Genomic DNA, 43,054 nt, shown 5'->3' with positions numbered 1-43,054 from the left:
AATACCGCTTGGAGTACTGACTACCCACCTGGCACTACTTCCTCTGGAACCTCATGTCCCAGTCTCCAGGTGTCCAGTCACAAGGGGAAGCTTCAATGACCTCGTCCACCCGCCGGGCCGGCACGCCCTGTGAGTGGGCCGGCCGCAGCAGGTGGTTACGGGCGGTGCGGCTCGGCTGCAGCGCGGAGGCGTCGAGCAGTGCCCCCAGTTGCCGAAGCGGGCGGCGCAGGGTGCGGTACGGCACCCCTCCGACCAGGGCCTCGTTGTCTCACGGCGATGCCGGCATGATCGGTCTCAAACTCGTGGCATCTTCCTGGGCTGGCCCTTGGTGTGTCACGCCAGGTTTGCCAGATCTCAGGCCGGCGTCGGCCCCGGTCCGGAGCGACGAGCCCTGTCGTGCGTGCCCGCGTTCGGACTTGACGTGGTGGGTGGTCATCCCGTCCATCCGGTGTGGTGTAGCCAGTCCTCGAAGGTCATCAAGTCGGGGTGCAGGCGGCGTAGGAAGTTGATGTCCGGGTCTCGGGCGTAGAGATCACGGTCGGCGAAGAACTGGAACATCGCTGCGTAGTCGTGGCTGAAGTCGGGGACGGCGGCACGCAGGTCGTCATGCGGCATCGGGATGTAGGTGCTGGGGGTGCCCGTGACCTGAGCGAAGGTAGCGGCGATCTCGTCGCCGGTGAGGCTGTCGCCGATCACCGCGAGGTCGCGGGCGCCCCAGGACTGCCAGTTGTCGAACATGTGGCCGGCGAACCAGGCGATGCCGTCGAGAGCTGCGGCCGGTTTCGGACGTGGACCGGCTGTGGATCGTGGACGGCACCCTCGTCCCGGTCCGCGACCGGAAGGTCGGCGACTCTTCCCGCAACTACCGGTTCTCGGCGAATGTGCAGGTCATCATCGATGCCGACAGCCGCTTGGTCGTCACTGCCGCTCGGCCTGCGCCGGGGAACGGGGCCGACGCCCACGTCTGGCGCGAGGCGGACCTCCCGGTCACGGCCGCCGGGACGACCGTGCTCGCGGACGGCGCCTACCTGGGCACCGGGCTGATCGTCCCGCACTGCGGAAGGGCCGGACGCCCGCTCCTACGTGGGCAGGAGGAGGGCGACGCCGAACACCGCCGGGTCCGTGCCCGCGTCGGGCACGCCTTCGCCTGGATGAAGAACTGGAAGATCCTCTGCGACTGCCGTCAGCGGGGCGACGGCCTCCACCACGCCGTCGCCACCATGCACAACCTCGCCATGAAACGGTGAAACAGCAGGTCAAACGCCACTCCGGCCTGCCCGAGACAGGCCTTCTGCAACACCCTTCAGAACACGTCGCGCAGGGTGTCCAGGAGGCGGGCGATATTCGCCTCGTCGCGGCGGTAGTAGGTCCACTTGCCCCGCCGGGTGGCGACCACCAGCCCCGCTTGCCGCAGCATCGCGAGGTACTGCGAGGTGGTTGACTGCCCCAGACCCGCACGCCGCTGAATGTCGGTCACGCAGACACCGATCTCGACGTCGTCGAGCTCCTGGCCGGGGAAGCTCATCGGCTCCTTGAGCCACACCAGCATCTGACGGCGGGCCGGATTGGACAGGGCCCGGAACACAGCCAGCAACTCCGCCTCCGAGAACACGCGCTCATCGTAGCCCAAATACATATTGACGATTTGGAATATGTCGATCTATGGTGGCCGCATGTCGACTTCGATGCGTGTGATGGAACTCGTCCGCTTCGGTGACGCGGACACCGCGTTCGCCGCCCGAGAGGTGCCAAGACCTACTCCGGGGCCCGGCCAGGTGCTGGTACGTGTGCTGGCCACGTCCGTGAACCCCCTCGATCTGCAGACCCGGCGCGGCGACTACCGCGACCAGGTAGCGCTGCCTGCGGTGATCGGCAACGACGTGTCCGGCGTGGTGGTTGAGACCGGCCCCGGGGCGGACGACTTCCAGCCGGGCGACGAGGTCTGGTACCTGGCGCCGGTGTTCGCCGGGCAGGGAACCTATGCCGAGTTCCACGTGGTCGACCAGGCCCTGGTCGACCGCAAGCCCGCGCGCTTGTCGCACGTCGAGGCTGCCGGTCTCGCGCTCGTGGGCGTGACGGTGTGGGAGGCGCTGGTCGAACGCGCCGGGGTGCGGGTCGGGGAACGGGTCCTGGTGCACGGCGGAGCGGGCGGGGTCGGCTCGGCCGTCATCCAGGTGGCCAGCGCGCTGGGAGCCGAGGTGGTGACCACCGCGCGGGCAAGGGACCACGAGTTCGTCACCAAACTGGGAGCCGACATCGCGATCGACTTCTCGACCGGTGACTACGTGCCGCAGGTCCGCGCGATGGGCGGGGTGGACGTCGTGCTGGACACCGTGGGTGGGGACACCCTCGCCCGCAGCCCGGAGGTCCTCGCCGACCGAGGCCGCGTGGTGTCCATCGTCGACACCCCCGAACCTCAGAATCTGCTCGCCGCGTGGGGCGTGAACGCGACCTACCACTTCCTCTTCGTCAGCCCCGGCCGGGCAAAGCTCGAAGCCCTCGGCCGCCTGGTCGACCAGGGCAAACTCCGCCCGGTGATCGGCACCGTGCTACCGCTGGCCGACATCGCACAGGCACACACACTGCTGGAAGGCGGCTCTGCCAGCGCAGACCGCCGACGCCCCCGGGGCAAGATCGCCATCGCCGTGCACCCCCTCGACGAGCCACCGCACCGGACGACGTCTTCGTCTTGAGCGACCCAGCCGCTTCGGCCCCGGGCCGGCTGCCAGTTGCCGGTGCGGCTGACCTCCGCCTCGCGCGCGAGGCTCCCCATGATCAGAGCCCGTCTCCATGCGAAGAACTCCCAGCAAGGGCAGGGTCCGCACTGGGAGTCATGGGAAGCCGGATCGCTGAGCGCGGTGGCACGGGTGGTAGTTGTAGGTGTGGAATCTGCAAGGGCTTCGGCACATCTGGAGTAGGGGCACACATACGCCCATGCACCGAGCAGGGTGCGATTCATTGACCGTTTCATGATGGGGGCGGACGATCATTCGTCGTTGAGCCACTGAAAGACGACCTGCGTGAAGTCACCACAATCGAGCAGGCCGGTCAGCACCTGCGCGATGTTGTCGATGCCTGCGTCTCGAACGATGAGGCCGTCGGAGCACCAGAAGTAGCGGCCGTTCAGGTCCTCGCCGGTTCGGGAGCCCTTCTCCATGAGGCGTTCGACCTCGGCAAGGGTGAACACGGTCGCGCTCCAGCGTGACTCGTCCGCCGTCAGCCGGACTTCAACGTTGCTGTTGCAGACAGTGTCCAGAGGCTCGCCCGCGCCTTCATGTCGCAGCTCACCACAGGGAGATTTCGATCATGACCATCCCACTATCCGCGCTGGATCTTGTGATCGCGGAGTCGAACCGGACGGCCGCCGAGTCGCTCGACGCGACCAGCCGAACCGTGCTTCATTGCCACAGGTCAGGGTTGCGCGCAGCACGCAGTTGGAGCGGGCGGTATGCCTCGTCGGTGAAGAACAGGCACCCGTAGACGGTGGCTTTGGGCAGAGTCGCGAGGTACTGCTCGGGAGGAAGCCACGTTCCACTCATGCTGTCTCTCCGGGGGACGGATGGTCGGCGGCCGACGCAGCCGGAAGGAACTTGGCGGCCTTCGCCGCCAGTTGACGTTGGAGATACTGCTCCGCGTCGTCGGGGCGCATGCGGGCGAGGGCGACCATGCCCGCACCCGCGGCAGGCCGGGCAGGACGCCGGGCCACACCGCTTCCAGCGCGAGGGCGGTGGGGGTGAAGAGGGCTCCGACTGGTGAAGAGGCAGTGTTCCGACCCTGCACTATTCAGATGCTGGTCCCGTATTTCGCGGGTCGCTGATTCCGCTGGAGAGCGGGCGGGGCCGGGCAGTGTCCACACGGGCCTGTCAACGTTGGTCCGGGTGTGTCGATGACTTCCCGGTCCCCGCGGCCACGGACGGAACGCCCCCGTATGGAGTGCGTGATCGAGTCCGTGGTGACCAAGCGTTTGGGCGCGCTGCCCGTCGCTGCCGAGTTCTGCGCCGGCTGGATGTTGCGAGGATCGTCGATGCCCTTTGTTCGCCCGCTCCCCGGGCGGAGCTGACGCACGGCCAGGTGATCGAGGTGCTGGTGGCCAACCGGGAGCTGGTTCGCCAGGCCGCGGCCGCCCGCGGCGAAAGCAAGGGCCGGAAGACCCGCCGCTCCCGCTGGACGCTCGCCCGCTGAGCCGTACGCGGTCGCGCTGGGGGACGACCACCGGGGAGTCGTCGCCCGGCGCGCGGCTGCGGGAGCTCGATGAGAACTGCACGATGCGGCGATGAGTTTTCCCGTCCCGGCTGGTCTACCGTTCGTCAAGTGATCAGAAAGCGCGAAGCAGGAGGAGCGACATGAGCCAGTTGCTGCGGGTCCAGAACTTCACTGTCTCGAGCGACGGGTTCGGCGCCGGCGAGGGCCAGAGCCTCGAGAAGCCGTTCGGCCATGCCGATCCTGGGAACTTGCTCGCCTGGGCCTTTGCCACCGACCACCCACCCATCAGCCGCTCCGAACCCGGTGGCAGCCGAGGTCTGGACGACTACTTCACGCGGGACTACGCCCGCAACATCGGCGCCGAGATCATGGGCCGCAACAAGTTCGGGCCGCAGCGCGGGCCCTGGCAGGACCACGAGTGGCAGGGGTGGTGGGGTGACGAGCCCCCGTTCCACATGCCGGTGTTCGTCATGACACACCACAAGCGCCCGTCGTTCACGCTCTCCGACACCACGTTCCACTTCGTCGACGGCGACCCGGCCGCGGTGCTCGCCCAGGCGAAGGAGGCGGCTCAGGGCCAGGATGTCCGGCTTGGCGGTGGGGCCACGATCATCCGGCAGTTCCTCGAGGCCGACCTCGTCGACACCCTGCATGTGGCGGTCGCGCCAACGAAGCTCGGCTCCGGGGCCCGGCTGTGGGAGTCCCCCGATGAGCTGCTCGACCGGTTCCACCAGGACGTCGTGCCCAGCCCGAGCGGCGTGACACACCACCTGTTCTGGCGGAAGTGAGGCCGGACCAGCCAGCTGGCGCGGGCTCCGTCACCGGCGCCCGCAGCCGTGGCATGGCCGCCGCCCACTGGATCACGCACTCCATACGGGGGCGTTCCGTCCGTGGCCGCGGGGACCGGGAAGTCATCGACACACCCGGACCAACGGCCAGGTTCGTGCCCGGGGCTGCCGATCCGGTGGTCGGCAGCCCCGGGCAGCAGGTGAGCCTCTTCGAGGTCATGGCGCCGAAGCTCGCCTGAACGGCAGCGCCCTCTCATCGTCACGCGCTGTGCGCCGTGACAATGAGAGGGGGTGTGCTGGCTGTCGCCGTCAGCTGTCCTGGCCGCCGACGGGGACGAAGTTGGCGTACTCCTCAATGCGCTTGATCTGTCCGGCGTCGTCGAAGCCGAAGTAGACGGCGGCATGGACCTCGCCGCGGATGCCGCTGGTGGTGGCGACGTGGACCACGTGCTGCTGGAGGACTTCGCCCGGCTGGGAGAGCTGACGCAGGATGTCGTAGCGCATCGATTCGATGGATTCGATCTGCCCCTCCATTCCGGCGATGTTCTCCTCGATGGACTGCTCGCCCTTGCCGTCGTTGTGCCAGACGGTGGCCGTCTCGGCGCACAGGGTTCGGGCCGTCTTCCAGTCGCGGTTTTCCAGTGCGCGGAGGTAGGTGACGGCCGTGTCCTTCAGGTCCTGGCTCATGCGGGTCTTCCTTCGATACGAGTGCGTTGATGGGTTCCGGCAGGGGTGGGACGTATCAGCTCTGGGCGGCGTGGATCAGAGCGCGTTCGCCGACCTCGATACGCATCGGCAGATGGTTGCCGGGCGGCGAGAGCGGACAGACGAACACGTCCGGGTTCAGGTGGTGGTGCGAGAGCGTGGCCTTGTTGAAGTCGACCGTCACGGTGCTGCAGGGCTCCAGCAGCGGCAGTACCAGCCAGCGGCCGATGGTGGGCGTCGTATCGCCGTTGGACTCGTCGGTGAAGATCACCAGGCGCTGGCCGGGGAAGTCCTGGAGGACGGCCAGGACGTATTCGGCGCCGTCGATGGTCACGGCCAGGTCGACGGGAGCCAGGATGGCTTCGGTGCTGCGCGGGCTGGTCAGCCGCCCAACCTCGATCCGGCGCCCTGCGGGAGCTGCCCGGTATTGGCCTTCGAAGACCCAGGCGGGGTCGTAGGGGAAGGTGTCGATGCCGGTGAGTCCGGTGTGCTCGATGCGGCCTTGGTCTATGACGACCAGGCCGTAGGAGCCGTCCTTGCCGCTGGCGAAGCCGACCCGGTTTCCGGGGAACTCCAGGGAGCTGCCGGAGGGGACGGGACTGGTTCCGTCGACCAGGCTGCCGGCTACCTGCACGCCGTCGGCGGCGTTGGCCGTCACGGTCAGGTCTCCTGCTTCGGTGGTGCGCCATTCGCCTGGGATGCCCGCAAGCGTGTGCGGGCCCGGGTCGGTGATCTTGGCGTTGGCGGCGACCTTGGCCTTGCCGTTGGCTCCGGCGATCTCTTCCCACCGGCCCTGGCGCCAGGCTTCGTAGTCGGCTGGGATCTGCGGTGCGGTCATCAATGCTCCCTTTCCTCTCCGCCGCGCTGTGGGGCGCGGCGATAGCACTGCGCGGGCATGGTTGCTCAGCCCAACGAAGCGCATGGCGCTGCGCAGGCGGTGGTTGCGTATGAGGCAAGCAACTGGGTGCTGGGGCTGCCCGGCTGGCAACCCTGGGTTGCGCCGGCGTCAGGCGCGGCGGGCGGCCCAGACGGTGCGCTCGGTGCGTACGGCGAGATCCTCGCGGCGCAGAAGGCTGTTTGGGCTGTTGTTATCCAGGAGCTCGTCGAGTGCGGCGAGGTCCTCGGGGCTGAGGGCGGGGGCGGCGACGCCGCGGATGCGCCGCAGGCTGCCGTACGCGTAGCGGCCGATCGCTTCGCTGCGTGCACCTTCGATGTTGACGGTGATGGTGCGCTCGTCCTCGACGGTGAAGCCGGCGGCTGTCAGCATCGGGCCCCAGTCGGCGCCGCGGTGCGGAACGTGCTCGGCGTGGAAGCTGTCGGTCGCTGCGTGGGCGCGCTCCTCGAGGCCAGGCCGGTTCTCCGGGGCGTCGGCGGGCAGGAAGCGGGGGAAGCCCGCGAGCTCGACGACGGCGAACAGGCCGTCGGGGGCGAGCAGTTCGCGAACGCTCGTCAGGGCGCGGTCGGGGTTGGCCATGTGGTGCATCGAAGCTGAGGCCCACACCAGATCGGGCGTGCCGAGGTCGGGCCAATTGTTGGTGTCGAGGTCGGCCTGGACGGTCCGGACTCGCCCCTCGATACCCGCGGCGCATGCCTTCTCGAGCAGGAGTTGGAGGTGGCCGGCCGAGGTGTCGACGGCGGTGACGTACGCATCGGGGAAGCGCTCGAGGAGCGCGAAGGTGCCCGCGCCGGTGCCGCAGCCCAGGTCCACGATCTGGCGCGGCTCGCTCTTCAGCGGCAGCCAGGCCGTGATGGACGCTATGTGCTCGGCGAGCACCTCGGCATCCAGATCGAGGATCTCCGCCTGACCGCGATCGCTGTTGTGGCCGGGGTGGTGACCGCCTTCGCCGTGGTGGGGGGTGTGCTGATGCGTGTGGGTCATGGCTGCACCGTAAGCCTGCCATGCGCCTACAGCACGGCTGCTTGCGGAATGCGCAAGAAGGTGGCTTGGCGTGCTGCCCGCCACGCAATATCGCCCACCTCGCCGAGGGGCTTGGGCAGGGCTGCGGCCCGTTATTCGCAGGGACCCTGGGCGCCCGTGCAGTCGACTTCGGAGCCGTCGGCGCCGGCGTCCTTCTGGTGGCCGCGGCGGGCGTCGCGGTCGAAGATGCCCATGATCTCGCATGGTCCGCCCTCGGCGCCGATGGCGTGCGGCATCATGGTGGGGAACTCTGCGGCCTGGTTGGTCTCGATGCGAAAGCGCCGGTGGCCGAGCATGAGGATGGCCGTGCCAGATAGCACGACGAGCCATTCGCGGCCGGGGTGGGCACGCATGCGGGCCGGGTTGTCGGGCGGCGGGTCGGTCATCCGCTGACGCATCACGCTCATACCGGGGTCGCCCTTTATGGGCCAGCGCATCAGGCCATGTGTGCCATCGATCATCGGGCTGATGACGACGTCGTCGGCGGCGTTCTCCACGAGCTGGTCCAAGGTGGTGTCCAGGGCGCGGGCAAGGGTGACGAGCTGGTCCAGGGCGAGGCGGCGCTGACCGTTCTCGATGCGGCTCAGTGAGGACTGGCTGAGGTTGGCCCGGGTGGCCAGTTCCTCCAGGGACCAACCCTGCGCGACGCGCAGCGCGCGGATCCGTTTGCGTACGAGGCTGTCCAGCTGCCCATCTCCTTGCGTCATAGGCAACATCGTATGCCCTTGATGCAACGTGGGCTCAACGTCGAATACAGATGGTCCAGCACGGGGGCCACGTACGACGAAAGGGCGCGAGATGTCTGCGCAGACTTCCCACTACGAGAGCGATGCACTGCCCACCGAGACCGTGGATGTCGTGGTGATCGGTGGCGGCGCCGCGGGCCTGAACGGCGCGCTGATGCTGGCCCGCTCGCGCCGCTCGGTCGTCGTGATCGACAGCGGCACCCCGCGCAACGCCCCCGCCGCCGCCATGCACGGTTTCATCGTCCTCGACGGCACCCCGCCGCCCGAGATCCTCAAGCGCGGACGCGAGCAGGTACGCCAGTACGGCGGCCGGATCGTCTTCGGGGAAGTGGCCACGGCCAAACCCGCCGCCCCCTCTACGGACGGCGACCTGCGGTTCACCATCACCCTGGCCGACGGCCGCACGCTGACGGCGCGCCGGGTCCTGGTGGCCACCGGCCTGCGCGACGTGCTGCCCGAGGTGCCCGGCCTGGCCGAGCACTGGGGCCACAGCGTGGTGCACTGCCCCTACTGCCACGGCTATGAAGTGCGCGACGAGCCCATCGGCATCCTCGCCACCGGCCCCGCCTCCATCCACCACGCCTGGCTGTTCCGCCAACTGACGGATGACCTTATCTACTTCACCCGCGGCACCGGCCTGGACGCGGACACCCGCGCCCGCTTCGCCGCCCGCAACATCCGCATCATCGAGACCGACGTCCAGGAAGTCGTCAACGACAACGACGGCGCCCTCTCTGGCGTCCGCCTGACCGACGGCACCTTTGTCGGGCGGCGGATTCTGGCTGTGGCCACACGGATGCAGGCCCGCACCGAGGGCCTGGACGGGCTGAAGCTGCCGATTGAGGACCTGCCCGACAACATGGGCCGCCGCTTCGCCTCCGCCATGGCCGGCACCACCGAGATCCCGGGCGTGTGGGTGGCCGGCAACGCCACCGACCTCACCGCGCAGGTCGGCGCCTCTGCTGCGGCCGGAGCCCTGGCCGGTTCCCACATCAACGCCGTGCTGGCCACGGCGGATACCGACGCCGCGCTCGCCGCCGCGCAGAAGACCACCGGCTGACACGTAAGGCCCGCTGCTGAACAACTGCGCGGACCGCCATCCAGCGGTCCGCGCGGTGAGCAAGTCCCTAACTCACCAACCTGGCGACCGGCCCTGTCCCGGCGCTGATTCCGCATGCCCGTTTGGGAAGGAAACCATGAGTACCAACCAGCCTCCTCAGACGGCGACCGCTCCGGTCAGCGGCGGGGGAACGCCGGATGCGCGTCAGCTGCGCGCGATCCTGATCACCGTCTCGATCGCGCTGATGGCCGTCATCGCCTCCGTCTCCGGGCTGAACGTCGCGCAGACCCACATGGCCGTCGAGTTCGGCGCCTCGCAGAACACCGTCCTGTGGATCATGAACATCTACACGCTCGCCCTGGCCGCGCTGCTGCTGCCGCTCGGAGCGATCGGTGACCGGCTCGGCCGCAAGCCCATGCTGATCACCGGCCTGATCATCTTCGGCGCCGCCAGCGTCGTCGCAGGACTCGCTCCGTCGGCCGGGGTGATGATCGCCGCCCGTGTGGCCGCCGGCATCAGCGCCGCGATGATCATGCCTGTCACGCTGGCCGTCATCACGGCCACCTTCCCCGAGGGGGAGCGCGGCAAGGCGATCGGTGTGTGGACCGGCGTCGCCGGCGGCGGCATCCTGGGTATGTTCCTCTCCGCCCTGCTGGTCGATGTCGCCGACTGGCGCTGGCTGTTCGTGCTGCCCGTGGTCCTGGTCGTCGTGGCGCTGGCGATGACTCTGAAGTCGGTGCCCAACTCCCGCGACTACGACGTTATGGCCTGGCAGGGCTAGAGAACGCTGCGCGGTATCCGCGAGCTGCGGCTCGTCACCTTCGCCCTGCAGATCGCAGACCACGACCCCTCCGCGTCGGAACAGGCGCGATACCGCCTCGACTGTGTACGTGGCCGGTGTGGTCCACGGCCATGGCGCTGGGAAGCGGTGGGGTGACGGCCTTCATGCCGTCGGTTGGCAGGGAACTGGCTGTGCCCGTGTGAGTCGCGGGCATCCGTTCCAGGTACGACAAGCCTTGAAGTAGCTGCACTGGCAGGCCGCGTGCGCTTCAAGAGGAGCGACCTCGTCGACCACCCGCTTGCGCACCGGACCGTTCGCTGTCCGACGCGGCGGCGCGCAGCTCAGGGACGGTGCCAGGCTCGACGTCAGCGATCCCCAGGGCAGAATCATGGACGGCGGCAGACATGTCCCGCAGGGCAGCTCGCTCGTCCCGCTCCATCGCCCGGCGTGGGGCCTGCTGGCCCAGGATCACCGAGATGTCCGTACTGAGCCCGGAGGCCAGCCGCATCAACGAGGTGACCCCCAATTTGCCGTTCTGCTCCCCCTTTCGGACAGTAGCTACTGACACCCCCGAGCTATCTGCTAGCTGTTCCTGCGTCATGTCGCCGCGCAGCAGCTTGATCCGCGTCCCGGTACTGTGCGCCGTCCATTGCGTCATGCTGCCAGTCCCTCCCGTGTAAGTGGCCTCTGCCGAACGGTACGACCGGGCCGCCGGTTCTGAAACGAGTTCGCACGCACCGCAGTTGACCGTTGTGGGCGAACGGGGATGCGAGTAGCGGTCAGGCGGGGCAGTCGGATCGGACACCAAGGAGGGACTCGAGGCTGGCCACGGTGTTGTCTTCGCTGGTGGCGTGCACGGTATGGATGCCAAGCGCGGCCGCCGGCGGCAGATTGCCGAGGTGGTCATCCACGAAGACGCACTGGGGGCCGGACAAGCCCATGCGGTCAAGGGTGGTCTGGTAGATCACCGAATCGGGCTTGGCGATCCCCTCGATTTCGCTGATCACGGTCACGCCGAACAGGTCCATCACGCCGATGTGGGCGTATGGGTCGTACGGGTCCAGGCCGAAGGAGTTCGAGAGCATCGCCGGCTTCATCCCGGCGGAGCGGGCAGCCTTAGCGAAGGCGATCGGGGCGCCTTCGAACACGCGCTTCAGACTGGGAAGATCGCGGACCACGGTGACGTTGCCGAGCCGGTCGACCATCCGCCGCAGCTTGCGCGGCCCGCGCGTCATCATCACCACGCCGTGATGGTGTGGGATCTGAAGGCTGGAGCCTGACCCGCGGCTCCTCAGCGGCTTGCCCTGGCATGGGGCGGGCCACGGTGGCCGGCCAACGGAGCCCGGTCCTGAAGCCGCGAGCCCAGCCCCTCAGTGGCCCCGTTCAGGCGCTCACCCGGATCGCTTCCGTCGGTGCGTGCAGCCATAGGTGCTGACCGTGCTCCGTGACCGTCAGACCGAAGGACTGGGTGTCCGGACGGCCAAAGGCCGCATACTGCGCCTCGACCTCTTCGACCTCCGCCCACAGGTCCCGCGGGCCGTACACCGTCACTGTCCCGCCGCCGGCTACGGCCGCCGAGCCGTCGTCGGCCTGAAGCCACACGGTCCGGACGTCTTGGTGGAACCCGTGCGTCATCCGTACGCCCGGCAGACGGGCGCTTCCGAACAGGGCGAAGCCAACGGGTAGAGCCGCTCGGGATCGAGGCCGGTCTCGCGACGCCGCGCCGTGGTGACGTCCGGCGGCCCCAGCTTCTGCAGCCGGTGGGAGCGCATCGGCATGTAGGAAGCGCCGTGGAAGAACCGGCCGACGAGGTCCCCGTTGGCCTCGCGGACCAGGTGGACCGTGGCGCCGCCGTAGAAGACGTCGGTCATCGGGGCCACCAGGACACCGCCCGGCGCGAGCTGACCGGCCAGGGACTGAGGTACCTCGCGCAGCGCGCAGGTGGACAGGATCCGGTCGTACGGGGCCTGATCAGCGAGACCCATCTCCCCGTCAGTAACTCGCAGGGTGGGGTACAGCCCCTCGGCGTCGAGGTTGGCCTGCGCCCGGGCGCTGAGCACACCATCGATCTCCACGCTGAAGACGTTCTCCTCACCCGCCCGGCGACACAGCAGGGCGGCGACGTAGCCCGTGGCCGTGCCGATCTCCAGGATGCTGTGACCGGGGCGGACGTCGAGGGCGCTGAGCTGCCGAGCGACCATCGACGGCTGGCTGTTGGACGATGTCGCGACGCCCGCTCCGCCCAGTCGGGCGGCGCGCACCCCCGCACCTCCGCGCCAAGCGCCCGCAACTGCACTGCCGGTCCCACCACTGGTTCGACGTCACCGCGTCCCCCAGACGTCGACAACAACACACGCACGTCGTGCCCCCCTTTCCGCAGGTTGTGGCATCGGCCGACGATTCTGCGCCGTGACCCGGGTCTTGCGGCAAGCCCCCCAGCGCGCTACACGTTGAGAAAGGCAAGGAGAGAGTTCTCCTTGCCTTTGCCTTTTGCCGTCCAAGGGAACTGACACGCTTCTCGCGAAGCGGTGGCGCGCCGCGTACGGGTACGCGGCGTTGGCCCAGGCCGATGTCCCATCGGCCTACGGATGCAGCCACGGAACCAGAAGTTCTTTCCGTTGTCGGCAAGGCCCGAACGCCGTCGAGCGTGGTGCTGCTGACCTGCAACGATGGGACTTGTCGAGAGTCCTGTCAGCCGATGGTGTGCGTCCCGGCGGCGGCGTAGATCTTCGACGGTTGGCGACCGTGGAGATGATGCCATCACCGAAGTGCCACTACCGTGAGGTGATGGTGCCGCCGCCGGGCGGGGTGGATCTGTCGGTCAGGTGGACGGTCGGGCCGCAGGCCGCTGACCCGAAGGCGTGATCACCGGCCCTGACCCGAAGGCGTGATCACCGGCCTGACGTGGCGGCGCAGGCGCCGGCCGCGCAGGCGGTGAGCCAGGAGTCGAAGTCGGCGTCGTAGCGCGTGCCGATATTGGTGTTGTAGACGGCGTAGCCGCCGTTGTAGTCGCCGGTCCGGAAGTGCTCAAGCATGGTGGCGATGTCCGAGGGGTGCTTCTCGAACATGTAGCGGACCGCGAGGTAGCCCCAGGGGTAGGTGCGGGTCTCATTGGTGTTGGCGTAGGTGGTTTGGAACAGCGTGCTCAGCCTGTAGGTGTGCTTGCCGGCCTCGGTGACCGCCTCGCTGTCGGTGAGCTTGCGGTAGCTGTACGAGACGTACTCGGCGAGGCCTTCGACCCACCAGACATCGGGGACCGCCATCTGCTGGCCGAAGTCGCCCTTCATGTCGTCACGGGCGTCGAGGTAGTGCGTGTACTCGTGGTTGAGGTTCCAGATCCGGGCCGGGAAGCCGTTGTCGGAGCTCTGCTGGTACATGAGGGACCTGGGCTGGTTGTCGGGTTTGGTCGGATCCCCGATCAGGGTGATGCCGCCGTTGTTGGTGTCGACGCCGAAGATGGCCCCGGCGTAGGTCTGGTAGTCGTTGCGACTGCCGAACACGACGAGCTGGACGGTCGATTCGTACTGGTTGGGGATCGGGCCGTTGTCCTTCACCTGGCCGTGGAAGTACGGGTCCTGGGCCACCAGGCTGGCGCAGGCGGCGTCGAGGTCCTGGGGGGTCAGCGACTGCGCCTTGATGGTGTGCGTCGCATCGCAGGCGTGGGTGATGGGCAGCGCCGCCTTGGCCAGTTGGTCGGACAGGCCGCAGACGCCGTAGTACGAGCAGTTGGCCTTGTCGTAGTAGTCGGCCTGGGAAGCGACGGTGACCCACAGGGACGCGGTCGGACCGGTGATCTTCGAGGCGTCCAGCAGGCCCTTCATGAGCGGCCGGACTTTGCCCTGGAGGGCCGCATGCTCGACGTACCGCCCGACGTTCATCCCGGCGTTGGAGTCCAGGTAGGAATTGGCGGTGCCCAGCAGGTTCATGTGGTTGAGTGCGAACGTGTTCAGGGTGTCGATGATGCTCGGATCGGCCGTGACCGCGTTGACGTAGTCGGTGTTCCAGTTTCCGCGCCACAGAGGCGTGTAGACGTCGTTGACGGCGGCCAGCATGCTGGGGATGGCGTCGTAGGAGCTGTTGTACCCGCTGAGCACCTGCTTGTAGGTGTTCAGGAAGCGGCCCTGCTCATTGGCGCTGTCCGAGAGGACGATGACCTCGCCCAGGATACTGCCGTTGTCCGAAGTGACGTCCTTGGAGTGCGCGTTGGCGAAGAACGCGTTCAGGGCACCTTCGGTGGCCGCTGCCAGGGCCGGGTCGTAGGTGCCGACATCGCCCGGGTGGTAGAACTGCACGAAATAGCCGGCGCGCAGGAACAGCACGAGCTGCCACACGTTGTCGGCATTGTCGCCGGAATACGTCGTTGCCCCGCTCTGGAACGCGTTGGCCACGGTGACCATCTGGTCCTCGCGAAAGACGTTATGCGCGTCTTGACCGGTGACCGTGAACAGGCTGTTGACGCAGTCCATGGTCGAGGCTTTGACGAACGTGACCAGTTCGGCGCCGGTCCGGCTGCCGAAGTCGGCCGGGGTGCAGGAGGCCGCGGCGCCGTGCTTGGCGCCCTTCTGCCGTGCCGCCGCAGTCGAAGAAATGGGGGGATTCTTCGCGCTGAGCGGGGGGAGTTGAGCGATGCCGAGCCGTCGGCTCTGCAGCGCGGGCCGGTCGTTCGCGCCGACTGTCGGGCCGGTCGGTGGTACGGCGTGGGGGGTGGTCCGGGACGCGGTGACGGCCCGGGTGGCGGCCGGCGAGTGTGGCGCCGCCATGGCCGGCGCGGTCAGCAGACCGGCCGTGACGAGGCAGGCGGCCAGTCCGCCGGCCACGCATCTGGACAGGGGGAAGCGGTAGCGCATCCATGCTCCTTCGTGGACAGATGCGCCTCGGGATTGAGCTGAGGCGTGTGTGGCACCTTCTCAGCGCACACCGACCGCGACAATAAGGTGTGACATAGCACCTGGACCGAATTCGCCATAACATCCGGGCCGAAGATCCTGGCGGCAGGCGGCTCGAACCGCGGTTCCGCGCAGCTCGGTTGACCAACGCGAAGGGGGTGGGCGCTGAACCAAGCTCTACGGCCCGGCCACGCTCCAGGTTCGAGAGGCCCAGGCCCGGAGGTGCGGAGACTGTGCGATGAGATCCCGGTATGCCGCGACGGCGGAGCCGAAGAGCGTGTCCGCCACCTCGTCGGCGGGGCTCTCGCGTCGCCAGGCCAGCACATAACGGCACCACAGGGGGGTGCCGACCAGCGGTTTGACGAGGACGTCGGGGGTTGGCCGGAGCGTCGCTTGCACGATGGAGACTCCGATGCCTTCGGCGATCATGTTCAGTAACTGCTGCTGGTCGCCCAGGAATTCATGGACCGCCGTCGGCATGAATCCGGCCGCCCGGCAGGCCGCGTAGAACACTCCCGGCCAGCCGGCCCCGTCGTCCGGGGTCAGAAACCACGCGTCGTCGGCCAGGTCGGCGAGCGCCACCTCCCGGCAGTGCCGGAGCCGGTGCCCGGCCGGCAGGGCAACGAAGGCCGGCTCGGTGACGATCCCGCGGTGCGCCACGGCGGCCGAGTGCCGCAGTTCACGTCCGGGGTAGTCCGCGGCGATTGCGGCGTCCACCTCACCGTGCTCCAGGAGGTCGACGATCTCCGAGGACCGATACACACTGCTCACCGTGAGCGCGAGATCGGGCAGTCGGCTCCGGAGCCGAATGAGCATGCCGGCCAGGACCGGCGAGTTGGTCGCGGCCAGGCGCAGCGGGCGGCGGGCTCTCGTACCGCCTGCGGCCGGCCGGCGCCCGATCGCAGCCGCGCGGGCCAGGACGTCACGGGCCTGGGCCAGGACCTCCGTGCCGTACCGCGTCAGCTCCACACCCGAGGTGTTCCGCTCGAACAGCGTACTGCCGAAGTACTGCTCGATACGGTGGAGTTGGGTGCTCATGGCCGGCTGCGAGTACCCCAGATCCGAGGCGGCCCGGCCCACGCTCCCGGCATCGGCAATCGCACACAGCACTCTCAGGTGCCGAAGCTCCAGCTCCATGCCCACACTCCTCCCGTCCACGCTGCTCCGGTCCGAACCGTCCAGTGCCACCGCGGGGGCGGCGCCGAGCACGTGGCCCTCGTTCGACAGTTCGGTGTGGAGGTCCACCCCATCGTTCTCTGCCCGATCGCGCCAGAGCCGGGTGCGCCCCGCAGAGATCCGTCCCCGAGTGGCCGGGGCGGGCTTCAGGAATTGCCGGACGATACACACGATCACGCACACGTCGAGCACACCGGACGCACCGGACACGCCGAGCACACCGAGGATGGCGAGCACACCGAGGACGGCGAGCACGAGGAACGAAGGCGTGGCCAACCGGGCGTCAGGCATGCCGTGACCGTATTGCGGCGACCGGTCCGGGAAGGGGGCTGCCCTGGAAGGAACTGCTGTGACCGTATTCATCGCACGGCCTTGACGATGACGAGGAGGGGGTGCGTCGCTCACGCCCCGGGAGCGCCGACGCGCAGCCCGTCCATGACGAGGTCCAGAAGGCGTCCGGCGCGCGACTGCCAGTCACTGTGTGGATCGATCTGCCAGAGGCCGGCGATGGCGAGTACGAAGTCGTCGGGGGTCTCCCCAGGGCGGATGGTGCCGGCTTCCTCGTTCGCCTTCAGCAGGAGTGTGACGGCTGAGGTGACCGAGCCGTGCCTCAAACCGGCCTGGGTCTGCTTACACGTTGCCCTGCGCATCGCGTCGGCCAGGGCGGCCTTGGCCATGGCGTACTGGGTGAGGCGGTCCATCCACTCCCGCAGGGCCTGGTCGGGTGCGCGGCTCTCCAGCACCTGGGCCGCGGTGTCGGCGACCTGCTGGACTTCGTAGCGGTAGACCTCCAGTACCAGTGACTCGCGGTTGGGGAAGTTGCGGTAGAAGGTCCCTTGCCCGACGCATGCCTTCTTCGCGATCGAGCTCAGCGGGGCGTCGGCCGAGCGTGTCAGCTCCGCCAGGGACACTTCCCACGGGCGGCGGGTGTTTGGCTGCCGGGAGGCCCCGTGACGGTGACAAGGGGCCTCCCGGAGGGCCGGGCATTGTCGCCGGGGGCTCCACGAGCGGGCGGGCTTCGCCGCTTCATGCGACGCCTCGACCTGCTTCGGGGCGTGACCCCGATTCGACCCGCCAAAGGCGGCTACGAGATGACTCTGTCGGGGATCTTGGAGTTGCCGAGGTCAGCTGCCGAGGGTTCGTCAGGACTTCAGTCGGGGGATCTCGTGCTGATCGAGGTAGTTCTGGAAGGCGGTCGGCTGGCGGGGTGGGTGTGTTTCCCCGGTCGGTGACAGTCCGCTGAGGCGCTCGATGTTGACGGCGATGGCAGTCAGAACGTGCTGAAGGTGGGCCTTGTCCTGTCCTCGGTAGCGGCAGCGTCGCATGCCGTGGCCGTGGACGAACTCGTTGACCGTGCCTTCCACTCCGGAGCGCACCGCGTAGCGGGTCTTCCACTCGGGGGTCTGTTGCTCGGTGCGGACGCGGAGTTGCAGGTCGCGGAGTGCTCGTGGGGGAAAGCCGACGTTGCGGGCGCTTTCTCGGGAGGTGGTGCACTGGGCGCGGACCGGGCAGGGCCGGCACTGGCCTTTGGTGAACCGTGCCACGATCAGCGGGGCCGCGGTGGGCGAAGAGGTCGGGTAGGGGCCGTGCCAGCCCCGGCTGACCTCGCCCTGGGGGCAGGTCACCTGTCGGCGGTCGAAGTCGATGTGGAAGTCGTCCCGGCCGAAACCCTCGCCTCGGCGGTGCTGCCGGGTGGGGTTGCCCGGCAGCGGCCCGGTTGTCGTAGGGAGAGACGATCGCCCGGGACGAGGGCGGCAGCCCGGGCCCACCGTCCTCGTCGGTGCGCCAGAACAGGCGGCCTGCGGCGTCGCGTTGAGCGGGCGACAGACCCGGACGCCCGTCACGCGGATACCAGTCGGCGAAGTCCTCGTCGCGCCACAGCCCGTCCAGCCGGTCTCTCACCCACATCGCCGTCGTACCGCCCGGGTTGCTCGCCCGCGCAATCTGCACGGTCAGAGACGGGACCTGCTCACCGGAACGGGGACGAAGGGACAACAGGCACCTCGACGGCTGCATCGGTCAACGGAACGACCCGAGCTTGCCCCCTGATCACGCTGTCGCGCCGGGAAACTCCAAGATCCCCGACAGAGTCAAGCTATGAGACCATGGATGCATGGTGAGCTTTGGGGCCGGTTGTCTATAACTCTCATCACGAGCAGTACATGATCACGTCGCATCACAACTGCGCGCGAGTGCTTGGTGACATCCGCCATTTCAACTCTGCAAACGTGCTCCCGGAGCTTGCCCGCACCGAGGGCGAGATCGTGCTGGGCAAGCTGCTGACCCGGTATCCGGCGATTCGGCCGGCCCGGCGCGCGGACGAGGTGCCCTGGCAGTTCACCTGCTTCTGTGCGGTGTGGACAGCCTGCCCGTCCGTGTCGACTGATCACACCATGGAGAAGAAGGACATGACTGACAAAATGGATACCCAGCCGGAGCTGGTCTCGGACTTCTACGACGTGTTCACCCATATGTTCCTGCGTTTCTGGGGTGAGAACTTCCACTACGGATACTGGCTTTCCGACGAGGACGACAGTTCCGTGGACGTCGCTACGGATCGGCTCACCGACCTGCTCATCGAGCGTCTGGGGCTGCGGCCCGGCCAGCGGATGCTCGATGTCGGCTGCGGTATCGGCACGCCCGCGCTCCGCCTGGCCGGTACGGTCGAGGCGGACATCACCGGCGTCACGATCAACTCGGGACAGGCGCAGGAGGCCAATGCCCGCGCCGCGGCGGCGGGCCTTTCCCATCGCGTCCGGTTCGATCATGCCGACGCGATGGCGCTGCCCTATCCGGACGCCTCGTTCGACGTGGCCTGGGCGTTCGAATCGTTGCTGCACATGGAGCGTTCCCGCGCGCTGGCGGAGATGAGGCGTGTGCTGCGCCCCGGCGGCCGCTTGGTGATCGCGGACACGTGCCAACGTGAACCGATCAGGCCGGAGTACCAGGACGTACTCGACGACGCGCGGGCGAAGTTCGCCATCGTCGAACTTCCCAGCATCGACGACTACCGGGCCCTGATCACCGGCGCGGGCCTGGAGTTGGACGAGCTGCTGGACGTCAGTGAGCACACCAGGCGAACGCTGCGGATCATGGCCGATGGCGCTACCGAGCACCGTAGCGTCCTGGAGGAGCAGTTCGGTGACGCGGCCCGACAGTTGATCGAGGTCCTGGTGCATCCGATGTCCACGCTGCCAGAGTTCGGCTACCTGGTGGCCACGGCGCGCAAGATGCCGTAGTCGCGTTGCTGGCCGGCGCGCGACCACCGATGATGCCGCCATGGCAACGACTCGGCGAGCCGACATGTTCACCGAAGCACAGGCCGGTCCAGGCGACGGAGTTCTGGTGGTGCTGCGGTGTTGTTTGTGCCTGTCGTGTCAGTTCAGCTGGCTTCCGGTTCGGTGTACGCGAAGTCGTACGGGGCCCAGTCGGTGACCCGGCGGTAGCCGAGTCGTTGGTAGAGGGCGTTACTGGTGGGGTTGCCCGCGTCTGTGTACAGCACGACCTCCGTGGCACCTGCAGCGAGCGCGGCCCGGCTCACCTGGGTGGTCACGGCGGCCGCGTAGCCGCGGCCACGGAGGTGGGCCGGGGTGTAGACGGGGTCTACCCGGACCATCCCAGCGACCATTGGGTTCAGACCGGCCATGGAGACGGGGGTTGTGTCCGGGGTCTCCCAGAAGGTGTAGCGCTTCTCGGCGAAGCGGGTGCCAGCCCAGGAGGCGGCGTCGATGGTTACGGTCTCCCCGAGGTCGGCGGCGAGTTCGCGGCACCAGCGCATGAGGTGCTCATGGTCCTGCTGGCCGACCAGGCGGCTGCGGCCGTCCGGGTGCGGCTTCGGCGGGGCGAGGGTATCCAGGCGGTACAGGTGCATCCGGACGCGGAGCGTAGACGTCGCGCCGGTGTGCTGCTGCCAGGCTTTGGCGAACGCGGTGGCGGTGTCGTGGTCCGCGGTGACGCCGGACAGCGTGTGGCCAAGGCCGGTCAGATGGGCAGCGAGGGCGTCGGCCTGTTCGGGGGAGAGCGGAGTGAGGGTCAGCCGGCGAGTCGGCGGGCGGTAGAAGATCGCCTGGGTCTCACCGTCCGACTCCAGTCGGCCGAAGAGGACGGTGCCGGGCGTGTACGCGCCTGGGTGGGTCCGCCACTTATCCAACGTGGTGAGCGGCGTGTTGTGCAGGGCGGGGCGCGAGCGGAGGAACTCTCCGGCGCGGGTGAGGAAGTCGTCGATGTCTTCGGTAAGGTGCCAGGCATCTGGGCGCATGCTTCATGATCCCGCATGCACTAGAAGCCGGAGAGCCGATGCCCGAAGATGAGTTAGGAAGCGGATCACCGCCTCCCGGCAGTACCGCCGAGCCGTCCCGTCAACCCCCACGGGCCAGATCATCCAGCCGTACCCACCTCACGGCCAGGGATCAAAAACACCTACCCAGTGGACGCTGGCACCGATCGAAATCGATCGGCCAGAACGCGGCGCGACGAGCTTCATCCAGGCGAATGATCTGCACCACCCGGCCCAGGCCACGGGCCACGCTCTACGGGCGGCGGGCCAGCAAGTGGGTGTCGAGGAAGCCCCGCTCGGACGCTGGGTCGTGGAGCAACCGAGCCACCGTGACGAGTCCGGCCCCGGCCAGCAACTCGGCGAACCTCTCGGCCGGCCAGCTATAGGCGGGCGCCACCTTGTGATCGAAGCGGACTGGTTCCGGCCCCTCGGTCCCGAAGAAGGACACCAGGAGCAGGCCCCCTGGTGCCAGGACACGCACCTGCTCGGCGAGCAGCGCGGGCAATTCTCCAGGTGGGGTATGGATCATCGAGTAGTGGGCCAGCACTCCGCCGAGCGCGCCGTCCTCGACCGGCAGGGCTTCCATTCGCGCTTCGTCGAACCGCAGTGCCGGATGGGCCCGCCGAGCGTGGTCGACCATGGCCGGGGAGAGGTCGAGCCCGAAGGCGTCCAGCCCCAAGTCGTGCAGCATGGCCGTCAGATGACCGGGTCCGCACCCGACGTCGGCTGCCCGCCGGTTCCCCGTGCCACGCACGAGCTCGGCGAAGGTGCCGATCATGTTCCGCGCGAACGGCTGCGTCTCCAACCCATTAGCGAACATCGACGCGTACAGCTCGACGACCCCGTCGTAGGCCGCCCTGGTCTCGTCCTGGTGTTTTAACACGGGAAGGAAAGTAACACCCGCGCCGTACGCAGCCGTTCTCCGGCCCCATACCGGCCCTTCCCCTCAGGACTGATCGTCCCGTCACCTGATCATGGGACGCCTCGGTAGTTCGGAGAAGCCAGGTCGAGAACCAGGTCGGCTGCCCGCCAGGCCCAGCCCATTTCAGGGAGTTGTGTTCAGGTTCAGGGTCACGCCGTAGGTGGCCTCTGGGTGACCTGCCGCCGCGCCACTCGGGGAGCGGCCCTGCTTGCTGTAACAGCTGACTCATCGCGCCAAAGTAAAGCAGGGCCGGGTTAGTTCAGCGAAAAGTTGGAGGCCACGGTCTCCTCGGTCGGCTACCTGCGCGGAATCCTGTCCGAGTTGTCCAGCATCCTGGAGGCGGCTGTTGACGACAAGCGGCTCTCCAGGAATCCGATGCACGCGAAATCCGTGCGGTGGCCCAAGGCCTCACGGGAGCGCCGGGAGGCATGGTCGCTGGAGACTGCACTGCGAGTTCGGGACGTGATCAGCCCTCGGCATGGAGTGGCCGTCGTACTTGGCCTGGGGTGCGGGCTTCGTCAGGGCGAAGTCTTCGGGCTGAGCCCGGAAGACATCGACCATGCGAGAGGCGTGCTTCACGTTCGCCGCCAAGTTCAGGCGATAGGCGGCAGATTGTTCTTCGCCCTGCCCAAGGGGGCGAAAACGCGTAGCGTCGACATGCCGCCCTCGGTCGCCCAGGAGCTGAAGCGCCATGGCAAGGCGTTCCCGCCGGTGGATGTTGAGCTCCCGTGGGGGAAGCCCGGGGGAGACAGGCCGCGAACGTTCTCCCTTGTTCTCGCTACGCGATTCGGCAACGCCGTGGCCGTGAACACGTGGAATACCTACACATGGAAGCCCGCGCCGGCCAAGGCCGGCATTATTCCGCCGCGCCCCAAAGGGGCGAAGCCGTGGCAGTGGGAGGCGGTGCCGAAGGACGGATTCCACGTTCTGCGGCACACCTACGCCTCGATGATGCTGGAGGCGGGGGAGTCCGTGGTGACTGTGGCGCGGTGGCTCGGGCACTCCTCGCCGACTGTCACGCTCGGTTACTATGCTCACTTCATGCCGGAAGCCGGAAGCAAGGGGCGCACCGCCATTGACGGACTGCTCGAGAGGAAGGGGGATCCACCGTGCCGGTAGAAACTCCCCAGACTCTCCCCAGGGCTGATCGCGGCGGATTCTCCAACTTGGGCCGCTCCGGGCCTAATCATGGATCGTAAGGCCGCTAGGCCAGATTGCCTGGGAAAATGCTGCCAGAAGTCACAGCGACCCGCTATGTCACCCCCCTGCGTGAGGGCGGCTCGCTTCCGGGGATCGTCGAGGGGGACGACCTCGGTACCTACATCATGAAGTTCACCGGCGCCGGGCAGGGGCGGAAGACGCTCGTTGCCGAGGTCATCTGCGGAGAGCTGGGCCGGCGGCTCGGGCTGCGGGTGCCGGAGCTGGTGCAGATGCAGCTCGATCCGGTCATCGGGCTGGGCGAGCCGGACCAGGAGGTCCAGGAGCTGCTGAAGGCGAGCGGCGGGCTCAATCTGGGGATGGACTACCTCCCCGGATCGCTGGGCTTCGATCCGCTCGCCTTCGAGGTGAGTGCCCGCGAGGCCGGCCGTGTGGTGTGGTTCGACGCGCTGATCAACAATGTCGACCGGTCCTGGCGCAATCCCAACCTGCTGGTCTGGCACGGCGAACTGTGGCTGATCGACCATGGCGCGGCGATGATCTGGCACCACAACTGGCCGAGCGCGGAGAAGGCTTCGCTCCGGCCGTACGACGCTTCCGACCATGTGCTGGCCACCTTCGGGCCGGATGTCGCGGCGGCGGCCGAGGAGTTCGCCCCGCTGATCACCGAGGAGCTGCTGACCGGGATCGCGGCCGATGTGCCGGACGCATGGCTGGCCGGCGAGCCCGGCTTCGACTCCCCGGACGCGCTGCGCCGCGCGTATGTGCACACGCTGCTGGCCCGCGCCCGGAGGATCAGCGAGCGGATCACGCTTGGGCAGCCCACGGCGGACAAGCCCTCGCAGGCACCGGAATGGCTGTCCGGAAGGCTGACGCGGAGGGCAGTGAAGTGACCGGTCTGCACAACGGGCGCGATGTGTTCGAGTACGCGCTGCTGAGGGTCGTGCCCCGGGTCGAGCGGGGCGAGATGATCAATGCCGGGGTGGTCGTCTACTGCCGCGCCCGGCGCTTCGTCGAGGCCAGGACCCATCTGGACGAGGCCCGGCTGCTGGCCCTGGATCCCACGACGGACGTGGCCGGGGTGCGGGCCGCGCTCGGCGCCGTCGAGGGCATCTGCCAGGGCGGCGAGCGGGCCGGACAGGCGGCCGGGGACGACGCGGGGCGTCGTTTCCGCTGGCTGATGGCGCCGCGCAGCACCATCGTCCAGCCGGGGCCGGTGCACACCGGGCTGACCGCCGATCCCGCCGCCGAGGCCGAGCGGCTGTTGGAGTTGTTGGTGCGCTGAGGTCCTGGGGGAGCGACGTCCGGAGCGCCCGGTTCCGCCTGTGGGCGGTCCGGGCGCTCCGTCGTGTGACCTGATCGCGCCGGGCTCCGGCATGTGGCGCGGGTGAGGTGGGCAACGGCGCAGTGGTGGGGCGTTGACAGCGCGTTGCCGGGCTTCTAGCGTCAGCCCTGCTCAGGCTACTAAGCGGTTGCTCACCCACGGGATCGGTGCGGCGGACCGCTTGTCGAGGTTTCGAGGGTGAGGAGAACCCGCATGTCCACCACCGAGCAGCGCGTCGCCATCGTGACGGGCGCGGCCCGCGGTATCGGCGCGGCCACCGCCGTCCGCCTGGCCGCCGAGGGCCGTGCCGTCGCCGTACTCGACCTGGACGAGGCGGCCTGCAAGGACACCGTCGAGAAGATCACCAAGGCCGGCGGCAAGGCCATCGCGGTCGGCTGCGACGTCTCGGACGCAGAGCAGGTGGAGGCGGCGGTCACCCGGGTCGCCTCCGAGCTCGGTGCGCCGACCGTCCTCGTCAACAACGCCGGTGTGCTCCGCGACAACCTGCTGTTCAAGATGAGCGAGACCGACTGGGACATGGTCATGAACGTGCATCTGCGCGGCGCGTTCCTGATGTCCCGCGCCTGCCAGAAGCACATGGTGGACGCCAAGTTCGGCCGGATCGTGAACCTCTCCTCCAGCTCGGCGCTCGGCAACCGCGGCCAGGTCAACTACTCGGCGGCCAAGGCCGGTCTGCAGGGGTTCACCAAGACCCTCGCCATCGAACTCGGCAAGTTCGGCGTCACCGCCAACGCGGTCGCCCCCGGCTTCATCGTCACCGACATGACCGCCGCCACCGCCGAGCGCGTGGGCATGGGCTTCGAGGACTTCCAAGCCGCGGCCGCGACCCAGATCCCCGTCCAGCGGGTCGGCCGGCCCGAGGACATCGCCAACGCGATCGCCTTCTTCACCGGCGATGCGGCCGGCTTCGTCTCCGGCCAGGTCATGTACGTCGCCGGCGGCCCGCTCAACTGACCGCCCACCGACTTCAGGAGTACGGGACATGACCGAGCAGCACAGCGGGCTCCCCGAGCCCTCCGGCAAGGTGGCGCTGATCACCGGTGCCAGCCGCGGTATCGGCTACGGCATCGCCGAGGCCCTGGTGGCCCGCGGCGACCGGGTCGTCATCACCGGCCGTAACGAGGACGCCCTCAAGGAGGCCGCCGAGAAGCTGGGCGCCGACCGGGTGACCGGCGTCGCCGGCAAGGCGCATGACGAGGCGCACCAGGCCGTTGCCGTCGAGCGCGCGATGGAGGCCTTCGGCCGCGTCGACTACCTCGTCAACAACGCCGGAACGAACCCGGTGTTCGGCCCCATCGCCGACCTCGACCTGGGGGTCGCGCGCAAGGTGTTCGAGACCAATGTCGTCTCGGCGCTCGGCTTCGCCCAGCGCACCTGGCACGCATGGCAGAAGGACCACGGCGGCGCGATCGTCAACATCGCCTCGATCGCCGGCCTTGCGCCCTCGCCCTTCATCGGCGCGTACGGGATGAGCAAGGCCGCGATGGTGAACCTGACGCTCCAGCTCGCCCACGAGTTCGCGCCCGGGGTGCGCGTCAACGCCATCGCTCCGGCGGTGGTCAAGACCAAGTTTGCGGCGGCGCTGTACGAGAACCGCGAGGAGGAGGCGGCGGCGGGCTACCCCATGGCGCGGCTCGGCGTCCCGGAGGACATCGGCGGAGCCGCGGCCTTCCTGCTGTCCGACGCCTCGGGCTGGATCACCGGCCAGACGCTGGTCGTCGACGGCGGCCTGTTCCTCAACGCCGGGGTCTGACGACCGGGGCCCGGCCGGGGTCTGACGACCGGGCCCCGCCGGGGGCTGAGGGCCGGGGCCCCGCCGGGGTCTGACGACCGGTGCCGGGTCCGACTGCCGGGCGGGTTCCTGACGGGGCCTTGCGCCCGGGTGCGCTCCAGGAGACGGAGTCTGCGGTGCCGGCCCTCATCGGGGCCGGCACCCCGTGCGCCGGCAGGCCTGCCGTGGAGAGATGCCCTGCACCCGGCTTCCGTGCCGTACAGCGGCGGTGCAGCTGCCGGCGGCCGCACCGGGCCTGCCCCGCGGGATGCCGGTGGAGCGCGACGAGGAGTTCCCCGATCACGCGGCAGCGCCCGCCCGGTCCGGTGCCGCTCGGGCATGGGACGCTGAGGGCAGGTGCCTCCTTACGTGCGGACCGGCCGCTGCCGGAGCGGTACGGCCACCCGGCCCGACACCGCCTGGGACGGGCCGGGTGCCGGCTGCGGGCGGGGCCCCCGGCCTGCGGACGGCGTTGTCAGTGGTCGCCGGTAGGTTCTGTGAGTGAGAACGCATCGCACACCGGAGGTTGTTGACGTGGTCACCGACATGCTGCCCGAGTCCTGGCGCGGGGTCCTCGGCGAGGAGTGGGAGAAGCCCTATTTCAAGGAGCTCACCGACTTCGTCGAGCAGGAGCGGGCCGAGGGCCCGGTCTATCCGCCCCGCGAGCAGGTCTTCGCGGCGCTGGAGGCGACGCCTTACGACCAGGTGAAGGTGCTCATCCTGGGCCAGGACCCGTACCACGGTGCGGGCCAGGGCCACGGCCTGTGCTTCTCCGTGCAGCCCGGTGTCAAGACACCGCCGTCGCTGCGGAACATCTACAAGGAGATGAAGGAGGAGCTGGGCCACCCGATTCCGGACAACGGCTATCTGATGCCCTGGGCCCAGCAGGGCGTGCTGTTGCTGAACGCCGTTCTCACGGTCCGCGAGGCCGAGGCCAATTCGCACAAGGGCAAGGGCTGGGAGAAGGTCACCGACGCGGTGATCCGCGCCGTGGCCGCCCGGCCCGACCCGGCGGTCTTCGTGCTGTGGGGGAATTACGCCAAGAAGAAGCTGCCGCTGATCGACGAGGAGCGGCATGCCGTGGTGCAGGGCGCGCACCCCTCCCCGCTGTCGGCGAAGAAGTTCTTCGGCTCCCGCCCCTTCACCCAGATCAACGCCGCGGTCGCCGCACAGGGCCATGCCCCGATCGACTGGCGCATCCCTGACCTGGGCTGAGCCGGCGGGCCCGGCCGCCGGCCGGGCCGGGGGCGCCCCCACCACCCGGTGCGTCGCGCACACCGCGCGCAGGTCCCTTCCGGCGGTTAGCGTCGGGGGAGCGGCAGTGGCCGTGGTGAGCGAATACGGAGTGCACGGTGGTGGAGAAGCGGCGGGAGGCGACGCCCGAGGACGGGGTGCTGACCCGGATCGGCCAGGCAATCATGTTGCATCGTGCCGGCGACCGGGAAGAGGCACGCAACCGTCTCTCGGCGCTGTGGCACGAGATCGGGCCGCAGGGAGATGCCTTCCACCGCTGCACCCTCGCCCATTACATGGCCGACACCCAGGACGACCCCAGGGATGAACTGGACTGGGACCTCAGGGCCCTGGAGGCGGCCGAGGGCTTCGTCACCGAACGGCCCGGAGCCGGTGCCGCACAGGGGGAGCCGAAGGTCGCCGACGGTCCCGGACCCCGCCACCCCCTCGTCGCGCTCCGGGCATTCTTCCCCTCGCTGCATCTCAATATCGCGGCCGACTACGCCGCCCTGGACCGGCCGGCCGATGCGCGCGCCCAGCTGCGGCGCGCCCGTGCCTCGGTCAACGCCCTCGCCGACGGCCAGTACCGCCAGGGGCTCCGGGACGCCATCGACCGCCTGCAACTGCGGATCGACGGCATCGCGGGCCACACCCCGTAGCCCGGCGCCGCGGGCCCAGGGTCTTCCACCGGGGCCGGGTCGTCCACCGGGGCCGGGTCGCCCTGCTCGGCGACGCCGTCCACCCGATGACCCCGAACCTCGGACCTGATGGCGCCACCGCCCGCTTCGCCCCGGATCCGGTGCTGCGGCCCCTGGACGGGATCGCCGACGGGCGGCCGCCGGCCGGCACGTATGCTTCCGGCACGCGAGGCACCAGGGCCGCGGCGCAACCCAAGGAGCACGAGTGAAGGTCGGCTGCATCGGACTCGGCGATATCGCCCAGAAGGCGTATCTCCCCGTACTGGGCACACAACCAGGGCTCGAACTGCATCTGCACACCCGCACCCCGGCCACCCTCGAACGTGTCGGCGCCGCCCACCGGCTGACCGCGGAGCAGCTCCATACGGACCTGGACTCGCTGCTCGCCACGGGCCTGGACGCGGCCTTCGTGCACGCCGCCACCGCCGCCCACCCCGAGATCGTGACCCGGCTGATCGAGGCCGGCGTACCGACCTATGTCGACAAGCCGATCTCCTACGAACTCGCCACGTCCCAGCGCATCGTCGCGCTCGCCGAGGACCGGGGAGTGGGCCTCGCCGTCGGCTTCAACCGCCGCTTCGCGCCCGCCTACACCCAGTGCCGCGAACACGCACGCGATCTGATCGTGATGCAGAAGAACCGTATCGGCCTGCCCGAGGACCCGCGCACACTGGTGCTGGACGACTTCATCCACGTCGTGGACACCTTGCGGTTCCTCGTCCCCGGCGACATCGACCACATCGATGTGCGCGCCAGGATCCGTGACGGACTGATGCAGCATGTGGTGCTGCAGCTGTCCGGCGACGGCTTCACCGCCCTCGGCATCATGAACCGCCTCAGCGGCTCCACGGAGGAGATCCTCGACGTCTCCGGGCAGGACACCAAGCGCCAGGTCGTCAATCTCGCCGAGGTCATCGACCACAAGGGGCAGCCGAGCATCCGGCGGCGCGGCGACTGGGTGCCGGTCGCCCGGCAGCGCGGGATCGAGCAGATCGTCCTGGCGTTCCTGGACGACGTACGGGCCGGCCGGCAGCCGTCCGCCGAGGACGCGCTGCGTACCCACGAACTGTGCGAACGGGTGGTCACCGACGCGCTCGCGCAGGCCGCCTGCTGAGCGCCCGCAGCCCCGCGTATCCGCCGGCGAGCACCAGTGTGCCCATCGCTCCGTACACCGCCCAGTCACCGAACCGGGTGTACGGGCTGGTGCCCTCGGCCAGCGGCAGGTCGTAGACGGCCGCCGCGCTGCGATCGGTGCCGAGCCGCTCGCCGATCTGCTCACCCCGCGGGCCGTACGCCGCACTGATGCCGGTGAGCGTGGCGTGCACCATCGGCCGCCAGTTCTCCGCCGCCCGCAGCGCGCCCAGCGACGCATGCTGCGCGGGCGCCCAGCTGTCCTGGAACGTCGAGGTCGCGGACTGGGCGACCAGCACCCGCGCACCGTCACGCGCCAGATGGCGGCTCATGTCGGGGAAGGCCGTCTCGAAGCACACCAGCGGCCCGATGCGCAGTCCGCCCGCGGTGGCGATGGGCATCACCACCTGGTGGGTGCCGCGCAGCCGGTCCGTGGTGGCCGCCTTGCCCACCCGGGTCGCCCAGCCCAGCACGGACCGGAACGGGACGTATTCGCCGAAGGGCACCAGCCGCATCTTGGCGTAGCGGTCCCCGGTCGGTCCGTCCGGTCCGATCAGTACCGCGCTCTTGGAGATGCCCGGCCGTCCGGCGTGCGCGGAATCGGCGTTGATCAGCAGCTCGGCGCCGGTCTGCCGGGAGAGGGCGGCGAGCCGGGCGGCGAGCGCCGGGTGGTCCGCCGGGTCCGTGGAGAGGCTGCTCTCGCCCCAGACGACCAGGCGCACGCCGCGGCCCGCCAGCGACCGGGTGAGGGCCTCACTCCTGGCCAGACGCGCCGAGGGGGTGCCGGTCAGGCCGGGCTGGACGACGGCCATCCGGACCGTGCCGGTGATCCTGGGGGCCGGCCCCCAGAACCAGACCACGGTGCCCGCCAGGACGCACACCAGCAGCCCGGCGACGGCGGGCAGCCGGGCCGCCGGGCGGGCGATCAGCTCGGCCAGTGCGGTGTTCACCGCCACGATCAGCAGGCTCAGCAGCCACACCCCGCCGATCGACGCCAGCCGCAGCGCGGGCGGCAGCTGCCACTGGCCGGCGCCGAGGAGCCCCCAGGGGCCGCCCAAGTACTCCCAGGACCGGACCAATTCGACCATCAGCCAGCCCGACGGCACCAGCACCAGCGCGGCGGCACACCGCCCGCCCGTCACCCGCTGCCGCCCTTCGCCCGAGGAGCCCGCGGACCCCGTCCGGGGGGACCCCGCTCGCGCCCCCGCGCTCGCCGGGGGCGCGCCGCCCAGCAGCGCACGGACCAGCACCCCCCAGGGCGCCCACAGCGCCCCGAGCAGCAGGGCGAGCACGAGGATGAAGATGTGCAGGCTCGGCAGCAGCCACTGGTGGACGGCCAGTATGAAGCCGGTGCCGCCCAGCCAGCCGTCCAGCGCCGCCCGCCGGTAGGTCGGCGCCGACCGCACCAGCAGCAGCCACGGCACCAGGGCGCCGTACGCCAGCCACCACCAGGACGGCGCGGGAAAGGTGAGGGCCGGCACCGCGCCGGCGAGCGCGGCGGCCACCCCCCGTGCCCAGGGAGAGCCGAGCCACCGTGCCTGACGGCCGAGCGGTCTGTCCATGCGGCCTCCCTGGGGGTTCCGGCCGGTCGGACGGCCAGTGTGCGCGCAGGGGCCGGGCAGCGAAAGGGGGGTCGCCGCAACGGCCGACCCCGGCGCCGGCACATGGCGGGGGCGGTCAGTCACCGGCGGCCCGCACCTGGCGCCACTTCTCGTGGACGACGACCCCGGTCAGACGCCAGCCGTCGGAGGTGCGCCGGGCGGTGAACTCATAGCGGCCGGCACAGGTGTAATTGGGGGCGGTCGGGCCGTCTCCGTCATCCGTCGCGGGGCCGGCGAGCCGCATCGGGTTGAGGTAGTCGGCCTGGACCGTGGCCGTGTCGCCGGGGGCGCCGTCCCGGCGGGCGAGGGTGATGCGGCGGTTGACGATCAGATGCTGCCGTATGGCGAAGTGCCGCAGCATGCCGGCGAGCCAGGCCGCGACCTCTTCCGTACCGCCCTCGATACCGCCCGCGGAGCGGTAGTCGGCCCGGCCGTCCGGGGTGAACAGGGCCAGATAGCCGGGCCAGTCGCCGTCGTCCACGGCGATGGCGTACCCGGTGATCAGATCGTCGAGGGCGAGGCGGTCCATGACAGTGGAGTGTTCCGCGCGCTGCGTCATCGCCTCAGTTTTCGGTATCCGGAAGGCCCTCGCCAAGAGGCGGGGCCTTCCGGCGCGGCGTCAGTTCACCAGCGCCGACTCCGCCACCGGATCCGGGCCGGAATCGGTGCGCCCGGCAACCTCCGCGGCTTCCCCGGCGTCCTCCCGGCGGTCCGGGGAGTCGGCGAACTGCGTCCGGTACAACTCCGCGTAGCGTCCGTCGGCGGCCAGCAGCGTCTCGTGCGTCCCGCGTTCGACGATCCGGCCGCCCTCGACGACCAGGATCAGGTCCGCGGCCCGTACGGTCGACAGCCGGTGCGCGATGACCAGGGCGGTCCGGCCGTCCAGCGCCTCGGTGAGCGCCTCCTGCACCGCCGCCTCGGAGGTGTTGTCCAGATGGGCGGTGGCCTCGTCCAGGATCACCACCCGGGGGTGGGCGAGCAGCAGCCGGGCGATCGTCAGCCGCTGCCGTTCGCCGCCCGAGAGGCGGTAGCCCCGTTCGCCGACGACGGTGTCCAGACCGTCCGGGAGTCCGGCGATCAGCTCCTCCAGACGCGCCCGGCGCAGCGCGTCCCACAGCTCCTCCTCGGCCGCCTCCGGCTTGGCCAGCAGCAGGTTCTCGCGGATCGAGTCATGGAAGAGATGCCCGTCCTGGGTGACCATCCCGAGGACGTCGCGCAGCGAGGCGGCGGTGAGATCGCGGACGTCCACCCCGGACAGCCGGACCGCTCCGGTGTCGGTGTCGTACAGCCGCGGCAACAGCTGGGCCACGGTCGACTTGCCGGCGCCCGACGACCCGACCAGGGCGACCATCTGGCCCGGTTCGGCCCGGAAGGAGATGCCGTGCAGAACCTCCTCGCCGCCCCGGGTGTCGAGGGTGGCGACCTCCTCCAGGGAGGCCAGCGAGACCTTGTCGGCGGACGGGTAGCCGAAGCGGACGGAGTCGAACTCCACGGACACCGGACCCTCGGGGACCGTGCGGGCGTCCGGCTTCTCGGAGATCAGCGGTTCGAGGTCGAGCACCTCGAAGACCCGCTCGAAGCTGACCAGCGCGCTCATCACCTCGATATGGGCGCCGGACAGCGCGGTCAGCGGGGCGTAGAGCCGGGTGAGCAGCAGGGCCAGCGAGACGATCGCGCCGGGCTCCAGCTGTCCGCGCAGCGCGAGGGACCCGCCCAGGCCGTAGACGACGGCCAGCGCCAGGGCGGAGACCAGGGTGAGGGCGGTGACGAAGTACGTCTGGACCATCGCCGAACGGACCCCGATGTCGCGCACCCGGCGGGCCCGGGTGGCGAATTCGGCGGACTCGCGGGCCGGACGGCCCATCAGCTTGACGAGGGTGGCGCCCGGCGCGGAGAACCGCTCGGTCATCTGCGTACCCATCGTCGCGTTGTGGTCGGCGCCCTCCCGGCGCAGATCCGCCAGCCGCCGGCCGACCCGGCGGGCGGGCAGCACGAACAGCGGCAGCAGCACCAGCGCGATCAGGGTGATCTGCCAGGACAGGCCGAGCATCACCACCAGCGTGAGCAGCAGCGTCACGATATTGCTGACGACCCCGGACAGGGTGTCGCTGAACGCCCGCTGGGCGCCGATCACATCGTTGTTCAGGCGGCTGACCAGCGCGCCGGTACGGGTGCGGGTGAAGAAGGCGACAGGCATCCGCTGGACGTGGTCGTAGACGGTCGTCCGCAGATCGAGGATCAGCCCCTCGCCGATGCTCGCCGAAAGCCAGCGGGTCAGCAGCCCCAGACCGGCCTCCGCGACCGCGATCACCGCGATCAGCCCGGACAGCCCGACGACGACGGACGCCGGGCCGCCGCCCACGATCGCGTCCACCACCCGGCCCGCGAGCAGCGGAGTGGCCACCGCGAGCATCGCGGTCACCGTGCTGAGCACGAGGAACCACACCAGGTGGCGGCGGTGCGGGCGGGCGAATGCGGTGATGCGGCGCAGGGTGCCGCGGGAAAAGCGGCGGCGGCCCTGTTGAGCCGTCATCGTGCTGTGCAGCGCATGCCAGGCGGTGACTTCCATGTCCATGGTGGCCTCCGGTGTGCCGGGTCGTCACGGGATCGCCGTGAGTGACCGGCGACATAGCAGCAACCTAGGACCTCAACCAATGTTGAGGTCAACTGATTGCGGCGCCGTCACCCGTCGGGGCGTGCGGGACACCGCGCCCACGGTACGCCTCGGTCCGTACGGTCTCGGACAGCACCGTCGAGATCGCCACGACCTCCATACCGCCCTCGGCGTGCGGCAGCAGCACCGCGCCGGTCGCCGCCTCGGCCAGTTCCCGGCCCTTCTCCGCGACGACGGTGAGGGCGTTGGTGGTCGTCGAGCCGGTCTCGGGCGCGGCCAGCAGCGCCGTGGTGACGGACGCCGCACCGTCGATCCAGCGTCTGCGCTGCCGGGCGGCGGAGTGCATCCGGGCATTGCTCAGGGCGATACCGGCCTCCGTGGCCAGCACCCGCACCAGGTGCAGATCGGCTTCGCCGAACTCCCCGCCGTCGCCCTTCCCCGTGACGTACAGCGTGCCGAACCGTTCCCCCTGCACCTGGATCGGCACCTCCACAGACCCTCCTGCGGGTGGCTCGCCCCCGGGGGAGGGACCGTGGGTGATCCGGTCGCCGGGCCCTTCGCCGTCCTCGGGGCGCAGGGCGACGACGGCATGGCGGGCGCCGGTGAGGGAGGCGGCGGTCTCGGCGATGCGGCCCAGCGCGCGGCGCAGATCGTGGTCGGAGCCGACCGCCACCATCGCCTCCAGAAGCTGCGGAAGCCGGGAGATCGGCCCACCGGCCAGCTCGCGCAGGCTCTGCGCGGTGCGTTCGGGGAGATCTCCGGCGGGATCCGACGGCTTCAGGGCACACCTCACACATTCGGGCGGTTCGAACAGTCTAATTCGTTCGAAAGGGTGGTATTGGGCCCCTCGGGCCGGGGGCCTCACGAGGCACGGGGGGCCGGCCCGTCGAACCGGCGGCTTCCGGCGCGCCCTATCTCGGCCACGCCCGCAAGGGGCGACTTTGAGACAACCTGAAGCTCTGGCGTGCGCCGGGACTTTGAGGGCGCGGACTGCGGGTAAGCCGTAGACAACTACGGGCACAGCAGCAAAAACGCAGAGACTCAGACGACACACCACCGCATCACCGACGACCCGGAAACGGGCCGACCCGCCCGGATTGCGCCGGGCGCCCCCCACACCTACCGAACATCTCCGCCGCAGACGCGTGGCCATATCCCGCGCCTCGGCACGAAAGTGGGCCGGGCCGATGGATGAAGGTCAGTACTACCCGAGAATCGTGGGACCCAGCTGCGCGGCCGGCGGCACGACCGTGCTGGAACTCCGTGGTGAGCTGGACATTCTCGCCGTGTCGGTGCTGTCCGACCGGCTGGACGAGATCACCGGCACCCAGGGCGCCGACCTCGTGGTCGACGTACGTGCGGTCACCTTCATCGACTGCGCCGGACTGTCCCTGCTGAGCCGCGCCCGCTACCGCACGCGGCAGCGGGGCGGCCGGCTGCGGCTGACCGGTGTCTCGGGCGGCGGGAGCGTCGCGCGGCTGCTGCGGATGACCGGGCTGACCGGCAGCTTCGACCTCGTGACCGACGAGGCCGGGACCGGCGAGGCGGCCCGAGACGCCGGAGCCGCCGGAGCGGCCGGGGTCACGGACGCCGCCGGCACCGCCGTCGCCTGACCGGCGCTGCTCCGCCGGGTGACCGCGCGCCCCGTACGCCGCCGGTCCGCCCCCGCGCCCGCCCACGGCCCGGCGGCGCGGCACCGGCTCAGGCCGGCAGGGCCGCCTCGATGGCGGTGACCAGCTCCTCGGCCTCCGGCTCGGTGCGCGGCCGGAAGCGGCCCGCGACCTGTCCCCGGGCATCGATCAGGAACTTCTCGAAGTTCCACTGGATGTCGCCGGCCGCCCCTTCGGCGTCCTCGGTACCGGTCAGCGCCGCGTAGAGCGGGTGCCGGTCCTCGCCGTTGACATCGGTCTTCTCGAACAGCGGGAAGCTCACGCCGTACGTCGCCGAGCAGAAGGTGGCGATCTCCTCGGCGGTGCCGGGCTCCTGGCCCGCGAACTGGTTGCTGGGGAAGCCCAGCACACTGAAGCCCCGGTCCCCGAAGCGCTGCTGCAGCCGCTCCAGGCCCGAGTACTGCGGGGTCAGCCCGCATTTGGACGCCACATTCACCACCAGCAGGGCCTTGCCCCGGTAGTCGGCGAGCGAAGCGGGCTCACCGGTCAGGGTGCGCAGCGGGATGTCGTACAGGCTCACGGTCATGCTCCTCGTCACGGGTCCGCGGATACGGACGACCATCATCCGCCCCCACCGCGGCGCCCGTCACGGTCTTCCCCGGATCGTCGACCGGCCAGGACACCACCGGCCGGATCTCCCCCGAGCGCCACTCCTTCAGCAACTGGTCGAAGATCGGTGTCCGCTCCTCGGCCGGGCGGCGCGGCTGTGGGGCGGGAGGCGGCAGCGCCGGCGGCTGGTGGGGCAGGGAGATGCGCTGAAAGGGGTGCGGGGCGGGCTTCTTGGCATCCATGCCCGGACTCAACCGGAAATCGGTCCCCGAGTTGCGGGACGCGGCCGGGACGGTCCGCAGAAGCCCCTGCGGTGGTGACGGGCAGAAGATACGTTCGCGCGCGACGGAGGGACCGGCGGAATGTCCCGCCGGTCCCTCCGTCATCATCAGCCTCGTGTGCCACAGCACCCGGTTCCTGCCGTTCGAACAGGGCGTTGGCGTGCCGGGCGGGTCAGCTCCGGCACAGCAGCGCTTCGAGCACCTCCCGGAGCGCCGCCTCGGGGTCGGCCACCCGCCCCTCGGCCCGCCACGCCACGAAACCGTCGGGGCGCACCAGCACCGCTCCCTCGGGCGTCGTCCCGTGCTTCTCGGCCCAGTCGGCGCCCTCCTCGGGAGCCAGGTCGTCGTCCGGCCCGGCGCCGATCAGGTAGCAGTCCAGCCCGAGGGAGAACTCCTCGTTGGCGCCCTTGGCCGCGGTGCGCCACATCTCGCCGTCGGTACCGGTCAGCAGGACGAAGGACTTCTCGTACAGATCGAGGGTCGAGCGGCGTACGCCGCCGGCCCGCAGCCACATGTGCGGGGCGCGGGTGCCCGGTTCGCCGGTCAGCCGCATCTGTTCGGGAACCACCGGCAGTTCGGGGTCGGCGCCGACCACGGCACCCTGCGGGTAGCAGTACCCCAGCGCGACGGTGAGCACCCCGCGCTGCCGGCCGCCGCCCGCGCCGGGCGCCGGCGCATACCCCGGGTGGCTGTGCTCGGCCGAGCGCGCCGAGGCGCGGGCGCTGGTCTCCCGCGCCACCGGCTGCCGTTCCGCCTCGTACGTCGCCAGCAGTCCGGGGCCCGCCGAGCCGTTCAGCACGGCGGCCAGCTTCCAGGCGAGGTTGTGTGCGTCCTGGATACCGGTGTTGGAACCGAACGCCCCGGTGGGGGACATCTCGTGGGCCGAGTCGCCGGCGAGGAAGACCCGGCCGGCCGCGTAGCGCTCCGCGACCCGCTCGGCGGCGTGCCACGGGGCCTTGCCGGTGATCTCCACGGCCAGGTCCGGTACGCCCGTTGCCCGGCGGATGTGGTCGATGCACCGCTCGTCGGTGAAGTCCTCCAGGGTCTCGCCCCGGTCGGGGTGCCAGGGGGCGTGGAAGACCCAGTCCGCCCGGTTGTCCACCGGCAGCAGGGCGCCGTCGGCCTCGGGGTCGGTCAAGTAGCAGGCGATGAAACGACGGTCACCCACGACGTCCGCGAGCTGCGGCGCACGGAAGGTGATGCTCACGTTGTGGAACAGGTCGCCGGGCCCGGTCTGCCGGAAGCCCAGCCGCTCCCTGACGGGGCTGCGGGGGCCGTCGGCCGCGATGAGGTAGTTGGCGTGCACGGTGGTGAGCTCGCCGGTCTCCCGGTTCCTGAGGGTCGCCCGCACACCCTGGGAGTCCTGTTCGAAGGAGCTCAGCTCGGTGGAGAACCGCAGGTCACCGCCGTGCTCGCGGGCGCAGCGCACCAGTACGGGTTCCAGGTCGTTCTGGCTGCACAGGCACCAGGCCGACGGGCTGATACGGGCCAGCCCGCCGCCCGGGTCGATCTCCTTGAACAGCCACTCCTGGTCGTCGCCGGTGAGCGAACGGGTTTGCAGGATCCCGTGGTTGTCGGCCAGGACCGACGCGGCCTCACGGATCCGCTGCTCGGCACCGGCCACCCGGAACAGCTCCATCGTGCGGACGTTGTTCCCCCGCCCGCGCGGGTGGCGGGAGGTGTCCGCGTGCTTTTCGACCAGCAGATGTCTGACACCCAGTCGGCCCAGGAACAGCGACGCGGACAGGCCGACCAGGGACCCGCCCACGACGAGTACCGGAACCCGCTCTTCGACGGTGGGATTCATTGCGTGCTCCAGCTCCAGGGACGCTGACGGCAGATGGAGCACGAATGCCCGGCTGAGGACCTGTTCGATCACGGTTCACCTGCATGGCTCACACATCTCGCGCCACCCGTGGGTCCCGGCCACGATCGAATCCGGGACGCCCCCCGGACACCGGGCCGGCCGCCCCCACCATCCGGCTCAGTCACCCGGATCGCACCGGAACTGACGACGCACCACTGGGGCCATCGGGCCCCGAAGGAGATGCGTAGAAGATGACAACGCTGTCGGAACGAATATCCCAGTCGGCCTTCGACGGCTCACGGCTTCGGGTCGTGCTGCTCCTGGATCTCCATGACGGAGCCCAGCAGCGCTTCCTGGAAGCCTACGAGCACCTGCGCAACCAGGTCGCGTCCGTCCCCGGGCACATCACCGACCAGCTGTGCCAGTCCATCGAGAACCCCTCCCAGTGGCTCATCACCAGTGAATGGGAGAGTGCACCGCCGTTCCTGGCCTGGGTCAACAGCGAGGAACACGTGAAGATGGTCCAGCCGCTGCACGGCTGTGTCCGCGACACCCGGTCGCTGCGGTTCAGCGTCCTTCGTGAGACCTCGAACATCGCCAGCCTCGTGCCCGAGCCTCCCAAGGGCCGTCTGCAGGCCAATCCCCGCGTCGGCGACGGGGTGGTCCGGCACGCGCTGACCTTCACCGTGAAGCCGGGCAGCGAATCGATGGTCGCGGAGATCCTCGCCGGGTACACCTCCCCGGAGGCCAAGGTCGACGAGGCCACCCGGCTCCGCCGTACCTCCCTTTTCATGCACGGCAACCGCGTCGTGCGCGCGGTGGAGGTGCAGGGCGACCTCGTCGCGGCGCTGCGGCACATCTCCCAGCAGCCCGAGGTCCGGGCCGTCGAGGAGGCCATCAACCCGTATCTGGAGCAGGACCGCGACCTGAGCGATCCGAACTCCGCCCGGGTGTTCTTCACCCGTGCCGCACTGCCCGCGGTGCATCACGTCGCGGCGGGGGGAGCGCAGCCCGACGGCATCCGGCGGCATGCGCTGTTCTACCCCGCCAAGGAGGGGTGCGGGATGGTGCTGGCCCGGATGCTGGCCCGTCAGGACGAGCTGGCCGCCGACGACCAGTCCTGTCCCGTCGCCGGCAGCACCATCTTCCAGCGCGACGACGTCGTGGTCCGGCTCATCGACCTCCGGATCCCCCTCGACAGCGACCCCGTGCTGGCGCTCGGTGTGCGCGGCCCCCGCAAGACGGCCGTGCTGCGGCGGCTCCTCGACACCGAGGTGACCGGCGGTCTGTCGAACGACCGCGAGCTCGCGCGCTTCCTGGAGCGCTCCGACATGGCCCTCATCACCGACCGCCGGGCGCCGGGCGCCTGACTGCGCCCGGCCGCAGCAGGTCTCCCCCTCTCATTCACCCCGGCCTCACGCCCTTGGAGGAAGCAGCCATGACCACGCACCGCCCACGCATCGTGGACCTCAGCGAGACCCAGCCCAACCGCCGGCGCGGAGGTGATCTGCGCGCCATGCTGACACCCAGCGCGGTGGGCGCCACGAGCGGCTTCATGGGCATGGCACTCGTGCAGCCCGGCGAGCAGATCGGCGAGCACTACCACCCCTACTCCGAGGAGTTCGTGTACGTCGTCCAAGGCGCGCTCGAAGTGGACCTCGACGGGGAACCGCACCCGATGCGCCCGGACCAGGGACTGCTGATCCCCCCGTACATGCGGCACCGCTTCCGCAATGTCGGGGACGTGGAAGCCCGTATGGTCTTCCACCTCGGTCCGCTGGCCCCGCGCCCCGAGCTCGGACATGTCGACACCGAGGGCACGGAAGAGAGCACACCGGCCGCACCACCGGAACGCACGGAGCCGGTGTCATGACCCGCCGTGTGGCGGTCACCGGTGTCGGGGTCGTCGCGCCGGGCGGTGTGGGTGTGCCCGCCTTCTGGGACCTGCTGTCCGCAGGCCGCACGGCGACCCGCGGCATCACCCTCTTCGACCCGGAGGGGTTCCGCTCGCGCATCGCCGCCGAGTGCGACTTCGATCCCGCGGCCCACGGGCTGAGCGAGGAGCAGGTGGCCCGCTCGGACCGGTACATCCAGTTCGCGATGGTCGCCGCGGACGAGGCGCTGCGCGATGCCGGCCTGGACACGGAGACCGAGGACCCCTGGCGCGTCGGGGTGTCCCTGGGCACCGCGGTCGGCGGCACCACGCGCCTGGAGCACGACTATGTCGCGGTCAGCAACCACGGGCAGCGGTGGGATGTCGACCACCGCCCGGCCGGCCGCCATCTGGAACGGGCGTTCTCCCCGAGTTCGCTCGCCTCCGCGGTGGCGGAACGGATCGGCGCCCACGGCCCGGTGCAGACCGTCTCCACGGGCTGCACCTCCGGCCTCGACGCCATCGGGTACGCCTTCCACTCCATCGAGGAGGGCCGGGTCGACGTGTGCATCGCCGGTGCGTCCGACTCGCCGATCTCCCCGATCACCGTGGCCTGCTTCGACGCGATCAAGGCGACATCCGCGAACAACGACGATCCCGCCCACGCCTCCAAGCCGTTCGACGCCCACCGCGACGGATTCGTGATGGGCGAGGGCGGCGCCGTGCTCGTCCTGGAGGAGCTGGAACACGCCCGCGCCCGCGGTGCGACGATCCACTGTGAGATCCGTGGCTACGCCACCTTCGGCAACGCGTACCACATGACCGGTCTCACCCAGGAAGGCCTGGAGATGGCCGAGGCGATCAACAGCGCACTCGGCCACGCCAGGATCGACGCCACCCAGGTGGACTACGTCAACGCGCACGGCTCGGGCACCCAGCAGAACGACCGGCACGAGACGGCCGCGGTCAAGCGGTCGCTCGGCGCGCACGCCCGCACCATCCCGATGAGTTCCATCAAATCCATGGTCGGTCACTCGCTCGGGGCCATCGGTGCGATCGAGATCGTGGCCTGTGTGCTGGCGCTCACCCGTCAAGTGGTGCCGCCCACGGCCAACTACGAGACTCCGGACCCGGAGTGCGACCTCGACTATGTGCCCAAGACGGCACGGGAGTTGCCGCTGCGCTCGGTGCTCTCGGTCGGCAGCGGCTTCGGTGGATTCCAGTCAGCGGTGGTACTGACCCGACAGGGTGGGAGGGCATCATGAGCTCCCCGAAGGAACGTCATTCCGTCGTCACCGGCATCGGTGTCATCGCTCCCAACGGGGTGAGCACCGAGACCTTCTGGAAGGCGACGGTGGAGGGCATCAGCGTCCTCGACCGCGTCACCCGCGAGGGGTGTGAGCAGCTTCCGCTCAAGGTCGCCGGCGAGGTCCGCGGCTTCGATCCGGCGGATCTGATCGAGGAGCGCTACCTCGTCCAGACCGACCGGTTCACCCACTTCGCCATGGCGGCGGCCAACCTCGCGCTGGACGATGCCCGGCTCGGCCGTGCCGACTACAACGACTCGCCGTTCGCGGTGGGAGTCGTCACGGCCGCCGGATCGGGCGGTGGCGAGTTCGGCCAGCGGGAGCTGCAACGGCTCTGGGGCCAGGGCTCCCGCCATGTCGGCCCTTACCAGTCGATCGCCTGGTTCTACGCGGCGAGCACCGGACAGATCTCCATCCGGGGCGGCTTCAAGGGGCCGTGCGGAGTGGTGGCCAGCGACGAGGCGGGCGGGCTGGATGCCCTGGCGCATGCCGGCCGCACCATTCGGCGCGGCACCGATGCCGTCGTCGTGGGCGCCGCCGAGGCGCCCCTGGCTCCCTACTCGGTCGTCTGCCAGCTCGGCTACGACGATCTGAGCACGCTCGACGATCCGGCCCGCGCCTACCGCCCGTTCACCAGCGGCGCATGCGGGTTCGTGCCCGCCGAGGGCGGCGCGATGCTGATCGTCGAGGAGAAGACGGCGGCCGTGAACCGCGGGGCGAGCGTCCGGGCCGTGCTGGCCGGACACGCCGCGACCTTCACCGGGGCCTCCCTGTGGGAGGAGTCCCGGGACGGGCTCGCGCACGCCATCCGCGGCGCACTGGCGGATGCGCGGTGCGCCCCGGAGGAGATCGATGTGGTGTTCGCGGATGCGCTCGGCGTCCCTGCGGCCGACCGGGCCGAGGCGTTGGCGATCGCGGACGCCCTGGGCCGGCACGCCTCGCAGGTCCCGGTGACCGCACCCAAGACCGGCACCGGGCGGGCGTACTGCGGCGCCCCCGTCCTGGACACCGCGGCCGCGGTGCTCTCGATGGAGCAGGGTGTCGTACCGCCCACCCCCAACGTCGTCGACGTCTGCCACGACCTTGACGTGGTGACCGGCCGGGCCCGCCCCGCCGAGTTGCGGACGGCGCTGGTGCTGAGCCGGGGGCTGATGGGCTCGAACGCGGCAATGGTGCTGCGGAAGGGCTCCCCGTCCCCCTCGTGAGAAGGAGAACTGCACATGAACGCTCAACTGACGCTCAATGAGCTGGCCGCGCTGATGAAGTCGGCCGCCGGCCTCACCGTCGACCCGAAGGAGCTGGCGAACCGGCCCGACGCGACCTTCGCCGAGTTCGGCCTGGACTCGCTCGGCCTCCTCGGCATCGTGGGCGAGCTGGAGAACCGGCAGGGCCGGCCGATGCCGACCGACGCGGAGCGCTGCAAGACGCCGCGCGACTTCCTCGGCCTCGTCAACACCGCCCAGGACAAAGACACCGTACCTACGACAGGAGCATGACATGTCCGGCCACACCGAGAACGACATCACCATCGCGGCGCCCCTCGACCTCGTCTGGGACCTCACCAACGACATCGAGAACTGGCCGCAGCTGTTCAGCGAGTACGCCTCGGTCGAGGTGCTGTCCAGGGAGGGCGACAAGACCACCTTCCGGCTGACGATGCACCCGGACGACAACGGCACGGTCTGGAGCTGGGTCTCCGAGCGCGTCGTCGACCGCCGCAACCGCACCGTCCGCGCCCGCCGCGTCGAGACCGGTCCCTTCGCGCACATGGACATCCACTGGAAGTACGCCGAGATCCCGGGCGGCACCTCCCTGCACTGGACCCAGGACTTCGCCATGAAGCCCGATGCCCCGGTCGACGACAAGGGCATGACCGAGCTCATCAACCGCAACTCCCGGATCCAGATGGAGCTCATCCGCGACCGGATCGAGCAGCGTGACCGCGAACTCCGGTCCACCACCGTCAGCTGACGGCCCGCCGGGCCGCGTCCGGACCGCCACCCGGCGGCAACGAAGGGATCTCCCTGATGCATCACGCTCTGATCGTCGCCCGTATGGCGCCCGGCTCCGCTCCGGACATCGCCGAGGTCTTCCAGGCCTCCGACCGTACGGAACTGCCGCATCTGGTCGGCGTCTCGCGGCGGACCCTCTTCCAGTTCGGTGAGGTGTATCTGCACCTCATCGAATCCGACCGGCCGCCCGGCCCGGAGATCGCCAAGGTGACGGAACACCCCGAGTTCCGCGCCGTCAGCGACAAGCTGTCCGCCTTCGTCAGCGCGTACGACCCGGAGACCTGGCGAAGCCCCAAGGATGCGATGGCCCAGCAGTTCTACAGCTGGCAGCGCGACGGCAGCGGCTGACGCGCAGGCGGAGCCGAGGCGATCCCCCGGCTCCCGCGCGGGCCCGGACGAGGGCAGGGTCGCGGGGGGGGGGGCGGCCGCGCCCCCCCGGCGCCCGCTGGGGTTCCCCCCGGGGGCGTTAAAAAAAAATAGCGGGGGCGGGGCCGCCCGGGCGGGGGGGGCCCCCCCCCCACGTGGACACCCGGTGCACGGCGA

The 43,054-nt window shown here is 69.8% G+C and carries 47 protein-coding genes and 2 pseudogenes; 23 read left to right on the top strand and 26 right to left on the bottom strand.

Translation table 11 applies throughout. The features are described 5' to 3' along the window. Positions 1-432: 432 nt before the first annotated feature. A complete protein-coding gene (locus ACWGJY_RS11260; protein WP_453260510.1) occupies positions 433-738 on the bottom strand; it encodes a hypothetical protein in 306 nt (101 codons plus the stop codon). 35 nt (positions 739-773) lie between these two features. On the opposite strand from ACWGJY_RS11260, the pseudogene ACWGJY_RS11255 reads away from it, so the two are divergent. Beyond that, positions 774-1,247: pseudogene (locus ACWGJY_RS11255) on the top strand (transposase); the annotation flags it as partial. A 56-nt stretch (positions 1,248-1,303) separates the two neighbouring features. Here ACWGJY_RS11255 and ACWGJY_RS11250 read toward each other — a convergent pair. Continuing rightward, a complete protein-coding gene (locus ACWGJY_RS11250) occupies positions 1,304-1,612 on the bottom strand; it encodes an ArsR/SmtB family transcription factor (RefSeq protein WP_453260509.1) in 309 nt (102 codons plus the stop codon). A 61-nt stretch (positions 1,613-1,673) separates the two neighbouring features. On the opposite strand from ACWGJY_RS11250, the gene ACWGJY_RS11245 reads away from it, so the two are divergent. Then, entirely contained in the window at positions 1,674-2,693 is a 1,020-nt protein-coding gene (locus tag ACWGJY_RS11245; RefSeq protein WP_453260508.1) for a zinc-binding dehydrogenase, read from the top strand. A 293-nt stretch (positions 2,694-2,986) separates the two neighbouring features. On the opposite strand, the gene ACWGJY_RS11240 is transcribed toward ACWGJY_RS11245, so the two are convergent. The 3 genes from ACWGJY_RS11240 to ACWGJY_RS11230 all read right to left on the bottom strand — a co-directional run bounded on the left by ACWGJY_RS11240 (position 2,987) and on the right by ACWGJY_RS11230 (position 3,706). Beyond that, positions 2,987-3,187 (bottom strand): hypothetical protein, encoded by a 201-nt coding sequence (locus ACWGJY_RS11240; RefSeq protein ID WP_453260507.1) that lies wholly within the window; start codon positions 3,185-3,187, stop codon positions 2,987-2,989. 211 nt (positions 3,188-3,398) lie between these two features. Continuing rightward, positions 3,399-3,539 (bottom strand): hypothetical protein, encoded by a 141-nt coding sequence (locus tag ACWGJY_RS11235; protein WP_453260506.1) that lies wholly within the window; start codon positions 3,537-3,539, stop codon positions 3,399-3,401. Beyond that, positions 3,536-3,706 carry a hypothetical protein gene (locus ACWGJY_RS11230; protein WP_453260505.1) on the bottom strand — a complete coding sequence of 57 codons (171 nt, stop codon included), beginning with the start codon at positions 3,704-3,706 and terminating at the stop codon, positions 3,536-3,538. Before ACWGJY_RS11230 ends, ACWGJY_RS11235 begins: the two co-directional genes overlap by 4 nt. 637 nt (positions 3,707-4,343) lie before the next feature. On the opposite strand from ACWGJY_RS11230, the gene ACWGJY_RS11225 reads away from it, so the two are divergent. Then, complete coding sequence (locus ACWGJY_RS11225; protein WP_453260504.1) at positions 4,344-4,991, top strand: dihydrofolate reductase family protein; 648 nt, start codon at positions 4,344-4,346, stop codon at positions 4,989-4,991. Positions 4,992-5,044: 53 nt separating this feature from the next. Then, complete coding sequence (locus ACWGJY_RS11220) at positions 5,045-5,230, top strand: hypothetical protein (protein WP_453260503.1); 186 nt, start codon at positions 5,045-5,047, stop codon at positions 5,228-5,230. 70 nt (positions 5,231-5,300) lie between these two features. Here the strand turns inward: ACWGJY_RS11220 and ACWGJY_RS11215 are convergent, their stop codons facing one another. From ACWGJY_RS11215 to ACWGJY_RS11200, 4 genes are all read right to left on the bottom strand, one after another. Further along, entirely contained in the window at positions 5,301-5,678 is a 378-nt protein-coding gene (locus tag ACWGJY_RS11215) for a nuclear transport factor 2 family protein (RefSeq protein WP_453260502.1), read from the bottom strand. Positions 5,679-5,733: 55 nt separating this feature from the next. Continuing rightward, entirely contained in the window at positions 5,734-6,534 is an 801-nt protein-coding gene (locus ACWGJY_RS11210; RefSeq protein WP_453260501.1) for a DUF1684 domain-containing protein, read from the bottom strand. Positions 6,535-6,702: 168 nt separating this feature from the next. Next, a complete protein-coding gene (locus ACWGJY_RS11205; protein WP_453260500.1) occupies positions 6,703-7,575 on the bottom strand; it encodes a class I SAM-dependent methyltransferase in 873 nt (290 codons plus the stop codon). 131 nt (positions 7,576-7,706) lie between these two features. Then, positions 7,707-8,321: a helix-turn-helix domain-containing protein gene (locus ACWGJY_RS11200; protein WP_453260499.1), complete on the bottom strand. Its 615-nt coding sequence runs from the start codon at positions 8,319-8,321 to the stop codon at positions 7,707-7,709. 91 nt (positions 8,322-8,412) lie between these two features. Between ACWGJY_RS11200 and ACWGJY_RS11195 the strand changes: the two genes are divergently transcribed. Both ACWGJY_RS11195 and ACWGJY_RS11190 read left to right on the top strand, forming a co-directional pair. Next, a complete protein-coding gene (locus ACWGJY_RS11195; RefSeq protein WP_453260498.1) occupies positions 8,413-9,420 on the top strand; it encodes an NAD(P)/FAD-dependent oxidoreductase in 1,008 nt (335 codons plus the stop codon). Positions 9,421-9,556: 136 nt separating this feature from the next. Then, positions 9,557-10,174: pseudogene (locus ACWGJY_RS11190) on the top strand (MFS transporter); the annotation flags it as partial. A 295-nt stretch (positions 10,175-10,469) separates the two neighbouring features. On the opposite strand, the gene ACWGJY_RS11185 reads toward ACWGJY_RS11190, so the two are convergent. The 8 genes from ACWGJY_RS11185 to ACWGJY_RS11150 all read right to left on the bottom strand — a co-directional run bounded on the left by ACWGJY_RS11185 (position 10,470) and on the right by ACWGJY_RS11150 (position 17,888). Further along, on the bottom strand, positions 10,470-10,859 hold the full coding sequence (locus tag ACWGJY_RS11185) for a helix-turn-helix domain-containing protein (protein WP_453260497.1): 390 nt from the start codon (positions 10,857-10,859) through the stop codon (positions 10,470-10,472). Positions 10,860-10,980: 121 nt separating this feature from the next. Next, on the bottom strand, positions 10,981-11,439 hold the full coding sequence (locus ACWGJY_RS11180) for an HAD-IA family hydrolase (protein ID WP_453260523.1): 459 nt from the start codon (positions 11,437-11,439) through the stop codon (positions 10,981-10,983). Positions 11,440-11,584: 145 nt separating this feature from the next. Beyond that, entirely contained in the window at positions 11,585-11,836 is a 252-nt protein-coding gene (locus ACWGJY_RS11175; RefSeq protein ID WP_453260496.1) for a hypothetical protein, read from the bottom strand. Continuing rightward, the gene (locus ACWGJY_RS11170) at positions 11,833-12,462 is read right to left on the bottom strand and encodes a methyltransferase domain-containing protein (RefSeq protein WP_453260495.1); all 630 of its coding nucleotides are present in this window, start codon (positions 12,460-12,462) and stop codon (positions 11,833-11,835) included. The genes ACWGJY_RS11175 and ACWGJY_RS11170 overlap by 4 nt, the downstream gene beginning before the upstream one ends. 630 nt (positions 12,463-13,092) lie before the next feature. Then, positions 13,093-15,048 (bottom strand): collagenase, encoded by a 1,956-nt coding sequence (locus ACWGJY_RS11165; RefSeq protein ID WP_453260494.1) that lies wholly within the window; start codon positions 15,046-15,048, stop codon positions 13,093-13,095. Positions 15,049-15,264: 216 nt separating this feature from the next. Beyond that, positions 15,265-16,224, bottom strand: coding sequence for a LysR family transcriptional regulator (locus ACWGJY_RS11160; RefSeq protein ID WP_453260522.1), 960 nt, complete (start codon positions 16,222-16,224; stop codon positions 15,265-15,267). Between the two features lie 440 nt (positions 16,225-16,664). Beyond that, positions 16,665-17,174, bottom strand: a complete 510-nt coding sequence (locus tag ACWGJY_RS11155) for a TetR/AcrR family transcriptional regulator (protein ID WP_453260493.1) — start codon at positions 17,172-17,174, stop codon at positions 16,665-16,667. 231 nt (positions 17,175-17,405) lie between these two features. Continuing rightward, positions 17,406-17,888 carry a transposase gene (locus tag ACWGJY_RS11150; protein WP_453260492.1) on the bottom strand — a complete coding sequence of 161 codons (483 nt, stop codon included), beginning with the start codon at positions 17,886-17,888 and terminating at the stop codon, positions 17,406-17,408. Positions 17,889-18,386: 498 nt separating this feature from the next. On the opposite strand from ACWGJY_RS11150, the gene ACWGJY_RS11145 reads away from it, so the two are divergent. Further along, a complete protein-coding gene (locus tag ACWGJY_RS11145) occupies positions 18,387-19,502 on the top strand; it encodes a methyltransferase domain-containing protein (RefSeq protein ID WP_453260491.1) in 1,116 nt (371 codons plus the stop codon). Positions 19,503-19,645: 143 nt separating this feature from the next. Here the strand turns inward: ACWGJY_RS11145 and ACWGJY_RS11140 are convergent, their stop codons facing one another. Then, entirely contained in the window at positions 19,646-20,521 is an 876-nt protein-coding gene (locus ACWGJY_RS11140; protein WP_453260490.1) for a GNAT family N-acetyltransferase, read from the bottom strand. 271 nt (positions 20,522-20,792) lie between these two features. Next, a complete protein-coding gene (locus tag ACWGJY_RS11135) occupies positions 20,793-21,422 on the bottom strand; it encodes a class I SAM-dependent methyltransferase (protein ID WP_406222826.1) in 630 nt (209 codons plus the stop codon). A 309-nt stretch (positions 21,423-21,731) separates the two neighbouring features. On the opposite strand from ACWGJY_RS11135, the gene ACWGJY_RS11130 reads away from it, so the two are divergent. The 8 genes from ACWGJY_RS11130 to ACWGJY_RS11095 all read left to right on the top strand — a co-directional run bounded on the left by ACWGJY_RS11130 (position 21,732) and on the right by ACWGJY_RS11095 (position 28,780). Next, entirely contained in the window at positions 21,732-22,580 is an 849-nt protein-coding gene (locus ACWGJY_RS11130; RefSeq protein ID WP_453260489.1) for a tyrosine-type recombinase/integrase, read from the top strand. Positions 22,581-22,687: 107 nt separating this feature from the next. Then, the gene (locus ACWGJY_RS11125) at positions 22,688-23,512 is read left to right on the top strand and encodes a HipA family kinase (protein ID WP_453260488.1); all 825 of its coding nucleotides are present in this window, start codon (positions 22,688-22,690) and stop codon (positions 23,510-23,512) included. Beyond that, positions 23,509-23,904, top strand: coding sequence for a DUF3037 domain-containing protein (locus ACWGJY_RS11120; protein ID WP_453260487.1), 396 nt, complete (start codon positions 23,509-23,511; stop codon positions 23,902-23,904). Before ACWGJY_RS11125 ends, ACWGJY_RS11120 begins: the two co-directional genes overlap by 4 nt. A gap of 252 nt (positions 23,905-24,156) precedes the next feature. After that, positions 24,157-24,918, top strand: coding sequence for a 3-oxoacyl-ACP reductase FabG (gene fabG, locus ACWGJY_RS11115; protein ID WP_453260486.1), 762 nt, complete (start codon positions 24,157-24,159; stop codon positions 24,916-24,918). A 28-nt stretch (positions 24,919-24,946) separates the two neighbouring features. After that, complete coding sequence (locus tag ACWGJY_RS11110; RefSeq protein WP_453260485.1) at positions 24,947-25,717, top strand: SDR family oxidoreductase; 771 nt, start codon at positions 24,947-24,949, stop codon at positions 25,715-25,717. Between the two features lie 564 nt (positions 25,718-26,281). Next, positions 26,282-26,950: a uracil-DNA glycosylase gene (locus ACWGJY_RS11105; RefSeq protein ID WP_453260521.1), complete on the top strand. Its 669-nt coding sequence runs from the start codon at positions 26,282-26,284 to the stop codon at positions 26,948-26,950. Positions 26,951-27,090: 140 nt separating this feature from the next. Beyond that, on the top strand, positions 27,091-27,627 hold the full coding sequence (locus ACWGJY_RS11100) for a hypothetical protein (protein ID WP_453260520.1): 537 nt from the start codon (positions 27,091-27,093) through the stop codon (positions 27,625-27,627). A 244-nt stretch (positions 27,628-27,871) separates the two neighbouring features. Further along, positions 27,872-28,780, top strand: coding sequence for a Gfo/Idh/MocA family protein (locus ACWGJY_RS11095; protein WP_453260484.1), 909 nt, complete (start codon positions 27,872-27,874; stop codon positions 28,778-28,780). Here ACWGJY_RS11095 and lnt read toward each other — a convergent pair. The 4 genes from lnt to ACWGJY_RS11075 all read right to left on the bottom strand — a co-directional run bounded on the left by lnt (position 28,749) and on the right by ACWGJY_RS11075 (position 33,805). Continuing rightward, entirely contained in the window at positions 28,749-30,359 is a 1,611-nt protein-coding gene (gene lnt, locus ACWGJY_RS11090) for an apolipoprotein N-acyltransferase (protein WP_453260483.1), read from the bottom strand. The two genes, ACWGJY_RS11095 and lnt, sit on opposite strands and share 32 nt — an antisense overlap. 115 nt (positions 30,360-30,474) lie before the next feature. Beyond that, a complete protein-coding gene (locus ACWGJY_RS11085) occupies positions 30,475-30,957 on the bottom strand; it encodes a nuclear transport factor 2 family protein (RefSeq protein WP_453260482.1) in 483 nt (160 codons plus the stop codon). A gap of 60 nt (positions 30,958-31,017) precedes the next feature. Further along, the gene (locus ACWGJY_RS11080) at positions 31,018-32,973 is read right to left on the bottom strand and encodes an ABC transporter ATP-binding protein (protein WP_453260481.1); all 1,956 of its coding nucleotides are present in this window, start codon (positions 32,971-32,973) and stop codon (positions 31,018-31,020) included. Positions 32,974-33,061: 88 nt separating this feature from the next. Continuing rightward, positions 33,062-33,805 (bottom strand): GAF domain-containing protein, encoded by a 744-nt coding sequence (locus tag ACWGJY_RS11075; RefSeq protein ID WP_453260480.1) that lies wholly within the window; start codon positions 33,803-33,805, stop codon positions 33,062-33,064. 424 nt (positions 33,806-34,229) lie between these two features. Between ACWGJY_RS11075 and ACWGJY_RS11070 the strand changes: the two genes are divergently transcribed. Continuing rightward, positions 34,230-34,625, top strand: a complete 396-nt coding sequence (locus ACWGJY_RS11070; RefSeq protein WP_453260479.1) for an STAS domain-containing protein — start codon at positions 34,230-34,232, stop codon at positions 34,623-34,625. An 88-nt stretch (positions 34,626-34,713) separates the two neighbouring features. Here ACWGJY_RS11070 and ACWGJY_RS11065 read toward each other — a convergent pair whose 3' ends face one another. The 3 genes from ACWGJY_RS11065 to ACWGJY_RS11055 form a co-directional block, all read right to left on the bottom strand. Next, positions 34,714-35,202 carry a glutathione peroxidase gene (locus ACWGJY_RS11065; protein WP_453260519.1) on the bottom strand — a complete coding sequence of 163 codons (489 nt, stop codon included), beginning with the start codon at positions 35,200-35,202 and terminating at the stop codon, positions 34,714-34,716. Beyond that, on the bottom strand, positions 35,162-35,473 hold the full coding sequence (locus ACWGJY_RS11060; RefSeq protein WP_453260478.1) for a hypothetical protein: 312 nt from the start codon (positions 35,471-35,473) through the stop codon (positions 35,162-35,164). Before ACWGJY_RS11060 ends, ACWGJY_RS11065 begins: the two co-directional genes overlap by 41 nt. Before the next feature lie 211 nt (positions 35,474-35,684). Then, a complete protein-coding gene (locus ACWGJY_RS11055) occupies positions 35,685-37,319 on the bottom strand; it encodes an FAD-dependent oxidoreductase (protein ID WP_453260518.1) in 1,635 nt (544 codons plus the stop codon). 251 nt (positions 37,320-37,570) lie between these two features. Between ACWGJY_RS11055 and ACWGJY_RS11050 the strand changes: the two genes are divergently transcribed. The 7 genes from ACWGJY_RS11050 to ACWGJY_RS11020 all read left to right on the top strand — a co-directional run bounded on the left by ACWGJY_RS11050 (position 37,571) and on the right by ACWGJY_RS11020 (position 42,859). Further along, positions 37,571-38,689, top strand: a complete 1,119-nt coding sequence (locus tag ACWGJY_RS11050; RefSeq protein ID WP_453260477.1) for a SchA/CurD-like domain-containing protein — start codon at positions 37,571-37,573, stop codon at positions 38,687-38,689. 68 nt (positions 38,690-38,757) lie between these two features. Then, complete coding sequence (locus ACWGJY_RS11045) at positions 38,758-39,192, top strand: cupin domain-containing protein (protein WP_453260476.1); 435 nt, start codon at positions 38,758-38,760, stop codon at positions 39,190-39,192. Next, entirely contained in the window at positions 39,189-40,457 is a 1,269-nt protein-coding gene (locus ACWGJY_RS11040) for a beta-ketoacyl-[acyl-carrier-protein] synthase family protein (RefSeq protein ID WP_453260475.1), read from the top strand. Before ACWGJY_RS11045 ends, ACWGJY_RS11040 begins: the two co-directional genes overlap by 4 nt. Continuing rightward, positions 40,454-41,704: a ketosynthase chain-length factor gene (locus ACWGJY_RS11035; RefSeq protein WP_453260474.1), complete on the top strand. Its 1,251-nt coding sequence runs from the start codon at positions 40,454-40,456 to the stop codon at positions 41,702-41,704. The genes ACWGJY_RS11040 and ACWGJY_RS11035 overlap by 4 nt, the downstream gene beginning before the upstream one ends. 15 nt (positions 41,705-41,719) lie before the next feature. Further along, complete coding sequence (locus ACWGJY_RS11030) at positions 41,720-41,995, top strand: acyl carrier protein (protein ID WP_453260473.1); 276 nt, start codon at positions 41,720-41,722, stop codon at positions 41,993-41,995. 1 nt (position 41,996) lies between these two features. Continuing rightward, positions 41,997-42,470 carry an SRPBCC family protein gene (locus ACWGJY_RS11025; protein ID WP_453260472.1) on the top strand — a complete coding sequence of 158 codons (474 nt, stop codon included), beginning with the start codon at positions 41,997-41,999 and terminating at the stop codon, positions 42,468-42,470. 56 nt (positions 42,471-42,526) lie between these two features. Continuing rightward, positions 42,527-42,859: a TcmI family type II polyketide cyclase gene (locus tag ACWGJY_RS11020; RefSeq protein WP_453260471.1), complete on the top strand. Its 333-nt coding sequence runs from the start codon at positions 42,527-42,529 to the stop codon at positions 42,857-42,859. Positions 42,860-43,054: the final 195 nt, after the last annotated feature.

This window comes from Streptomyces sp. NPDC054765 (assembly GCF_053612065.1).
This window is presented reverse-complemented; position numbering and strand designations above follow the sequence as displayed.

Bases quoted from the DNA above. Each gene is read 5' to 3' on its own strand.
- ACWGJY_RS11180 (WP_453260523.1), bottom strand. From the start codon at position 11,439: ATGATGACGCGCGGGCCGCGCAAGCTGCGGCGGATGGTCGACCGGCTC.
- ACWGJY_RS11185 (WP_453260497.1), bottom strand. From the start codon at position 10,859: ATGACGCAATGGACGGCGCACAGTACCGGGACGCGGATCAAGCTGCTG.
- ACWGJY_RS11080 (WP_453260481.1), bottom strand. From the start codon at position 32,973: ATGGACATGGAAGTCACCGCCTGGCATGCGCTGCACAGCACGATGACG.
- ACWGJY_RS11245 (WP_453260508.1), top strand. From the start codon at position 1,674: ATGTCGACTTCGATGCGTGTGATGGAACTCGTCCGCTTCGGTGACGCG.
- ACWGJY_RS11235 (WP_453260506.1), bottom strand. From the start codon at position 3,539: ATGAGTGGAACGTGGCTTCCTCCCGAGCAGTACCTCGCGACTCTGCCC.
- ACWGJY_RS11200 (WP_453260499.1), bottom strand. From the start codon at position 8,321: ATGACGCAAGGAGATGGGCAGCTGGACAGCCTCGTACGCAAACGGATC.
- ACWGJY_RS11085 (WP_453260482.1), bottom strand. From the start codon at position 30,957: ATGACGCAGCGCGCGGAACACTCCACTGTCATGGACCGCCTCGCCCTC.
- ACWGJY_RS11210 (WP_453260501.1), bottom strand. From the start codon at position 6,534: ATGACCGCACCGCAGATCCCAGCCGACTACGAAGCCTGGCGCCAGGGC.
- ACWGJY_RS11195 (WP_453260498.1), top strand. From the start codon at position 8,413: ATGTCTGCGCAGACTTCCCACTACGAGAGCGATGCACTGCCCACCGAG.
- ACWGJY_RS11215 (WP_453260502.1), bottom strand. From the start codon at position 5,678: ATGAGCCAGGACCTGAAGGACACGGCCGTCACCTACCTCCGCGCACTG.
- ACWGJY_RS11035 (WP_453260474.1), top strand. From the start codon at position 40,454: ATGAGCTCCCCGAAGGAACGTCATTCCGTCGTCACCGGCATCGGTGTC.
- ACWGJY_RS11110 (WP_453260485.1), top strand. From the start codon at position 24,947: ATGACCGAGCAGCACAGCGGGCTCCCCGAGCCCTCCGGCAAGGTGGCG.
- ACWGJY_RS11030 (WP_453260473.1), top strand. From the start codon at position 41,720: ATGAACGCTCAACTGACGCTCAATGAGCTGGCCGCGCTGATGAAGTCG.
- ACWGJY_RS11160 (WP_453260522.1), bottom strand. From the start codon at position 16,224: ATGGAGCTGGAGCTTCGGCACCTGAGAGTGCTGTGTGCGATTGCCGAT.
- ACWGJY_RS11050 (WP_453260477.1), top strand. From the start codon at position 37,571: ATGACAACGCTGTCGGAACGAATATCCCAGTCGGCCTTCGACGGCTCA.
- ACWGJY_RS11055 (WP_453260518.1), bottom strand. From the start codon at position 37,319: ATGAATCCCACCGTCGAAGAGCGGGTTCCGGTACTCGTCGTGGGCGGG.
- ACWGJY_RS11165 (WP_453260494.1), bottom strand. From the start codon at position 15,048: ATGCGCTACCGCTTCCCCCTGTCCAGATGCGTGGCCGGCGGACTGGCC.
- ACWGJY_RS11020 (WP_453260471.1), top strand. From the start codon at position 42,527: ATGCATCACGCTCTGATCGTCGCCCGTATGGCGCCCGGCTCCGCTCCG.
- ACWGJY_RS11105 (WP_453260521.1), top strand. From the start codon at position 26,282: ATGCTGCCCGAGTCCTGGCGCGGGGTCCTCGGCGAGGAGTGGGAGAAG.
- ACWGJY_RS11205 (WP_453260500.1), bottom strand. From the start codon at position 7,575: ATGACCCACACGCATCAGCACACCCCCCACCACGGCGAAGGCGGTCAC.
- ACWGJY_RS11225 (WP_453260504.1), top strand. From the start codon at position 4,344: ATGAGCCAGTTGCTGCGGGTCCAGAACTTCACTGTCTCGAGCGACGGG.
- ACWGJY_RS11220 (WP_453260503.1), top strand. From the start codon at position 5,045: ATGGCCGCCGCCCACTGGATCACGCACTCCATACGGGGGCGTTCCGTC.
- ACWGJY_RS11260 (WP_453260510.1), bottom strand. From the start codon at position 738: ATGTTCGACAACTGGCAGTCCTGGGGCGCCCGCGACCTCGCGGTGATC.
- ACWGJY_RS11025 (WP_453260472.1), top strand. From the start codon at position 41,997: ATGTCCGGCCACACCGAGAACGACATCACCATCGCGGCGCCCCTCGAC.
- ACWGJY_RS11060 (WP_453260478.1), bottom strand. From the start codon at position 35,473: ATGGATGCCAAGAAGCCCGCCCCGCACCCCTTTCAGCGCATCTCCCTG.
- ACWGJY_RS11040 (WP_453260475.1), top strand. From the start codon at position 39,189: ATGACCCGCCGTGTGGCGGTCACCGGTGTCGGGGTCGTCGCGCCGGGC.
- ACWGJY_RS11140 (WP_453260490.1), bottom strand. From the start codon at position 20,521: ATGCGCCCAGATGCCTGGCACCTTACCGAAGACATCGACGACTTCCTC.
- ACWGJY_RS11125 (WP_453260488.1), top strand. From the start codon at position 22,688: ATGCTGCCAGAAGTCACAGCGACCCGCTATGTCACCCCCCTGCGTGAG.
- lnt (WP_453260483.1), bottom strand. From the start codon at position 30,359: ATGGACAGACCGCTCGGCCGTCAGGCACGGTGGCTCGGCTCTCCCTGG.
- fabG (WP_453260486.1), top strand. From the start codon at position 24,157: ATGTCCACCACCGAGCAGCGCGTCGCCATCGTGACGGGCGCGGCCCGC.
- ACWGJY_RS11175 (WP_453260496.1), bottom strand. From the start codon at position 11,836: ATGACGCACGGGTTCCACCAAGACGTCCGGACCGTGTGGCTTCAGGCC.
- ACWGJY_RS11045 (WP_453260476.1), top strand. From the start codon at position 38,758: ATGACCACGCACCGCCCACGCATCGTGGACCTCAGCGAGACCCAGCCC.